This is a genomic window from Bradyrhizobium sp. URHA0013 (assembly GCF_000518345.1).
GTDB lineage: Bacteria > Pseudomonadota > Alphaproteobacteria > Rhizobiales > Xanthobacteraceae > Bradyrhizobium.
Genome location: NZ_JADK01000003.1, coordinates 490001 through 546151, shown reverse-complemented (window position 1 = coordinate 546151; position 56151 = coordinate 490001). Strand labels below are relative to the sequence as shown.

Annotated in this window: 50 protein-coding genes, 2 tRNA genes, 2 rRNA genes and 1 riboswitch (2 of these 55 only partly in view); of the genes, 32 read left to right on the top strand and 22 right to left on the bottom strand. The window is 64.2% G+C overall.

The features are described 5' to 3' along the window. The 6 genes from N551_RS0102700 to N551_RS0102675 form a co-directional block, all read right to left on the bottom strand. Window positions 1–1276, bottom strand: the 5' portion of a protein-coding gene (locus tag N551_RS0102700; protein ID WP_027565633.1) for an NAD(P)/FAD-dependent oxidoreductase. 500 nt of this gene lie to the left of the window's left edge; the window shows 1276 of its 1776 coding nt (coding positions 1–1276); it begins with the start codon at window positions 1274–1276; the stop codon falls past the left edge of the window. A gap of 236 nt (window positions 1277–1512) precedes the next feature. Further along, window positions 1513–2142: a general stress protein gene (locus N551_RS0102695; RefSeq protein WP_027565632.1), complete on the bottom strand. Its 630-nt coding sequence runs from the start codon at window positions 2140–2142 to the stop codon at window positions 1513–1515. A 12-nt stretch (window positions 2143–2154) separates the two neighbouring features. After that, window positions 2155–2475 carry a PepSY domain-containing protein gene (locus N551_RS0102690; protein ID WP_027565631.1) on the bottom strand — a complete coding sequence of 107 codons (321 nt, stop codon included), beginning with the start codon at window positions 2473–2475 and terminating at the stop codon, window positions 2155–2157. Between the two features lie 178 nt (window positions 2476–2653). Then, complete coding sequence (locus tag N551_RS0102685) at window positions 2654–4162, bottom strand: acyl-CoA synthetase (protein ID WP_027565630.1); 1509 nt, start codon at window positions 4160–4162, stop codon at window positions 2654–2656. Between the two features lie 22 nt (window positions 4163–4184). After that, complete coding sequence (locus tag N551_RS0102680) at window positions 4185–5369, bottom strand: ABC transporter substrate-binding protein (RefSeq protein ID WP_027565629.1); 1185 nt, start codon at window positions 5367–5369, stop codon at window positions 4185–4187. A gap of 33 nt (window positions 5370–5402) precedes the next feature. After that, complete coding sequence (locus tag N551_RS0102675) at window positions 5403–6377, bottom strand: nitronate monooxygenase family protein (protein ID WP_027565628.1); 975 nt, start codon at window positions 6375–6377, stop codon at window positions 5403–5405. A gap of 176 nt (window positions 6378–6553) precedes the next feature. Between N551_RS0102675 and N551_RS0102670 the strand changes: the two genes are divergently transcribed. Further along, entirely contained in the window at window positions 6554–7441 is an 888-nt protein-coding gene (locus N551_RS0102670; protein ID WP_027565627.1) for a LysR family transcriptional regulator, read from the top strand. Here N551_RS0102670 and N551_RS0102665 read toward each other — a convergent pair. Beyond that, complete coding sequence (locus N551_RS0102665) at window positions 7438–8091, bottom strand: DNA-3-methyladenine glycosylase (protein ID WP_027565626.1); 654 nt, start codon at window positions 8089–8091, stop codon at window positions 7438–7440. The genes N551_RS0102670 and N551_RS0102665 overlap by 4 nt on opposite strands. A gap of 112 nt (window positions 8092–8203) precedes the next feature. Between N551_RS0102665 and gluQRS the strand changes: the two genes are divergently transcribed. Continuing rightward, complete coding sequence (gluQRS, locus tag N551_RS0102660) at window positions 8204–9076, top strand: tRNA glutamyl-Q(34) synthetase GluQRS (RefSeq protein ID WP_027565625.1); 873 nt, start codon at window positions 8204–8206, stop codon at window positions 9074–9076. Between the two features lie 104 nt (window positions 9077–9180). Further along, complete coding sequence (locus N551_RS0102655; RefSeq protein WP_027565624.1) at window positions 9181–10494, top strand: ATP-binding protein; 1314 nt, start codon at window positions 9181–9183, stop codon at window positions 10492–10494. On the opposite strand, the gene N551_RS0102650 is transcribed toward N551_RS0102655, so the two are convergent. Beyond that, window positions 10421–11314 carry a YihY/virulence factor BrkB family protein gene (locus N551_RS0102650; RefSeq protein ID WP_027565623.1) on the bottom strand — a complete coding sequence of 298 codons (894 nt, stop codon included), beginning with the start codon at window positions 11312–11314 and terminating at the stop codon, window positions 10421–10423. The genes N551_RS0102655 and N551_RS0102650 overlap by 74 nt on opposite strands. 204 nt (window positions 11315–11518) lie before the next feature. Here N551_RS0102650 and N551_RS0102645 point away from each other — a divergent pair, with 204 nt between their 5' ends. The 6 genes from N551_RS0102645 to N551_RS0102620 all read left to right on the top strand — a co-directional run bounded on the left by N551_RS0102645 (window position 11519) and on the right by N551_RS0102620 (window position 15523). Beyond that, window positions 11519–11713, top strand: coding sequence for a twin transmembrane helix small protein (locus tag N551_RS0102645; protein WP_027565622.1), 195 nt, complete (start codon window positions 11519–11521; stop codon window positions 11711–11713). Between the two features lies 1 nt (window position 11714). Continuing rightward, entirely contained in the window at window positions 11715–12287 is a 573-nt protein-coding gene (locus tag N551_RS0102640; RefSeq protein ID WP_027565621.1) for a cob(I)yrinic acid a,c-diamide adenosyltransferase, read from the top strand. A 124-nt stretch (window positions 12288–12411) separates the two neighbouring features. Further along, window positions 12412–13161 (top strand): electron transfer flavoprotein subunit beta/FixA family protein, encoded by a 750-nt coding sequence (locus tag N551_RS0102635; protein WP_018453239.1) that lies wholly within the window; start codon window positions 12412–12414, stop codon window positions 13159–13161. Next, complete coding sequence (locus N551_RS0102630) at window positions 13161–14105, top strand: electron transfer flavoprotein subunit alpha/FixB family protein (protein WP_027514159.1); 945 nt, start codon at window positions 13161–13163, stop codon at window positions 14103–14105. Before N551_RS0102635 ends, N551_RS0102630 begins: the two co-directional genes overlap by 1 nt. Window positions 14106–14298: 193 nt before the next feature. Then, entirely contained in the window at window positions 14299–15180 is an 882-nt protein-coding gene (locus N551_RS0102625; protein WP_007597339.1) for a 3-hydroxybutyryl-CoA dehydrogenase, read from the top strand. Window positions 15181–15328: 148 nt separating this feature from the next. Further along, on the top strand, window positions 15329–15523 hold the full coding sequence (locus tag N551_RS0102620) for a hypothetical protein (protein WP_007615312.1): 195 nt from the start codon (window positions 15329–15331) through the stop codon (window positions 15521–15523). 9 nt (window positions 15524–15532) lie between these two features. On the opposite strand, the gene N551_RS0102615 is transcribed toward N551_RS0102620, so the two are convergent. After that, the gene (locus tag N551_RS0102615; RefSeq protein WP_027565620.1) at window positions 15533–16222 is read right to left on the bottom strand and encodes a TlpA disulfide reductase family protein; all 690 of its coding nucleotides are present in this window, start codon (window positions 16220–16222) and stop codon (window positions 15533–15535) included. 106 nt (window positions 16223–16328) lie between these two features. On the opposite strand from N551_RS0102615, the gene argH reads away from it, so the two are divergent. From argH to lysA, 3 genes are all read left to right on the top strand, one after another. After that, window positions 16329–17726, top strand: a complete 1398-nt coding sequence (gene argH / locus N551_RS0102610) for an argininosuccinate lyase (protein ID WP_027565619.1) — start codon at window positions 16329–16331, stop codon at window positions 17724–17726. 93 nt (window positions 17727–17819) lie between these two features. Then, window positions 17820–18110: a lipoprotein gene (locus N551_RS0102605; protein WP_027565618.1), complete on the top strand. Its 291-nt coding sequence runs from the start codon at window positions 17820–17822 to the stop codon at window positions 18108–18110. Window positions 18111–18133: 23 nt separating this feature from the next. Next, window positions 18134–19399 (top strand): diaminopimelate decarboxylase, encoded by a 1266-nt coding sequence (gene lysA / locus N551_RS0102600; RefSeq protein ID WP_027565617.1) that lies wholly within the window; start codon window positions 18134–18136, stop codon window positions 19397–19399. 57 nt (window positions 19400–19456) lie between these two features. Here lysA and N551_RS0102595 read toward each other — a convergent pair whose 3' ends face one another. Then, a complete protein-coding gene (locus tag N551_RS0102595) occupies window positions 19457–19975 on the bottom strand; it encodes an SRPBCC family protein (RefSeq protein WP_027565616.1) in 519 nt (172 codons plus the stop codon). Between the two features lie 182 nt (window positions 19976–20157). Between N551_RS0102595 and N551_RS0102590 the strand changes: the two genes are divergently transcribed. Next, window positions 20158–20856 (top strand): helix-turn-helix domain-containing protein, encoded by a 699-nt coding sequence (locus N551_RS0102590; RefSeq protein ID WP_027565615.1) that lies wholly within the window; start codon window positions 20158–20160, stop codon window positions 20854–20856. A 134-nt stretch (window positions 20857–20990) separates the two neighbouring features. Then, a complete protein-coding gene (locus N551_RS0102585; protein ID WP_027565614.1) occupies window positions 20991–21317 on the top strand; it encodes a DUF1330 domain-containing protein in 327 nt (108 codons plus the stop codon). Between the two features lie 402 nt (window positions 21318–21719). Here the strand turns inward: N551_RS0102585 and N551_RS0102575 are convergent, their stop codons facing one another. Beyond that, on the bottom strand, window positions 21720–22616 hold the full coding sequence (locus tag N551_RS0102575; RefSeq protein ID WP_027565613.1) for an NAD(P)-dependent oxidoreductase: 897 nt from the start codon (window positions 22614–22616) through the stop codon (window positions 21720–21722). A 132-nt stretch (window positions 22617–22748) separates the two neighbouring features. Further along, a complete protein-coding gene (locus tag N551_RS0102570) occupies window positions 22749–23132 on the bottom strand; it encodes a carboxymuconolactone decarboxylase family protein (protein ID WP_027514149.1) in 384 nt (127 codons plus the stop codon). A 166-nt stretch (window positions 23133–23298) separates the two neighbouring features. Between N551_RS0102570 and N551_RS0102565 the strand changes: the two genes are divergently transcribed. Both N551_RS0102565 and N551_RS0102560 read left to right on the top strand, forming a co-directional pair. Beyond that, window positions 23299–25233: a TIGR02302 family protein gene (locus tag N551_RS0102565; protein ID WP_027565612.1), complete on the top strand. Its 1935-nt coding sequence runs from the start codon at window positions 23299–23301 to the stop codon at window positions 25231–25233. Then, window positions 25221–26381 (top strand): DUF4175 family protein, encoded by a 1161-nt coding sequence (locus N551_RS0102560; RefSeq protein WP_027565611.1) that lies wholly within the window; start codon window positions 25221–25223, stop codon window positions 26379–26381. Before N551_RS0102565 ends, N551_RS0102560 begins: the two co-directional genes overlap by 13 nt. Window positions 26382–26517: 136 nt before the next feature. Here the strand turns inward: N551_RS0102560 and N551_RS0102555 are convergent, their stop codons facing one another. Both N551_RS0102555 and N551_RS0102550 read right to left on the bottom strand, forming a co-directional pair. Beyond that, window positions 26518–26892 (bottom strand): response regulator, encoded by a 375-nt coding sequence (locus N551_RS0102555; RefSeq protein WP_027565610.1) that lies wholly within the window; start codon window positions 26890–26892, stop codon window positions 26518–26520. A 59-nt stretch (window positions 26893–26951) separates the two neighbouring features. Next, window positions 26952–27833, bottom strand: a complete 882-nt coding sequence (locus tag N551_RS0102550) for an MJ0042-type zinc finger domain-containing protein (RefSeq protein WP_027565609.1) — start codon at window positions 27831–27833, stop codon at window positions 26952–26954. Between the two features lie 191 nt (window positions 27834–28024). On the opposite strand from N551_RS0102550, the gene ftsE reads away from it, so the two are divergent. The 4 genes from ftsE (at window position 28025) to N551_RS0102530 (ending at window position 31229) form a co-directional block, all read left to right on the top strand. After that, a complete protein-coding gene (gene ftsE, locus N551_RS0102545) occupies window positions 28025–28684 on the top strand; it encodes a cell division ATP-binding protein FtsE (RefSeq protein WP_008135325.1) in 660 nt (219 codons plus the stop codon). After that, a complete protein-coding gene (locus N551_RS0102540; protein WP_027514144.1) occupies window positions 28677–29645 on the top strand; it encodes an ABC transporter permease in 969 nt (322 codons plus the stop codon). The genes ftsE and N551_RS0102540 overlap by 8 nt, the downstream gene beginning before the upstream one ends. Window positions 29646–29718: 73 nt before the next feature. Beyond that, the gene (locus tag N551_RS0102535) at window positions 29719–30423 is read left to right on the top strand and encodes a YdcF family protein (protein WP_027565608.1); all 705 of its coding nucleotides are present in this window, start codon (window positions 29719–29721) and stop codon (window positions 30421–30423) included. Window positions 30424–30455: 32 nt separating this feature from the next. Then, a complete protein-coding gene (locus N551_RS0102530; protein ID WP_027565607.1) occupies window positions 30456–31229 on the top strand; it encodes a 1-acyl-sn-glycerol-3-phosphate acyltransferase in 774 nt (257 codons plus the stop codon). On the opposite strand, the gene N551_RS0102525 is transcribed toward N551_RS0102530, so the two are convergent. After that, entirely contained in the window at window positions 31226–31837 is a 612-nt protein-coding gene (locus N551_RS0102525; protein WP_027565606.1) for a gamma-glutamylcyclotransferase, read from the bottom strand. The genes N551_RS0102530 and N551_RS0102525 overlap by 4 nt on opposite strands. 110 nt (window positions 31838–31947) lie before the next feature. Between N551_RS0102525 and N551_RS0102520 the strand changes: the two genes are divergently transcribed. From N551_RS0102520 to N551_RS0102505, 4 genes are all read left to right on the top strand, one after another. Then, window positions 31948–33132, top strand: coding sequence for a DUF2125 domain-containing protein (locus N551_RS0102520; protein ID WP_027565605.1), 1185 nt, complete (start codon window positions 31948–31950; stop codon window positions 33130–33132). A 259-nt stretch (window positions 33133–33391) separates the two neighbouring features. Beyond that, window positions 33392–34714 (top strand): GDSL-type esterase/lipase family protein, encoded by a 1323-nt coding sequence (locus N551_RS0102515; RefSeq protein WP_245287720.1) that lies wholly within the window; start codon window positions 33392–33394, stop codon window positions 34712–34714. A gap of 191 nt (window positions 34715–34905) precedes the next feature. Further along, window positions 34906–35133 (top strand): hypothetical protein, encoded by a 228-nt coding sequence (locus tag N551_RS0102510; RefSeq protein WP_027565603.1) that lies wholly within the window; start codon window positions 34906–34908, stop codon window positions 35131–35133. A 278-nt stretch (window positions 35134–35411) separates the two neighbouring features. Next, window positions 35412–36980: a hypothetical protein gene (locus N551_RS0102505; RefSeq protein WP_197031096.1), complete on the top strand. Its 1569-nt coding sequence runs from the start codon at window positions 35412–35414 to the stop codon at window positions 36978–36980. 114 nt (window positions 36981–37094) lie between these two features. Here N551_RS0102505 and N551_RS0102500 read toward each other — a convergent pair whose 3' ends face one another. Genes N551_RS0102500 through N551_RS0102490 form a run of 3 tightly spaced genes read right to left on the bottom strand, consistent with a single transcriptional unit; the run spans window position 37095 to window position 40007 of the window. Then, a complete protein-coding gene (locus N551_RS0102500) occupies window positions 37095–38033 on the bottom strand; it encodes a prephenate/arogenate dehydrogenase family protein (RefSeq protein ID WP_027565601.1) in 939 nt (312 codons plus the stop codon). After that, the gene (gene hisC / locus N551_RS0102495) at window positions 38030–39124 is read right to left on the bottom strand and encodes a histidinol-phosphate transaminase (RefSeq protein WP_027565600.1); all 1095 of its coding nucleotides are present in this window, start codon (window positions 39122–39124) and stop codon (window positions 38030–38032) included. The genes N551_RS0102500 and hisC overlap by 4 nt, the downstream gene beginning before the upstream one ends. Window positions 39125–39158: 34 nt before the next feature. After that, on the bottom strand, window positions 39159–40007 hold the full coding sequence (locus N551_RS0102490; RefSeq protein WP_027565599.1) for a chorismate mutase: 849 nt from the start codon (window positions 40005–40007) through the stop codon (window positions 39159–39161). A gap of 203 nt (window positions 40008–40210) precedes the next feature. Continuing rightward, window positions 40211–40290, top strand: a riboswitch (SAM riboswitch). A gap of 90 nt (window positions 40291–40380) precedes the next feature. On the opposite strand from N551_RS0102490, the gene N551_RS0102485 reads away from it, so the two are divergent. Then, a complete protein-coding gene (locus tag N551_RS0102485; protein WP_027565598.1) occupies window positions 40381–41583 on the top strand; it encodes a homoserine O-acetyltransferase in 1203 nt (400 codons plus the stop codon). 13 nt (window positions 41584–41596) lie between these two features. Next, the gene (metW, locus tag N551_RS0102480; RefSeq protein WP_007597293.1) at window positions 41597–42259 is read left to right on the top strand and encodes a methionine biosynthesis protein MetW; all 663 of its coding nucleotides are present in this window, start codon (window positions 41597–41599) and stop codon (window positions 42257–42259) included. Between the two features lie 51 nt (window positions 42260–42310). On the opposite strand, the gene N551_RS0102475 is transcribed toward metW, so the two are convergent. Then, complete coding sequence (locus N551_RS0102475; RefSeq protein WP_027565597.1) at window positions 42311–43174, bottom strand: alpha/beta fold hydrolase; 864 nt, start codon at window positions 43172–43174, stop codon at window positions 42311–42313. Between the two features lie 200 nt (window positions 43175–43374). Here N551_RS0102475 and N551_RS0102470 point away from each other — a divergent pair, with 200 nt between their 5' ends. Beyond that, the gene (locus tag N551_RS0102470; RefSeq protein WP_027565596.1) at window positions 43375–44199 is read left to right on the top strand and encodes a TIGR02594 family protein; all 825 of its coding nucleotides are present in this window, start codon (window positions 43375–43377) and stop codon (window positions 44197–44199) included. Between the two features lie 111 nt (window positions 44200–44310). On the opposite strand, the gene N551_RS0102465 is transcribed toward N551_RS0102470, so the two are convergent. Then, window positions 44311–45099, bottom strand: a complete 789-nt coding sequence (locus tag N551_RS0102465) for an MOSC domain-containing protein (RefSeq protein WP_027565595.1) — start codon at window positions 45097–45099, stop codon at window positions 44311–44313. Between the two features lie 257 nt (window positions 45100–45356). Here N551_RS0102465 and clpB point away from each other — a divergent pair, with 257 nt between their 5' ends. Then, the gene (clpB, locus tag N551_RS0102460; RefSeq protein ID WP_027565594.1) at window positions 45357–47996 is read left to right on the top strand and encodes an ATP-dependent chaperone ClpB; all 2640 of its coding nucleotides are present in this window, start codon (window positions 45357–45359) and stop codon (window positions 47994–47996) included. Window positions 47997–48181: 185 nt separating this feature from the next. On the opposite strand, the gene N551_RS0102455 is transcribed toward clpB, so the two are convergent. Further along, a complete protein-coding gene (locus tag N551_RS0102455) occupies window positions 48182–49801 on the bottom strand; it encodes an SMP-30/gluconolactonase/LRE family protein (protein WP_027565593.1) in 1620 nt (539 codons plus the stop codon). A gap of 156 nt (window positions 49802–49957) precedes the next feature. Further along, entirely contained in the window at window positions 49958–52021 is a 2064-nt protein-coding gene (locus tag N551_RS0102450) for a M23 family metallopeptidase (protein ID WP_027565592.1), read from the bottom strand. A gap of 1003 nt (window positions 52022–53024) precedes the next feature. Here N551_RS0102450 and N551_RS0102445 point away from each other — a divergent pair. The 4 genes from N551_RS0102445 to N551_RS0102425 all read left to right on the top strand — a co-directional run. Next, window positions 53025–54513, top strand: a 16S ribosomal RNA gene (locus tag N551_RS0102445). Window positions 54514–54701: 188 nt separating this feature from the next. Next, window positions 54702–54778 (top strand) — tRNA-Ile (locus tag N551_RS0102440). A 33-nt stretch (window positions 54779–54811) separates the two neighbouring features. Then, window positions 54812–54887: transfer RNA gene (locus N551_RS0102435), tRNA-Ala, on the top strand. A gap of 405 nt (window positions 54888–55292) precedes the next feature. Continuing rightward, window positions 55293–56151 (top strand): 23S ribosomal RNA (locus N551_RS0102425); it runs 2014 nt beyond the window's last position. The 16S and 23S rRNA genes sit together here with 2 tRNA genes alongside, the layout of an rRNA operon.

Below are 56151 nucleotides of genomic sequence, written 5' to 3'. Positions count from 1 at the left end.
GCTTCGACTGCTCCGTCAGCATCACATGGGTCTTCTTCGCAAGCGGTGTCGGCATCGAGGTCGCGATCAGATCGTTGTCCTCGAGCGTGCCCTCATTGTAGGTCGCATAAGCGAGTTGGGCCGACGGCTCGATATTGGTGACGAGCGTAGGTGAACGCTGCACCAGCGTCACTTCGGCGCCGCTGGAGTGAAGATCCTGCGCGATGTCGTGACCGCTGTTGCCGGTGCCGATGACGATGGCGCGCTTGCCGGTCCAGTGTTCGCCGTCCTCGTAGCGGCTCGAATGCAGCAGCGTGCCCTTGAAGTTGTCGAGTGTCGGGATGAAAGGCACATTGGCGATGCCGCTGACACCGGTTGCCATCACCACATGGCGCGGGTGCATGGTCCGTTTGCCACCGTCAGCACGTCGCAACGTGACGGTCCAATTGCCCTTGGCATCGTCATAGGCGCCCCCTTCGAATTCGGTGTCGGTCCAGAAGTTGAGCTCCATCGCCTCGACATAAGCTTCGAACCAGTTGGCGAGCTTGTCCTTGGGAATATAGGTCGGCCAGCTCGGAGGAAACGGCATGTAGGGCAAATGATTGACCTGCACCTGGTTGTGCAGGGTCAGCGCGTGGTAGCGCTTGCGCCAATTGTCCCCGATCCGTGCCTCGCGATCGACGATCAGGCTGTCGATCTTCAACTGCTTCAGCCGCGCCGCAATCGCGAGTCCGGCCTGGCCGCCGCCGACCACCAGCACGGTAGGATCGCGAGCGGCGTAGTCGCGCGAGGCGTTGCGCAGGTCGAGCCAGTTCGGTCCACGGAAGTCGCGCGAATAGGCCTGGCCGCGCGGCCGCGAGGTGCCGAGCTGCTCCTCGAAGCCCTTGAGCTCGTCGAGCGCGGTGAGGAGCGTCCACGCTTTCAGGCGGTCGCCGTCGGCGGCGTCGGGTACGAGCCGGACGATGCCGCTACCACGGCCGATTGCGGTCTCGAAATTGAAGATGGCTTCGATAGTGTTGGTCCCGGCACGCGTGACCCAGCGCGGTGGCGCCCGGTTGGGCGCGATCTTGAAGCTGCCCGGTGCGACCCGTGCGGCGAGCGTTGTCAGCTCCCGCTTGATCGAATCGCCGCCTGCGATCGTTTGCAGGTTCCAGCTGAGTGCCAGCGCGTCGCGCCAATAGCTGTCGGCGAGGAAAAGACTATCCAGCCCAGCGCCATCAGGTGCGCCAAGCGTGCGCTCAAATTCGTCGAGCCAAGCCTGCGCGGATGCGGCAATATCCTTGGTCCTGTCCAGCATGCGCGACCTCGTGCCGTCTTCGCGGCGTTTCCTCTAGGGTCGAAGGCTATACTGGAAGGAGGGGTATCGAAAGCGCTTTACCCGAGCAGCGAAAGCATGTGGCCCTGCTCAGGCGGAATACGCCGGTGAGCGCTGCGAGATGCCCGCCGCACGCTCGCGGAACGAGAGAGGTGTATGACGAAAAAGGCTCCACCTGAGTGGAGCCTCCTCGTGCTGTCGTTTTGGTTCGCGGATCCTTATCTGCCCCGCATCCCATTGCCGTACAACTCGCGCTCACGGCCGACATCGTCAGGCGACAGCGGCGGGCTTGCGGCATCGAAGCCGTTCCAGCCGGATTTTTGCCAGGCGGTGCTCCGTTCCTGCAGGTTCACGGCCTTTTCGTGCAGAAGAGCATCGAGCCGTGAGCGGTCCTGGTCGGGGACCCGCGCCGATACCAGCGTTCCGCCACGACGGACGCCCTCCGCGTAGCGCGACGCATCGTCCTTGGAGACGCCGGCTTCGGTCAGCGCGCCGACGATGCCGCCCGTCGCGGCGCCGGCCGCGGCACCAACTGCGGTCGAAGCCAGCCATCCGGCGGCAACCACCGGTCCGAGTCCCGGAATGGCCAGCAAGCCGAGTCCTGCAAGCAGGCCCGCCGCGCTTCCGAGGCCCGCGCCGATGCCGGCACCCGTGCCGGCGCCTTCGGCGCGATCGTCGACGCCGTCGCGATCGCGGTCGACCTTGCCGGTGGATGAGCCGTACCAATTATCGGAATTGTTCGCGACGATGCTGATGTCGGAGTGCGGCACGCCCGCGGCCTCCAGGCGGCTGACCGCACGTTCCGCATCCGAATAGGTGTCATAGAGTCGAGAAATGGTGGTGGTCATGTTTTATCCTCCTTACTTGGCGGGGTTCACGTTCCCTTGGAAATCGACGCTCACGTCCGCCTTGGTCCCGGCCTTGTCGGCCTTGCCGCGCCAGACGCCGTTGTCGTCCTTTTGCAGGCCGGAAACATTGGAATAGCCCGCGCCCTCGATCTTCGACTTCGCCTGTCCCTCGGTGAAGCTGTTGCGGCCTGCGACCGGTGCGTTGGAGTTGTTGTGATCAGAGCTGTTGACCGCATTGTTGCCCGGGCCGCTTTGTGCCTTTTGCGACTGCGCGCTTACGGGTACCGATCCGAGCAGCAGGAGAGCCGCAGCGAGCGAAATTAGACGAGACATAGTTTATCCTCCGGCAGTGATTGTGCCGGTCGATAACAGACGAGATTCGAATTGGTTGCTCTTCCATTTTGCGACGGAAGCGCGCGTCTTCAAATTGCTCGATATTGAAGAGGCCCAGGAACGATTGCCACTCGTTCCCGTTAATACGGTCTCGCACTCTCGGACGCGTCGCCTGTTTTCACGTCGCCCAATAGGGCTCCCGCAGCTTGCGCTTGAAAATCTTTCCCGTTGCCTCGCGCGGCAGCGCGTCGCGGAATTCGACGTCCTTCGGCACCTTGAAATTGGCAAGCCGCTCGCGCAGGAACGATCGGACAGCGTCGGCCGAGAGCCCGGCATCCGATTCAGGCTCGACAAAGGCGCACAGCTTTTCGCCGAATTCCGCGTCGGGTATGCCGAACACGGCACAGTCGCGCACGCCGGGCATTCCGATCAGCGCGTTCTCGATCTCGGCGGGATAGATGTTGACGCCGCCGGAGATCACCATGTCGCGCTTGCGGTCGCACAGGAACAGATAGCCGTCCTCGTCGAGGTAACCGACGTCGCCGACGCTGACGAGGCCGTCGCGGCCGGCCTCGGCCCTTGCCTGCGTCCTGCCGTGATAGTCGAAATCGGGCACTGCCGTCTGGCGCATGTAGATTTCGCCGACTTCGTTGGCACCGCACGGGCTGCCGTCATCGCGGAAGATCCTGACGATGCCGCCTTCGATGGCGCGGCCGACCGTGCCGGGCTTTTTCAAGGCTTCCTCGGCCGAGTGCCAGACCGGGATCCCGGTCTCCGTGGAACCGAAATATTCGTTGATGACGGGTCCCCACCAGTTGATCATGGCGCGCTTGACGTCTGGCGGGCAGGGCGCGGCGCCGTGCACGACGAAACGCAGCGACGACAGGTCGTAACGCTGCCTGACCGCTTCGGGCAACCGCAGCAGCCGGACGAACATGGTCGGTACCATGTGAATGTGCGTGACGCGGTGGCGCTCGATCAGGGCCAGCAGCTCCTCGGCATCGAACCGCGCCTGGAGGATGATGGTGCAAGCGCTGCGGAACGCCAGCATGCCGTAGGAATGCGGCGCCGAGTGATACATCGGCCCGTTGATCAGCACGATTTGGTCTTCCCGCGGCTTGATGCCATAGGCGATCCCGCCCACGCGTTCCGAGGCGGCCGCCTGTTCGGGCTGCATCGGCATGCGCCGCACACCCTTCGGCATGCCCGTAGTCCCCGACGTGTAGATCATCGCTGCCGCCCGGCGCGGTGGCTCCTGCCCTTGCGGATGGTCGTCGCGCCAGCGGTCCCAATCGGTCAGTCCCACAGGGATCTCGGTCAGCTCCCGAGGGATCGAGAAGGTCGCCGCGAGTTCGGGCGGCGTCGCGACGACCAGGAGAAGGACATCCGCCGGTATGCCGTCGCGGATCTGCGGCAGCAAATCGGCATGACAGACGAGGATCTTCGCCCCGCTGTCGGCCAGGATGTAACGGACCTCCTCGGCTTTCAGATGCCAGTTGATCGGCACCACCGGACTGCCCAGCGCGGCGGAAGCGGCAACCACCTCGAACAGGGCGAAATCGTTGCGCAGCATCATCGCGACCGGCGCTGCCTCCGCAAGCCCCAGGGCACGGAAGCCGCTCATCGCCCGCTTGATCCGGGCCCGGATGTCGTCATAGCTGATCTGGCGTTCGCCGCTGATGATCATGGCGTCTCCTCATTCCGCTCGTCTAGCGATCATCCAGCACGTCGCCGAAGCCGACCCAGCTCTTGCCGTTGAAACGCCGGAGCTGAAGCTGCTGGAACGGCAGATAGTCGTCGGGGCCGGTCGCAACAGCCATTCCCGGCAGCAGCAGCGGCAGCTTCACATCCTTCAGCGAGGCCGCCTGGCGCATGATGTTGTCGCGGCTGACATCGTCCTTGCACGCCTTCAGCACGGTCATCAGCAGCGTGGCATAGTGATAGCCCGCGGCGTAGTTGGAGTTGGAGAGGTCCGCGGTCGGCATGTAGCGCTTCATGAAGGCGAAGTATTCCTTTACGCCGGGATCGTCGGCCCATTGCGGGTCCATCGTGTCCTTCTGGTTGCTCGACGAGATCAGACCGACCGCGTTGTCGAGCCCTGCCGGTTCCAGGAAAGAGATCGACGACGCCGAGGTCGGCACGAAGAACAGCTCCGGCTTCCAGCCGATCTCGGCCACGCCCTTGACCATCTGCGAGGTGAACTTGCCGAGCACGACGCCGAACAGCACGTTGGCGCCGGAGGCCTTCAAGGTCGAGAGCTGCGAGCTGATCGTCGGCGCGCTGGTCTCGTAGCTCGCTTCCGCGATGATCATGCTTGCGGCCTTGGGCCCGAGCGCGCGCTTGAACCCCGCGACATAGTCGCGGCCGAAATCGTCGTTCTGCGAGAGGATCGCGATCCTGGCGTCGGGCTTGGCCTGCAAAATGTATTTGGCATAGACCACGCCCTCGGATTCGTAGGCCGCCATGCCCGGCATGGTCCACGGGTTCTTCTGCGGATCGGCCCATTTGGTGGCGCCGGAGAGCACGAACAGCTGCGGCACTTTCTTGGCGTTGAGATAGCGCTGCACGGCGCTGTTGGTGGCGGTGCCGAGCGAGCCGAACATCATCAGCACCTCCTCTTGCTCCACCAGCTTGCGGGTCTGCTCAACGGTCTTTGGCGGCGAATAGGCGTCGTCCAGCGTGATGAACTTGATCTTGCGGCCGTTGATGCCGCCTTCGGCATTGACCTTCTCGAAGAACGCTTCCTGCGTCCGTCCGATCGCGCCGAAGCCAGAGGCCGGACCGCTGTAGGGCAGGGTCTGCCCGATGCGAATCTCGTCGCTGCCTTCGGCATGGGCACTGCCGCCGGCGAGCGTCAGCAACGACATGCCGATCAGTGCGGCTGCCAGCTTCATGGTGTCCTCCCGTTTTATTGTCGTTCCGAGTCGTCAGGCGCTGGCGCGCATCAGGAAATCCTGTCGGGCCTGGTCGAATTCCCGTTTCATCCGGTCGACGAGCTCGGCGACTGGCGGCGCGTCTGCGATCTGGCCGATACCCTGGCCCGAGCCCCAGATGTCGCGCCACGCCTTGGATTTCATGTTGCCGCCGGAGCCGAAGTTCATCTTCGTCTTGTCCGCGGCCGGCAGGTTGTCCGGATCGAGCCCGGCCGCGGCGATCGAAGGGCCGAGATAGTTGCCGTGCACGCCGGTGAAGAGGTTGGTGTAGACGATGTCGTGGGCGGCGTGCTGCGTCAGGGCGGATTTGTAGGCTTCGTCAGCATTGGCTTCCTTCGTCGCGATGAAGCGCGTGCCCATATAAGCGAGGTCGGCGCCCAGCGTCAGCGCGGAGGCGATTGCGAAGCCATCGCTGATTGCGCCCGACAGCAGGATCGCGCCGTCGAACCATTGCTTGACCTCACGTACCAGCGCGAAAGGCGAGAGCGTTCCTGCATGTCCTCCAGCGCCGGCGCAGACCAGGATCAGCCCGTCGACGCCTTGCTCGGCCGCCTTGCGCGCGTGCTTGACGTTGATGACGTCGTGGAACACGAGGCCGCCGTAGGAATGCGCGGCCTCGACGAGCTCGGCGGGCGGTCGCAGCGAGGTGATGATGATGGGCGCCCTGTGCTTCACACAGGTCTCCATGTCCTTCATCAGCCGGTCGTTGGAGGCGTGGCAGATCTGGTTGACGGCGTAGGGTGCGACCTTCTTGCTGGGATTGAGCGATTTGTATTCGCCGAGTTCGTCCTCGATGCGGCTCAACCACTCGTCGAGCTTTTCCACCGGACGGGCATTGAGCGCCGGAAACGAGCCGACGATGCCGGCCTTGCATTGGGCGATCACCAGCTCAGGGCCCGAGACGAGGAAGAGCGGCGAGCCGACCACGGGCAGCTCGAGCGAATCCTTCAAGAGAGCGGGCAGCGCCATGATGTCCTCCCGGAAAACGCAGCCCGCCGGCGGGCGGATGACGTGGCGTTTCCCTTTGATCGTCGCGGGCGAGTTGCCGCCCATGTTTCACTTCACGCCATTATAGGGGTTGGAGTGCGGCCTCCCATCGTTCAATATTGAACGGATGACTATTCAGATTTGAACAGAGGCCGCTCATGGACTGGGACCTTTGCAAGACCTTCGTCGCGGTCGCCGATACCGGCAGCTTCACCGGCGCGGCACGCCGGCTGCACAGCAGCCATCCCACCGTCAGCCGCAAGATCGCGGCGCTGGAAGCCCAGCTCGGTACCAGGCTGGTGGCGCGCGCCGCCGACGGCCTGGCGCTGACCGCGGAGGGACGGACGCTGCGCGAGCACGCCGAGGTGATGGCGGCGGCCGCGCTGCGGGCGGAGACGGCAGTCTCGGCCGGAGGGCACAAGGCGCGCGGGACCGTCAAGCTGTCGATCGGCGCGACGCTGGCCTCACATTGGCTGATGCCGTGCCTGCCTGCGTTCCTGCGCGCGCATGATCACGTCCAGCTCGAGGTCATCACCCATCCGTTTCCGGCCAGCGTACGCCGGCGCGAGGCGGACGTGGTGCTGCGGCCTTTCGACAGCGGCGAGGAAAATCTGGTCGGCCGCAAGGTCGGCCGTCTCGGCACCGGATTCTACGCCTCGCGCGAGTACGCCGGCGGGCGGTCCCTGCCGGAACGGCGCGGCGAGTGGAAGGGGCACAGCGTCATCGGTTTCGCCGATCAGGCCTCCAATGCCCAGCTTGCGCGCTGGAGCGACGTCGTCACGCGTCAGGCCAGGGTGGTGATGCGCTGCTCGTCGCAGGGCGACATGCTGGCGGCGGTCCGCGCCGGACTCGGAATCTCCGCCCTGTCGTGCTTCGTCGCCGAAAGCTATCCCGATCTCGTGCGTGTCGCGCCCCAGAAGCTCGCCAGCATCGCGGACCTGTGGCTGCTCGCCCATCCCGACCTCGTCGAACTGCCGGCGGTGCGGGCCGTCATCGACTTCGTCGCCGATTGCGCCCGGACCGATCGCGTTAGGCTGCGGGGCTAAGCTGATCCCGCGATGACGCCTTCGCGTTTTTTTACCGCGCGATAATAGCTCCACCACAGATGCGCCGCCGCGCCGCGCAGGGGGCGCCAGGGTTCGGCGAGCGGCGCCATCTGCTTCTCCGTCGGCCGCGCCTGCAAGCCGAGCCCGATGCGGATGCCTTCCTGCACCGCGAGGTCGCCGGCCGGCCAAGCGTCGCCATGGCCCAGGCAGAACAGCAGATAGACGTCTGCGGTCCACGGCCCGATGCCGGGCAGTGCGATCAGCGTGTGGTGCGCGGCATCGGCGTCTTCTTCTGCGAGCACGTCGAGGTTCAGCCGCTGTGCGGTGATCTCGCGCGCGAGATGTTTCAGCGTCTTGATCTTGGCGGCGGACAGGCCGAGCCGCCCCAGCCGGTCAGTGCGGGCGCGGCGGACCGCCTCGTGGTCGAACGGATCGAACGCAGCCGACAGCCGTCCCCAGATCGCCGCGGCGCTCGCGGTCGAGAGCTGTTGCCCGCAGACGATGTGGGCAAGCCCCGCAAAGCCAGGCTCGCGCCGCCGCAACGCCGGCATGCCGGCAGTCGCCAGCACCGGCTTCAGGCGCGGGTCGCGCTTGACCAGCGCATAGACGGCCTCTTCGAGATCGGATTGGGTTTCGAGGTGGATGGTCATCGCTTGCTGAACTCGTTGTGCGCGGACTTGACCCGCGCATCCATCTCCTATCGTAACAGAGTGTTGGAAGATGGATGATCGGGTAAGCCCGGCCATGACGAGATTTGTGCATATGTCGCCACCCGTTTTCCGATTTGCCCCCAGTCCGAACGGTTTTCTGCACCTCGGCCACGCCTATTCAGCGCTGTTGAATTCCGACCGCGCGCGCGAGACCGGTGGGCGGCTCTTGCTGCGGATCGAGGACATCGACGCGACGCGTTGCCGGCCGGAATATGAGACAGCGATCTACGAAGACCTCGCCTGGCTCGGCATCGCCTGGGAGACGCCGGTGCGGCGGCAGTCGGAGCATCTCGACGCTTATCGCGCGGCGCTGGACAGGCTCTCGGCGCTGGGCCTGGTCTATCCCGCCTTCGAAAGCCGCGTCGAGATCGCGAGGCTGGTTGCGGTGCGTGAAGCGGATGGGCCTTGGCCGCGCGATCCTGACGGCGCGCCGCTCTATCCCGGCGACGCCAGATCGCTGCCCGCCGACGAGCGCGACCGCCTCATCGACACCGGTGCGCCTTATGCGCTTCGGCTCGATATGGCGGCTGCCTGCCGCCGCGCCGCCGGCCTGAGCTGGAACGAACTAGGCGAGGGGCCCGATGGTGAGCGTGGTGTCGTTCCGGCGCGGCCAGAAGCCTGGGGCGATGTCATTGTGGCCCGCAAGGAGACGCCGACCAGTTACCATCTGTCTGTCGTTGTCGATGATGCGCTCCAGGACATCAGCGAGATCGTGCGGGGCCAAGACCTATTCCACGCCACTTCGGCCCACCGTTTGCTCCAGGTTCTGCTCCGCCTGCCGGAACCCGCCTACCGCCACCATGGGCTAGTTCGCGACCAGGGTGGCCGGAAACTGTCGAAATCAACCAGCTCGACCGGCCTTCGTGAACTGCGCGCTGCCGGCGCCACGCCGGCCGGTATCCGCCAGCTGGTGGGATTAGATTAAGTTTCTCTGGGGGTTAGCCAAACGCCGCCGTGACTCCGGGTGTTCCGCCGTGCCATGCTCACCTGACGGCCCGGGGTTCGAAGGGGATACTTCGAAGGGGAGTTATGGCGGCGAAAACGCGCGCAGCGCGCACTACGGGGACGTCCAAGCGATTGGCTCGGAAGCGCTCCGGGCCGACTGCCCGGTTGCGCAAGCGCAGCAACAAGCGGGTCGAGCCGGACGTCGTCCAGGCCGCGCTTGCCGCCTTTGCCCATGAGGTCCGCACCCCCCTGACCGGCATTCTCGCGATCAGCGACCTGCTCGCGACGTCGGATCTCGGGGAACGGGAAAGACGCTGGGCCGACACGATCAAGGCTGGGGCCGAGCATCTGGCGAACCTTGCCACCCTGTTCGTCGATGCCGCCCGAAGTGGCAAGGGGACGGGGAAGGCGGTCGGGGGTGGAAGCTCGCTGCGGCAGGATTTGTTCGACCTGCGGACGCTCGCACGGAACGCCGGCGATTCGCTGGCCGGTCGCGCCGCGGCCAAGGGTCTCCAGGCCGAGGTCGATATCTCGGAGAAGCTGCCGGGGCTGGTGGTCGGTGATCCCGTTCGCCTGCGCGCCGCGCTCGAGAACCTGATCGACAATGCCGTGAAGTTCACCGAGCACGGCGGCGTGGCGCTCACGGTCGCGCCTTGGCGTTCCGCCAAGAGCAAGAGCAACAGCAAGAGCAACACCAAGAGCAAAGGCCAAGCAAAGAGCAAAGGCAGGGTCGGAATCGCCTTCGCGGTGTCCGACAGCGGCATTGGCCTCACCATGGCCGAGATCAAGCGGCTGTTCCGGCCGTTTACCCAGGCCAATGTCACCATTGCCTCGCGCTTCGGCGGCGCCGGCCTGGGCCTGTCCTCGGTGAAGCAATTGGCGCGCGCGATGGGCGGCGACATCACGGTCGCCCCTCGGCTCGGCGGCGGCGCCACCTTCACGTTGACGGTGTCGGTGGATGCCACGGGATCGGGCAAGTCCAGCAAGTCGAAGGGCGAAGCCGAGATGGATGCGGTCCCGGCACTGCGCTTGCTCAGCGTCGAGGACAATCCGTTCGGCCGCGTCGTCCTCAACACCATCCTGACCGAGCTCGGCCATCATGCCGAGTTCATCGGGCGCGGCGAGGATGCGGTGAACCGGCTCGCGCAGGGCGCCTTCGACGCGGTGCTGATGGATATGGTGCTGCCGGGCATCAATGGCGTCGAGGCGATCAGGCGGATCCGCACCATGGCGACGCCGCTGGCTCAGATCCCCATCATCGGGGTGTCCGGCCGCGGCGAAGACGAAGTCGCCTCACGCGAGGCCGGCGCCGACGCCTTTTTGGTCAAGCCTGTGTCTCCGCGGGCGCTAGCGACTGCGCTGCTTGCAGCGACACGCCGTGAGGAAGCCGCGACTTGATGATCGCGGCGTTGAGCTCGCCGCCGAAAACGAAGATCGCCGCGATGAAGTACAGGAACACCAGCGCGATGATCACCGAGGCGAGCCCCGCATACATCGTCACGTAATTGTTGGCGAAGCGCGCCAGATACTGCCCGAACACGATGCCCGAGATCAGCGACGCCACGATGGTGAAGACGATGCCGGGCAGGATCTGCAGGAACCGGCGCCGTCCCGCCGGCAACCAAGTGTGCAGGATGATCAGCGCCACGACCAGCGCGCCGACGGTGATGCCGTAGCGCAGCCAGGTGAGGATCCTCTCGTTGGACTCGACGAACAGCGGAATGTGGGCGCGCGCGGCCTCGATGAGCAGCGGCCCGAGCACGATCAGGAATGCCATGGCGAGCGCGGTGATGGCCGCAATCAGCGTGTAGGCAATCGATTCCAGCCGTAGCCAGTACCAGGGCCGCATCTCCACGACCGCATAGGCGCGGTTCAGTGCGACCCGCAGCGCCTCGACGCCGTTGGAGGCGAAGTAGACCGACAGCACCGCGCCGATGGTGAATAGGCCGGTGCGGGTCGTGGTCAGCACGTCGTGGACTTCCCCCGAGATCGAATCCGCGACCTGCTTGGGCCAGACCTGGAGCATCAGGCTTGCGGCCTGGTCCGCGAGTTCCTTGGAGCCGAAGAAGCCGGCGAGCGAGGTCAGCACGATCAGGAACGGGAACAGCGCCATCAGTGTCGACAGTGCAATGTGGCTCGCGATTGCCCAGCCATCGTCGGCCAGGAACGTGTAGAACGCGTCCATCGCGACGACGTAGATGGCACGGATTGCCTTCACGCACCACCTGCACTGCTGTTGTCGTTTCCTCTTCCCGCGCGGGGGAAACGCATTCCGACCTCTCGCCGCAGGCGGGGAGAGGCGAAGAGGACGGGTAATTCGCGCAAATCCAGATTCATCCAGCTAGCTTCTGATATTATTGGCTTAAAAGCCAGATCGGGAACGCCATGGCGGACCGGCGCGGAGGGTGTTATTTACCCTCGAATGGCATCTCTTCTGAGTACTTTCATCCTGCCGATCGCGGTCGGCGCCGTGGCGTTGGTGCTGCTGCTAGGTCTCATCAACATGATGCGCGGCGGCTCGCCCAGCACCTCGCAGAAGCTGATGCGCTGGCGCGTGCTGCTTCAGTTCGTGGCGATCGTCATCGCGATGGTCACGGTGTGGGCGATGGGGCGTTAACATGGTCGTGCTCAACCGCATCTACACGAAAACCGGTGACGACGGCACGACAGCGCTCGGCTCGGGCGAGCGCCGGCCGAAATACGATCTGCGCATCGAGGCCTATGGCACGGTCGACGAGACCAATGCCGCGATCGGCGTGGTCCGGCTTCACACCAGGGATGCGCCCGAGCTCGACGCGATGCTTGGCCGCATCCAGAACGATCTGTTCGACCTCGGCGCGGACCTCGCGGTGCCCGAACGTGAGGGCAAGGCGGAGCGGCTACGAGTGGTGGCGAGCCAGGTCGAGCGGCTCGAGCGCGACATCGACGCGCTCAACGACAGGCTGGCACCCCTGACCTCCTTCGTGCTGCCGGGCGGCACGCCGGCCGCCGCCTACCTCCATATCGCTCGTACGATTTGCCGCAGGGCGGAACGCGTGATGGTGGAACTGGCGGCCCGGCCGGAAGAGCCCGTTGGTGCCGCTGGCATCCAGTATATGAATCGCCTGTCGGACTTCCTGTTCGTCGCGAGCCGCGCCAGTAACGACGAAGGCGCCGGCGACGTGCTCTGGGTTCCGGGCCAGAATCGCTGACCCATCAGGCGGCGCATTTCTGGGCGCCAAAATTAGACCCCTTCGCGCGTTGACCGGGCCGGATCAGGCCTTTAGGTTCCGCGCCAGTTGATAACCCCCTCCCAGATTGAGTGAAAGAGGATCGATGAAGGTCTTGGTGCCGGTAAAGCGGGTGGTCGATTACAACGTCAAGGTCCGCGTCAAGAGCGATGGATCGGGTGTTGAACTCGCCAACGTCAAAATGTCGATGAACCCGTTCGACGAAATTGCGGTCGAAGAAGCGCTGCGCCTGAAGGAAGCCGGCAAGGCGACCGAAGTCGTGGTGGTCTCCATCGGACCGGCGCAGGCCTCGGAAACGATCCGCACCGGTCTCGCCATGGGCGCCGATCGCGGCATCCTGGTGAAGGCTGAGGGCGCGGTCGAGCCGCTCGCCGTCGCCAAGATCCTGAAGAAGATTGCCGACGAAGAGCAGCCGGGCCTGATCATTCTCGGCAAGCAGGCGATCGACGACGACAGCAATCAGACCGGCCAGATGCTGGCCGCGCTGCTCGGGTGGTCGCAGGCGACCTTCGCCTCGAAGCTCGAGGTTGAAGGCAGCGACTTCAAGGTCACCCGCGAAGTCGACGGCGGCTTGCAGACCGTGAAGCTGAAGGGACCGGCGATCGTCACCACCGATCTCCGTCTCAACGAGCCGCGCTATGCCTCGCTGCCCAACATCATGAAGGCCAAAAAGAAGCCGATCGCGGACAAGACCGCTGCCGATTACGGCGTCGATCTCACCGCGCGCCTCGAGGTTCTCAAGACGACCGAGCCGGCGGGCCGCAAGGCGGGCGTCAAGGTCAAGGACGTCGCCGAGCTGGTGTCGAAACTCAAGAACGAAGCCGGGGTGCTCTGATGACGACGCTTCTGATTGCCGAACACGACAATGCGTCGCTCAAGGATGCGACCAACAAGGCCCTGACCGCGGCGGCCGCGCTCGGCGCGGACGTCGAGGTTCTGGTGGCCGGCGAGAACGCCAAGGCTGCAGCGGACGCGGCCGCAAAGCTTGCCGGTGTGAAGAAGGTGCTGCTCGCCGACGGCGCGCTCTACGCGCACGATCTGGCCGAGCCGCTGGCCGCGCTGATCGTCTCGCTGGCACCGTCCTATGACGCCATCGTCGCGCCCGCGACCTCGCGCTTCAAGAACGTGATGCCGCGCGTCGCGGCCCTGCTCGACGTCATGCAGGTCTCGGAAATCACCAAGGTGGTCGCTCCCGACACCTATGAGCGTCCGATCTACGCCGGCAACGCCATCCAGACGGTGAAGTCGAAGGACGCCAAGAAGGTCATCACGGTGCGCACCTCCACCTTCGCCGCAGCAGGTGAAGGCGGCAGCGCGTCGGTCGAGAGCGTCGCGGCGGCGGCCGATCCGGGCCTGTCGTCCTTTGTCGGCGAGGAAGTCGCAAAGAGCGACCGTCCCGAACTGACCTCGGCCAAGATCATCGTGTCTGGTGGCCGCGCCATGCAGAGCCGCGAGAATTTCGCAAAGTACATCGAGCCGCTCGCCGACAAGCTTGGCGCCGGCGTCGGCGCTTCGCGTGCGGCGGTGGATGCGGGCTATGCGCCGAACGACTGGCAGGTCGGCCAGACCGGCAAGGTCGTGGCCCCCGAGCTCTATGTCGCAGTCGGCATTTCCGGCGCGATCCAGCATCTGGCCGGCATGAAGGACTCCAAGGTGATCGTCGCGATCAACAAGGACGAGGACGCGCCGATCTTCCAGGTCGCCGATTACGGCCTGGTCGCTGACCTCTACCAGGCGGTTCCGGAGCTGACGGCCGAACTCGGCAAGCTCGGCAAGTAAAACGCGCTAAAACACCGGCTGGAGCTATAAACTCCGGCCGGTGTTGCTTTTTGAGGCGTTTTCTTTGGCGCGGGACACGCCTTCGAAGCGATCCAATCTAGGTTTCGAGGCCGGGTTCTGATTAAATCAGACCTCCCGGCTCAGGGGGATAGGCAGGCGCGGTTGATAGCGCGCCGTTCCGGTGGATGACATTATGGCGGCAGTAATCAAGAAGGTCGGCGTGATCGGCGCGGGGCAGATGGGCAATGGCATCGCACATGTCGCTGCGCTGGCCGGCTTCGACGTGGTGCTCAACGACATTTCGACCGACCGCCTCAAGTCAGGCATGGCTACGATCAATGGCAACCTGACGCGCCAGGTCTCCAAGAAGGCCGTTAGCGAGGACGACAAAGCCAAGGCGATGGCGCGTATCGTGGCCGGCGAGAAGCTGGACGACCTCGCGGACTGCGATCTCGTGATCGAGACCGCGGTCGAGAAGGAAGAGGTCAAGCGCAAGATTTTCCACGATCTCTGCGCGGTGTTGAAGCCGGAGGCGATCGTTGCCTCCGATACCTCCTCGATCTCGATCACGCGGCTCGCCGCCGCCACCGACCGGCCCGAACGCTTCATCGGCATTCACTTCATGAATCCGGTGCCGTTGATGGAACTGGTGGAGCTGATCCGCGGCATCGCCACCGACGACCAGACCTTCGAGGCGTCAAAGGAATTCGTCGGCAAGCTCGGCAAGCAGGTCGCGGTCTCCGAGGATTTCCCGGCCTTCATCGTCAACCGCATCCTGCTGCCGATGATCAACGAGGCGATTTACACGCTGTATGAAGGCGTGGGCAATGTCGAGGCGATCGACGCGGCGATGAAGCTCGGGGCGCACCATCCGATGGGCCCGCTGGAGCTCGCCGATTTCATCGGCCTCGATACCTGCCTGTCGATCATGCAAGTGCTGCATGAGGGCCTCGCCGACTCCAAGTACCGCCCGTGCCCGCTGCTGGTGAAATACGTCGAGGCGGGCTGGCTCGGTCGCAAGACCCAGCGCGGTTTTTACGACTACCGCGGCGCCAAGCCGGTTCCGACGAGATAAGCCGGTCTCGCGCCCCGGCTCTGCGTCGCGTCATTGCATGGCGCGCCGCGTCCGGAACACGGACAAAGCCCACCTAGGGCGTTTCGCGGCAATTCATGTCCCGTTAATCGCTCGCGTCTAGGTTACGGCCGGTACGAGGGTTTGCGTAATGGACATGATGGCGATGGTCAGCAGCATGCTGGCCTCTCAGCAAGGCGCGCTGCAGTCGAATATCTCGGCGACGCTGATGAAGCAGAACGCGGACGCGGAGAAATCCACCGTCCTGACGCTGCTCGGCGCCGGACAGCCCTCGCTTGCCAATGTCGGCGCCGGCGTTGGCAGCAACCTCAACGTCACCGCCTAACATCATCGCTTAGAACGACGCGGCGGCTTTGCCCGTCGCAGCCCGGATCAGCTTGAGCGCATCCTCGCTCGCCCATTCCGCCGGCCCCGCGATCGTCGCGATCTCGCAGCCTTGAGGATCGACCAGCACCGAGGTGGGCATGCCCAAGGCTCGGCCTATCGCCTTAAGATCCTGAAAAACCTTGGCTTTCTGATCGTTGAAATAGCCGAGCCTGATAAGATTGGCCTCTTTCAGAAACGTCTTGGGCTTCTCGGGGTCCCGGGTGTCGATATTGATGGCCACCACCTCGAAATTCGGACCCGAAAGCTTGCCCTGGAGCTCGTCCAGCGCCGGCATTTCCTTGCGGCAGGGCACGCACCAAGTGGCCCAGAGATTCACCAGCAGCGTCTTGCCGCGGAAATCCGACAGCTTCTTCGGCCTGCCGTCGGCGTCCTCGAAGGCCAGGTCCGGCAGCTTCAGCGGTGCGGTCGCCATGGTCAGCGCCGCCACCTCGCCATGGGCGAGCGGGGCGATCTTCTGTGCCGTGTTCACCGCCGCCCGGCAGGCGGGATCGTGGGATGGGGACCGGCCCAGGCCGAGCCCGTACAGCGCGGCAAAGCCAGCCAGGCCCCCGACCACGACGGTAGCGATGACGACGGGGATGCGGCGCGTGGCCGACCGTGCTTTCGTTTGGTCGAGCCTGTCGTTGGGGTCGAGCATATCGTTTGTCATCCGGTCGCAGATATGGCTATCAGAGGCCTCTTAATACGGCTGGCAGCCGTCAGCAAACGTGCGGCGGCGACAGGCAAGGCGTGAGCAGGGGATCATGAGCAACAAGATGTGGGGCGGCCGGTTCTCGGAACGCCCCGACGAGATCATGGAAGAGATCAACGTCTCCATCGACGTCGATCGTCACCTCTTTGCCCAGGACATTGCCGCGTCCAAGGCCCACGCCGCGATGCTGGCCGCACAGGGCATCATCACGGCCTCTGATGCGAAAAATATCGGCAAGGGTCTAGACACGATTTTGTCAGAGATCGGCAAGGGCGGCTTCGAATTCAAGCGCGCGCTCGAGGACATTCACATGAATGTCGAGAGCCGCCTGTCCGAGCTGATCGGCCCTGCCGCCGGCCGCCTGCATACGGCGCGCTCGCGCAACGACCAGGTCGCGACCGATTTCCGTCTCTATGTCCGCGATGTCCTCGATGAGACCGACGCCGCGCTCGCCGCATTCCAGCGGGCGCTGGTGGAGCGCGCGCTGGAGCATGCCGGGACGGTCATGCCCGGCTTCACGCACCTGCAGACCGCGCAGCCGGTGACCTTCGGCCACCATCTGCTCGCCTATGTCGAGATGGCCGCGCGCGATCGCGGCCGTTTCCAGGACGCGCGCAAGCGGCTGAACGAATCCCCGCTCGGAGCTGCAGCGCTCGCCGGTACCTCGTTCCCGATCGATCGTCACGCCACGGCGAAGGCGCTCGGTTTTGATCGTCCGATGGCTAACTCGCTCGATGCGGTTTCCGATCGCGACTTCGTGCTGGAGACGCTGTCGGCGGCCTCGATCTGCGCCGTGCACATGTCGCGCTTTGCCGAGGAGATCGTGATCTGGACCTCCCCGCTGGTCGGCATGATCCGCCTCAGCGACAAGTTCACCACGGGATCCTCGATCATGCCGCAGAAGCGCAATCCTGACGCCGCCGAGCTGGTGCGCGCCAAGACCGGCCGTGTGATCGGCGCGCTCAATGGGTTGCTGATCGTGATGAAGGGCCTGCCGCTCGCCTATCAAAAGGACATGCAGGAGGACAAGCAGGGCGCGATGGAAGGCTTCGCTGCGCTGTCGCTCGCGATCCGCGCCATGACCGGCATGGTCCGGGATCTCGTACCTGATGAAGCGAAGATGAAGCTTGCTGCAGGCGAGGGCTACGCCACCGCGACCGATCTTGCCGACTGGCTGGTGCGGACGTTAAAGATGCCGTTCCGCGAGGCCCATCACGTCACCGGCCGCATCGTCGCGAAAGCCGCCGAGGGCGGCGTGGCGCTGCACGAGCTCCCGCTCAAGGAGATGCAGGCGATCGAGCCGAAGGTTACGAAAGACGTGCTTGGCGTGCTCTCGGTCGAATCGTCGGTCAAGAGCCGGACCAGCTTCGGCGGCACCGCGCCGAAGAACGTGGCGGCGCAGGCCAAGGCCTGGCTGAGGCGGCTGGAAAAAGAGCGAAAATTGGGCTGAGGGCAAAATTTCGCTTATGTTTCATGGTCATCCGGGTCTCGCCAGAGCGCGCCAATCTCTGTATGGTGCGCCGCGCGTAGTGGGGATTTCGTCGTGACGTCAAAGTTTCGCTCGGCCGGCTCGGGGTGGGCCATCATTGTCTTGAGCCTGACGGCGCTCGCGCTTGCCGGCTGTGGCCGCAAGGGCCCGCTGGATCTGCCGCCGACCGCTTCGAGCGCGTCCACAGCCAACGTCGCTCCGCCGACCGACACCGAGGCCGAAGCCCAGAGGACGCCGAGCGTGTTCAATCCCACCTATGGCGCGGACGCCGCACCGGCGGCGACCAAGGGCAGGAAGAAACCCTTTATCCTCGACCCGCTGCTGGACGAAAGACCCAGCCGATAGGCTGGGGCAACTGAGCCAACGCCATGAACCATTTTGACTATCGCAACGGCGTGCTGCACGCCGAGGCAGTGAACCTGTCCGAGCTGGCTGCAACCGTCGGCACGCCGTTCTATTGCTATTCGACCGCGACGCTCGAGCGGCACTATCGCGTTTTCACCGACGCTTTCGCGGGCGAGAAGGTGCTGGTCTGCTACGCCATGAAGGCGAATTCCAACCAGTCGGTGCTGCGCACGCTGGCCAGGCTCGGGGCCGGCGCGGACGTGGTCTCCGGCGGCGAATTGAAGCGCGCGCTGGCCGCCGGCATTCCGGCAAGCAAGATCCTGTTCTCCGGCGTCGGCAAGACGGAAGACGAGCTGCGCGCCGCGCTGGCCGCCGACATCCTCTGCCTCAACGTCGAATCCGAGCCCGAACTCGAGCTGCTGTCGCGCCTTGCGACCGAGACGGGCAAGACCGCGCGGATCTCGATCCGTGTCAATCCGGACGTCGATGCCGGGACGCACGCAAAGATCTCGACCGGCAAGTCCGAGAACAAGTTCGGCATCCCGATCGCGCATGCTCGCGAGGTCTATGCCCGCGCCGCGAAGCTGCCGGGCATCGAGGTCACAGGCACCGACGTTCATATCGGCAGCCAGATCACCGACCTCTCCAAGATGGAGATCGCGTTCCGCATCCTCTCCGAATTCGTGCAGACGCTGCGTGCCGACGGCCACAACATCTCGCATGTGGATTTCGGCGGCGGCCTCGGCATTCCCTATTACATGGACCGCGAAGCGCCGCCGGCGCCCGATGCGTATGCCGCGATGGTCAAGCGCGTCAGCCACAATCTCGGCTGCACGCTGATGTTCGAGCCGGGGCGCATGATCGTCGGCAATGCCGGCATCCTGGTCGCCAAGGTGATCTATGTGAAGCACGGTGACGGCAAGAATTTCGTCATCATCGACGCCGCCATGAACGATCTGATCCGTCCGACGCTGTACGAGGCCCATCACGACATTCTGCCGGTGATGCAGCCTGCGAAGGGGGCCGCGACCATGATGGCCGACGTCGTCGGCCCGGTCTGCGAGACCGGCGACTACCTCGCGCTGGATCGCACGCTGCCGACGCCAAAGCCCGGCGACCTCATCGCCATCATGACCGCCGGCGCCTATGGCGCAGTGCAGGCCGGCACCTACAATACGAGGCCGCTGGTGCCCGAAGTGCTGGTGAAGGGCGACCAGTACGCCGTCGTGCGTCCGCGCATCGAGGTCGAGCAATTGATCGCGATGGATACGCCGGCGCCGTGGCTGTGAGGCTGTGATTGTTCACGATGAGCGCAGCTACCGCTGCGCCCATCGCTGCATTGACCCCTACTTCTTGAACCGGTCCTTGATTGCGGCGAGGCCGGAATCATAGACGCCGCCGAGGGCATCGACCGCTTCCTTCTCTCGCCCCGGGTCGGGCGTGTAGATGCCGGTCCATGTCACCACCGACGCGCCTTCACCCTTTGCCGTGACCTTGATGGTCGACTTGTACTGGCTCACCGGCAGTGGGCTCGACAGGAACGCGTAGGAATAGCTGTAGTCTTTGTCGTTCCGCGCAGTCTGCGTCTCCACGAACGAAGCCTTGCCGTCCTTGGTGACGAGCGTGCGGGTTGGCGGCGACTTGCCGTCCACAATGCACTGCCCAACCGGCGGCAGCCAATCCTTGATCGCGCAGAACGGCCCGATGACGGACCACACCTCGGCCGCAGCACTGCTGACCTCGATGCTCCTCGTCAGATTGGCTGCGGACGTCGGCATGACGCCGACGCCCAGGCCGAGGGTGCAAATCGCGGCGCTGCGAACCGAAACGAGCAATCTGGAAGCCGCTGAATCGTATTTCTTCATGGTAATCTCCTGTGTCCGGCGGGCCGTGATGGCGGCGGCCGGCTTGCCAATGCCGGTCGAATAGACGCTCACCACGGTCCGCGGCCAGTTCAGAGAATGAATCGGTGCTGATACAGAAACTGAACTAGGAAGCCGAGCGCCGCGGCCTTAAGGTTGCGCCTTCGCTTGTGACGGAGGCCCGCATGACCATCGGCAGCTACAGGCAGTTCTGTCCGGTCGCGATGGCGGCCGAGATATTATGCACGCGCTGGACCGTCGTGCTCCTTCGCGAACTCATTGCCGGCTCGACGCGCTTCAACGAGCTGCGCCGCGGCGTTCCGCGGATGTCGCCTGCCTTGCTCTCGCAACGTCTCAAGGAGCTCGAAGCCGCCGGCATCGTTACGCGCCGGGCATCGGCTTCCGAGCGCGGTATCACCGAATATCTGCTGACCACAGCCGGACGCGAACTCGGCCCCATCGTCGAGGCGTTCGGCATCTGGGGCCAGCGCCGCATCGAGTCGGATCTGTCCCTTCAGCATCTCGATGTCCAGCTGTTGATGTGGGACATGCGGCGGAATTTGAACACGACGCCGATGCCGACCCGCCGCAGTGTGCTGCAGTTCGCGTATCCGGAATTGCCTTCGACTCAGCGATTGTGGTGGCTGATCGTCGATCCCGACGACAGTGTCGACCTCTGCTCGATTGATCCCGGTTTCGATGTTGACCTTTACGTGTCGGTTGATCTGCGCACCATGACGGCGATCTGGATGGGACTCGATACCGTGCGCGCGGCCGTCGCAAGTCGGCGGATGCTGCTCACCGGCGACCGGCAGCTTGCCGCGGCCATGCAAAGCTGGCTGGGCCTCAGCCCGTTCGCCAAGGAACGCAAGCTGGCGAGCTGATCCAGGGCGGCGCAATTCAGTATTTGTATCGGCCCGCTACAGTTCCCGTACTGGCGAGCCCCGGCCGTGTTCTGGCACCCAAGTGATGCCCGCCCCTATCAAAGCGGAGCTGAACTCGAGCCAGGAGACGCGGCATGACAGCCTATCTGATCGCAGACATCAAAGTGACCGACGGAAAATGGGTGCCGGACTATGCGGCCTCCGTTCACGACCTCGTGCACAAGCACGGCGGCAAGTACCTCTCGCGCAGCGGCAATGTGAAGACGCTGGAAGGTGCGCCTCTCGACACCTCCCTGATCGCGATCATGTCGTTTCCGACGGTGAAGGCAGCAGAGTCCTTCGTCACTGATCCCGCCTACAGCCGCTTCGCGGCAGCGCGCAGGGGCGGCAGCGAGAGCCGCTTCCAGTTGATCGACGATACCGACTTGGCCGGCACGATCCCCTATCTCGCCAAGGCATGAACTGCGTCTTCGTCAAAAACTCGGCGCGCAGGCGCAGACCTGCCCGGCCAACACAGGAGATTGGAATGAACGATTCACTCGCCGGCGCCGGCCTGCTTCGCATGCTTTTCGTAGCTTGCAGCGTAGCCTTCCTCCTCGGACTTTCCGGCGTCGCGTCGGCCCGGGTCACACGGTGCGACATTACGTGGGTCAGCTGCAACAACACCTCTGCGAAATGCTCGAGCGAGAGACGGTGCATGCGCAGGTGCGACGAGAAGTATATCAAATGCAGCGGGGGCTCGGCCTCCCTTCAACTGGAACAGCCGATCGACCTTCTGGAACTTGGCAGACGCCGCTCGTAGCAGATCGATCCAAGGAGGACTGCGCAGCGCCGGTCGCCGGCGCTGCGTTTTCGTGTTGGCGCTAGCTGGGTGGCCTGCCGCCAACCACAACGCCCGCTTTCTTCTCGATCGGCTTGATCGCCGCGGTGAAATCGGACTCGGCGCCTTCCGCGCTGATGACCGTCTCCCACAACCGCCCGACCGCATCCGCGACTTCCATCGACAGGCCGAGCTGCTTCATCTCCTCCAGCGCCAGCCGCACGTCCTTCACCATCAGTCCCGTGGCGAAGCCGAAGTCGAAGCTGCGCGGCAGCACCGAGCGCGGAAACTTGTCGCGGCTCGCGGTGTTCATGCCGGAGCCCGCATTGATGACGTCGATCATCACGGCGGGATCGAGCCCCGCCTTGACGCCCATCACCACCGCTTCCGAGGTCGCCACGATCGCGGTGGCCGACAAGAAGTTGTTTGCGAGCTTCATGGTCTGCGCCGCGCCGGGCTTCTCGCCGATGAAGAACACTTTCCCGATGATGTCGAGCGCGGGCTTGAGCAGATCGAACTCGGTCTTCGGCCCCGAGACCATCACCGCCAGCGTGCCCTTCTCCGCGCCGCCGACGCCGCCGGAGACGGGGCAGTCGATCTGCACGATGTCATGCTTGGCGAGCAGGCCGTGAATCTTAACCGCCATCGCGGAGCCGACCGTGGAGAGGTCGATGAAGCGCTTGACGCGGCTCCCCTCGATCACGCCGTTCGGCCCCGTCGCAACCGCGAGCGAAGCCTGCAGCGAGGGCAGGCTCGCCATGACCGTCTCGACCTGGTCGGCGACCTCCTTCGGCGACGTCGCCGCAGTGGCGCCGCGCGCCACCAGCTTGTCGACGACCTCCCGGCGCGTGTCGAACACGACGAGCCGGTTGCCGGCCTCGATCAGCCGCCGCGCCATCGGGAAACCCATGTTTCCGAGGCCGATGAATCCGATGTCCATGGTGTTTCCTTCCCGTTGTCATTGCGAGGAGCGAAGCGACGAAGCAATCCAGACTGTCGCCGCGGAGGGGTTCTGGATTGCTTCGCTCCGCTCGCAATGACGAAGCGATAGAGTTAAGAGCGTTAGTCTAGCTCACGCCTTGCCGTCGATCTCCGCGAACACCTCGCGCGCGATCCGAAAACTGTCGACCGCGGCCGGCATGCCACCATAGATTGCGACCTGCATCAGGATCTCGCGGATCTCGTCGCGGCTGACGCCGTTGGTGAGTGCGCCCTTCAGATGCGCGCGGAATTCGTGCTGACGATTGAGGATCGCGATCATCGCGATGTTGAGCATGCTGCGGGTCTTGCGCGGCAGCTCCTCGCGGCCCCACACCGTGCCCCAGCAATATTCGTTGAGCATCTCCTGGAACGGACGGTTGAAATCGTCGACGCTCTTCAGAGCGTTGTTGACATAGGCCTCGCCGAGCACCGCTTTGCGGACTTCCAGGCCCTTGTCGTGCATCTTCTTGTCCATGGCGTTTCCTTCTTTTTCCTTGGATGGCGGCGCGGAAATTACGGGGTTGCGGCGGGCCAGTCACGTCCTCGTGTTATGCGGGAAAAGGGGTGTCTCCCGTACAGGAACGGATGCCTCAGTGCTGCCGTTGTGGTACGCTTCTCTACCGGGCAACCTGGAGAGTTGATTGAACGGCGTCACCCCCGACCCGTCAGACCCGATCCGCGATGGCGACGCTCTGTCGCGGCTGAAGCTGGCGCAAGCCCTGCAACGGGCCACTTATGCCATCGCGTGGGAGCGTGCCTGGCCAAATTTGGCGCGGCTTCTTACCGTCGTCGGTCTGTTCCTGGTGGTGTCCTGGGCCGGCCTCTGGCTGGCGCTGCCGTCCATTGCCCGCGCCATCGGACTTGTCGTTTTCGCCGGCGTTGCGATTGCCGTCCTGTTCCCAATGAGTCGCTTCCGATGGCCGAGCCGCGAGGAGGCTCTGGCCCGGCTCGACCGCGGCTCTGGCATCCGTCATCGGCCGGCCACCACGCTGACGGACACGCTGAGCTCACAGGACCCGGTTGCGCAGGCCTTGTGGCGGGCGCAGCGCGAGCGCACGCTGGCTTCGATCAAGCGCATCCGCGCCGGTCTGCCGCAGCCCCGGCTCGCTCTGCATGACCCCTGGGGGCTGCGCGCGCTGGTCATGGTGATGCTGGTTGCGACCTTCTTCGCCGCCGGCGACGAGCGTGCGATGCGGCTCAGGGCCGCCTTCCACTGGAACGGCGTACTGGCGCCGACGAATGTTCGCGTCGATGCCTGGGTCACGCCACCGCTCTACACCGGCAAGCCGCCAATCATCCTGTCGGCGGCGAACAAGGAGGCCGCGGCGCTGCCGGCCAGCGGGCCGCTTGCCGTTCCCGCAGGCTCGACCCTGATCGTTCGCTCCTCCGGCGGCAGCCTTGATGTTGTCGTCTCCGGCGGCCTCAAGGAAGTCGCGCCCACAGAAGCCGCGCCCAAGGGTACCAACGAGAAGCATTTTGCCATCAGCGGCGACGGCACCGCGCATGTCCGCGCTCCCTCCGGCCAGCCGCAATGGGTGTTTGCGGCAACGCCGGACCGCGCGCCGACGATCGCGCTGGCCAAGGATCCCGAGCGCCAGGCCCGTGGCGGACTCCAGCTCACTTACAAGGTCGAGGACGATTACGGCGTCACTGGAGCCGACGCGCAAATCGGCCTGCGTACCGTCGATGCCAAGGATGGCGTCAAGGATGGCGTCAAGCAGGCCGCCGCGCGGCCGCTATTCCAGCCTCCGCAATTCCCGCTCGTGCTGCCGAATGCGCGCACCCGAAACGGCGTCGGCCAGACGGTGAAGGACCTCAGCGAGGATCCCTATGCCGGCGCCGACGTCACGCTGACCCTCACCGCCAAGGACGAGGCCGGCAACGAGGCCAGGAGCGAGCCCTTCAACATGCGCCTGCCCGAGCGGCTGTTCACCAACTCGCTCGCGCGCGCGCTGGTCGAGCAGCGCCGCATCCTCGCGCTCGACGCCAACAAGAATTCGGATGTCTACGCCGCGCTCGACGCGCTGATGATCGCACCCGAATTATTCACGCCGGATGCGGGCTGCTATCTCGGCCTGCGCAGCCTGGCGCTGCAGCTGGAAGCCGCCCGCACCGACGACGCGATGCGCGATGTGGTGAAAAGCATGTGGGCGTTCGCGGTCACCATCGAGGACGACGGTGTCGCCGGCAGCGTCAACGCCGCGCTGCGTTCGGCCCAGGACGCGCTCAAGCGGGCGCTGGAACGCGGCGCCAGCGAGGACGAGATCAAGGCGCTGACGCAAAAGCTTCGCGAGGCGATGGCCGGCAAGGTGCGCGATCTCGCCCGGCGCGCCGAGCAGAATCCGCTTGGACCCCGGCAGCCTTTCCCGGCAGAGGTTCAGCTCATCCTCGACAAGTCCGTCGAGCTGAAACAAAAGACCCAGAACGCCACGCCCGAGCAGCTCGAAGAGCTGGCGAAGCAGCAGGACGCGCTACGCGAGCAGCTTCAGGCCTATCGCAAGTCGGCGAACAACCGGGCGAAGGCGGGCAACGACGGGGCCAACCAGTCGACGCGAGACCGTAAATGCGGAAGCTAGCACGCGTGCCAGTCTTGAAGGCGATCTCGATCGCTTGCCTCGCCTTCCTGTTGGGAGGCGTCTCGCCCGTGGCTGCCCAGCAGGATCAGGATGTCGATGCTCTGCTCGATGGCGCTGAAAAGGCGATGCAGGATTCCGGCGACAGTCTCAGGCAGAAGGAATCCGGCAAGAGCCTGAACAATCAATCCGATGCGATTCAGAAGCTCGAGGAATACAAGCGCGCGACGGAAAAGAGCCAATCCTCCAATCGCGATCGTTCCGTCATCACGCAGCGCGACCTGGACGAATTGCTGAAGCAAATCGAGAAGGCCGCGCGCGAAGGCAATAAAGAAGCGGCCCAGCGCATGCTCGAGCAGCTCGCGCAGATCATGGAAAATCTCCAGATGGCGCAGCCCGGGCAATCCGGCGACAGCGACATGGAGCAGGCGCTCAACGAGCTCAGCGACATGATCCGCAAGCAGCAGCAATTGCGCGACAAGACTTTCAAGCAGGGGCAGGATTCCCGGCGTGAGCGCTCGCGCGGCAAGCAGCAGGGCGACCAATCGATGTCGGACCTCCAGCAGGATCAGCAGTCGCTGCGCGACCGGCTGAAGAAGCTCCAGGACGAACTCGCCAAGCGCGGCCTCGCGCAGAAGGGGCAAAAGGGCCAGAAGAGCCAGGGCCAGAAGGGGCAAAAGGGTCAGCAGGGCGAGCAGGGACAGCCGGGCCAGGATGGCGATCAGGACGGTGACCAGGGCGATGACGACGGCAGTCTGGACGCCGCCGACGGGGCCATGGGCGATGCCGGCTCGCAGCTCGGCGAAGGCAATTCGGACGGTGCCGTGGACGCGCAAGGGAAAGCGCTCGAGGCCTTGCGCAAGGGCGCGCAGAAGATGGCCGAGGCGATGCAGCAGGGCGATGGCGACGGGCAGGGCGATGGTCCCGGCAACCGGCCCGGCCGTCAGCAGAGCGGCGGCAATCAGACCGATCCGCTCGGTCGCCCCCTTCACGGCCGCGATCTGAGCGACGACTACACGGTCAAGATCCCCGGCGAGATCGACGCCCAGCGCGTCCGCCGCATTCTCGAGGAGCTCCGGCGCCGCTTGGGGGATAGCTCGCGCCCGCAGATCGAGCTCGACTACATCGAGCGGCTGCTGAAGGATTTTTGAGTTCTCTGTCATCGCCCGGCTTGACCGGGCGATCCAGTACTCCGAGACGGTTGTGATTCAATCGAGAGGCCGCGGCGTACTGGATGCCCCGGTCGAGCCGGGGCATGACAGCGGAATACGTGGCGCCCCGACGCAGCTACCCCTTCTTCGCCGCCAGCGCATCCGCCACCGCCGTGCGGATGTCGGCGACCGAGAATGGCTTGGTCACGACGTCATGCACCAGCGCATTGAGGTTCGAGGCGCGCTCGCGCTGGTCGGCAAAGCCGGTCATCAGCAGAATGGTCAAATCGGGGAAGTCGCGTGCGACGGAAAGCGCCAGCGCGATGCCGTCCATCACCGGCATCTGGATGTCGGTGAGCAGCAGGTCGAACCCGCCGTCCGCGCGCGTGAGGATTTCCAGCGCCTCGGCGCCGTCTTGCGCAGTGACGGTCTCGTGGCCGTCCATGGCGATGGCGCGCGCCACCAGCTGGCGCATCGAATCCTCGTCGTCGGCAATCAGGATTTTGGACATGAGACCAACCTTGGGATCAATCTCGCGACCAACTTTGCCTGCGAGACCTGCGAAATCGATTATACGCTGCCACCGGCGATGTCGCGCCGGTTGAAGAAGCGAACGTCGATATTGCGGCCCTCCGGCGGCGGCGAGGCCAAACGCGAGCGGAAGACGGCGCGCTCGCCGGGCTGTAGCACGGTCTGTTCCAGAACCGCGTTCCAAGCGTAGATTTCCGCGCCTTGCGCGTCGCGCACCGCGAAGCGCAACCGGGGAATGTCGAGCGGCTTCTTGCCCTGGCCCACGATCACGCCCTCGATCACCAGCACCTGCTTACCGTCCACGGTCTCGCTGGAGAGCTTGACGTCCTTGAAGGCCAGTGCGCGCAGATTAACTTCGAGGCCGACCATCCTGTAGAAGGCGGCCGTCTGCGGCAGCAGCCGCACCATATCGCCGCGCCAGATCACCAGCGCCAGCACCAGCGCGCCCATGGCGGCGCAGGCGGTTGGCAGGCCGAAATGGGATTTTCGCGGGGCCGCGGTGGCCATCGGACGGCGCACTCGGGCGCCGCGGCGGCGGCCGAACAGGCCACGGAACCAGGATTGATGCTGCTCGCCGACGACTTCCTCCTCGACGGACCGGGCGGCCGCGGACCATTCGTCCTCGGTGTCGGTGGCTTCCTGGTCCGGCCAGTCGCTGGCGATCGAGGGGCTGTCAACGACAGGCGCGTCATCGGCGCCGTCGTCCTGGGCATAGGAGTTCCACTGCTCGGCGAGATCGGACTGGTCGTCGGCCCGGCTGGCCGCGGCCATGGCCGGGACAGATGCCTCCTCGATGGCATCCTCGGCATGGGCGACCCAGGTTTCCTTGCAACGGGAACAGCGCACGGTCCGGCCATTCGCCCCAAGGCTCGCGGGCTTGATGGCGTAGGATGTCGTACAATGAGGGCAGACGATATGCATGGACGAGCCTTGATGCATGGCCAAGTCGTGACGGTGACACGGTCGCGGAGAACCGAGCGGGAAAGATGCTACCAATTATGCTACAGGACGACCGTTAACGAACCGGAAACCATAACGGCCGCAAAACCCGCTGATCGCGTGGGGCGGAGCACAGCCGTGCGGCCCGCGGCCTCTCTCGAACGGAGCTGAGCTTGGTTCGGTTCGAAAATGTCGGATTGCGTTACGGCCTGGGGCCCGAGGTCCTGCGCGACCTCAACTTCCAGATTCCGGCGCATTCCTTCCAATTTCTCACCGGCCCGTCCGGCGCCGGCAAGACCTCATTGCTGCGCCTGTTGTTCCTGTCGCATCGCCCGACGCGCGGCCTCGTCAATTTGTTCGGTCACGACATCTCGCAACTGGGCAAGGACGAGATCGCAGACTTGCGCAAGCGCATCGGCATCGTGCTCCAGGATTTCCGCCTGCTTGACCACATGACCACCTATGAGAACGTCGCGCTGCCGTTCCGCGTCATGGGCCGCAGCGAATCGAGCTACCGCAAGGAGGTCATCGATCTGCTGAAATGGGTCGGGCTCGGCGAACGCATGGACGCGCTGCCGCCGATCCTGTCCGGCGGCGAGAAGCAGCGCGCGGCAATCGCGCGCGCGGTGATCTCGCGGCCGCAGCTGCTACTGGCCGACGAGCCGACCGGCAGCGTCGATCCGACGCTTGGCCGCCGCCTGCTGCGGCTGTTCATCGAGCTCAACAAGTCAGGCACCGCCGTCATCATCGCCACCCACGATATCGCCCTGATGGACCAGTACGAGGCGCGACGCTTCGTGCTGCACCAGGGACGGCTGCACGTCTATGAGTAGGCCCGACGAGCGCGGCGTGCTGGTCGATCTCGGGCAGGAGGGGCCGCCGCTTCCGGCCCGGGCGCGCAATATGTCGCCGATCGTGCCGCGCGCCTCGATCCACGGCCGCGCGCTCGTCGCCGTCGTCGCCATCATGACCTTCCTGGCCTCGATGACGACCGGCACGGTGCTGCTGGTGAGCGCCTCCGCCGCCGAATGGCAGTCGGATGTCGCGAGCGAGATCACCATCCAGGTTCGCCCGCAGACGGGCCGCGATCTCGAACGCGACACCGCGGCGGTGACCGAGGCCATGCGCGCGCAAGCCGGCATCGTCGAGGTCAAGCCGTTCACGAAGGACGAGAGCGGCAAGCTGCTCGAGCCCTGGCTCGGCACCGGGCTGTCGATGGACGATCTGCCGGTGCCGCGCATGATCATCGCGCGCGTGCAGCCCGGCACGGCGCTCGATCTCGGCGCTCTGCGCGCCCGCGTGACCCAGGTGGCACCAAGCGCCAGCGTCGACGATCACCGCGCCTGGATCGAGCGCATGCGCTCGATGACCAACGCCACCGTGCTCGCCGGCCTCGGCATCCTCGCGCTCGTCATCGTCGCCACCATCATCTCGGTGTCGTTCGCGACCCGGGGCGCCATGGCGGCGAACCGTCCGATCGTCGAGGTGCTGCATTTCGTGGGCGCCGGCGACCGCTATATCGCCAACCGCTTCCTGCGTCATTTCCTCAGGCTGGGGCTGGAGGGCGGCGTGATCGGCGGCGGCGCCGCCATGCTGGTGTTCGGCTTCTCCGAGTCGATTGCAGGCTGGTTCTCCGGCACCCCCGTCGGTGACCAGTTCGCCGCGTTGCTCGGCACCTTCTCGCTGCGGCCGTCCGGCTACATCGTGCTCGCGGTGCAGGCCGTGCTGATCGGCGCCATCACCGCGGTCGCCTCGCGCCAGACGCTGTTCGCGACGCTGAATGATGTGGATTGAGGCCGACAAACCGGACTCCACTTCGCCTCAAAACGTCCTAAAATCATCTCTGGGAAGGGATCACCGACATCACATGACCGCGCCGACCGACGATCGATCGCCGAAACTGCCGCGCGGCTGGCTGCGCGCGGCCGTGATGTCGACGATTGCGCTCGCCTTCGTCGCCGCGGCGGCGGGCTTCATCGCGTTTCTGTCGCAATTGCGCGGCGCCGAGATCGCGCCGGACCGCAAGGCGGACGGCATCGTGGTGCTGACCGGCGGCTCCTCGCGGGTGTCGGATGCGATGGAGCTGCTCGCTGCCGGCTACGGCAGGAGGCTCCTGATCTCCGGCGTGCACCCGACCTCGACGGCGAGCGACATCTCCCGGACGTTGCCGGAGAACCAGTCCTTCATGCGTTGCTGCGTCGATCTCGACCGCACCGCGGTTTCGACCCGCGGCAATGCCGCGGAGGCGCGGCGCTGGGCCGCGGGACGCGGTTTCAAATCGCTGATCGTGGTCACCTCGAACTATCACATGCCGCGCGCGCTGGTGGAATTCTCGCATGCGATGCCGGAGACGACACTGATCCCGTTCGTGGTGGTCGGCGACAAATGGCGCGAGGAGCCGTGGTGGACCTCGTCGTCCACCTTGCGGCTGCTGCTGTCGGAATATGTCAAGTACATCGCGGCCGAGCTCAGGGTGCGGCTGGAGGATTTCGGGATTGACCTTTCGCCCGAGATGTCGGAGCAGCCTTCCGGGCTGCAGCCGAAGCGGCCCGCCACCGCACAGGCCAATTGATCGGCAACTGATCGGCATTGATCGGATCCTCGATGTTCTTGATTTTCCTGCGATCGCTCGTCTTCAACGTGCTGTTCTACACCGTGCTGGTGTGCCTCGCGATCGTGGCGCTGCCGACCTTCGCGTTGCCGCCGCGCGCCATGCTCACGGTCGCGCAATGGTGGGCGAAGGCGACGCTGTTCCTGATGCGGGCGGTCTGCAACATCAAGGTGGAATTCCGCGGCCTCGACAAGATTCCGACGGGACCATTGGTCGTCGTGGCGAAGCACCAGTCGTTCTGGGAGACGTTCGTCTTGCCGGGCTTCTTCGACCGTCCGATTTTCATCCTTAAGCGTCAGCTCATGCAGATCCCGGTGTTCGGTCAGTTCCTGGTCAAGACCGGGATGATCGCGATCGACCGCAATGCCGGCGTCAAGGCGCTGCTGGACATGACGCGGCGGGCGCGCGAGGCGGTGCGCAGCGGCGGGCAGCTCGTGATCTTTCCCGAAGGCACGCGCCGCGCTCCGGGCGCGCCACCGGACTACAAAAGCGGCTTCGCGCAGATCTATTCGTCCTGCGGCGCGCCGTGCCTGCCGATCGCGCTCAATTCCGGCCTGTTCTGGCCGCGCCGCACCTTCATGCGCTATCCCGGCACGCTGGTGGTGGAGTTCCTCGATCCGCTGCCGCCGGGCTTGCCCAAGGACGAGTTTCTCTCTCGCGTGCAAACGGCGATCGAAGACGCGACCGGCCGCCTCGTCGAAGCGGGTCGCAAGGAGCAGGAGCAGCTGATCGGCTCGGCGCCGAGCTATGCGCCGTTGGAGAACTAGCGGTTTTCCCGATTGTCCACCGGGGCCGGGGCGTGCGGAGAATGCGCATCCCCATGCAGCATTATGGCAAGCTGATGCAGCTGCGCGTCGCGAAAGCCTTCGGCCTCGATCGCCTTCACCGTCGCGGTCACGTAGTCGCGGTTGGCGCCGGACTGGCCGTGGCCCTGGAGCACGTGGCGATGCTGGTCGGTGAGCGACAGCCGGCCGGCATATTGCACATGGCCGCGATCGACGACATAGGCGAGCGCGGAGACGCGCTGCCGCGCATCGTTCTCCAGCCACACCGAGCGCATGACTTCGCGATAGACCGACGTCACCTGCTCGCGCGCGCGCAAATAGGCCACGACGTCGGCGCGGTTCTTTTCGGCGACGCGGAAGGCGATGCCGCGGCAGGCGCCGCCGCGGTCGAGGCCGAGCACCAGACCCGGCTTCTCCGGCGTGCCACGGTGCACGAAGGAATAGACGCAGAGTGCGCGGTGCTCGCCGACCAGCCGCGCGGGGACGCGCTCCTCGAATTCGAAGCCCGGCCGCCACATCAGCGAGCCGTAACCGAACACCCAGAGGTCGCCTTTGGCAGTGGTGACGGAGGGGAGGGTGATTTCCGACATTTCGGGCACGGCTACCAGAACCGCGCCCCCAAGCGAAGCGAATTCTCCGCCTTTCGGAGCAAGCCAACCTCGCTTACATTTGACAAAATCAGGGGTCAAAGGGTCGCCGCATGTCCGATATGACCGTTGCCGCACGCCGGCGCTCCCGCTGGGGCCTTTTCATCGCCCCTGTCATCCTCCTGATCCTCGCGGTGGCGTGGAGCGGCTTCTGGTTCTATGCGGCGTCGCAGGCCGAAATCGCCGCCGATGCCTGGCGCGCGCAGGAGGCCAAATCCGGCCGCGTCTATGATTGCGCCAAGCGCTCGATCGCGGGCTTCCCCTTCCGCTTCGAGGTCCAGTGTTCTGGCGCCAGCGTCGCCCTGGTGTCGCAGAACGCCAGCAAGACGCCGTTCACGGCGAAGCTCGACAACATCCTGGTCGTCGCCCAGGTCTACGACCCCAAGCGCGTCATCGCCGAATTCACCGCACCCGCGACGCTCACTGACGGCGTCACGCAGAGCACCTTCGTGGTGAACTGGAGCAAGGGGCGCAGCAGCGTGGTCGGCCTGCCCGCCGTGCCGGAGCGCGCCTCCATCGTGTTCGAGGAGCCGACCGTCAATCGTGTCGACGGCAGCGTGCAGGTGCCGCTCGCGCGCGCGAAACAGGTCGAGCTGCATGGACGCCTCGCGGATGGATCGCCGTCCGATCATCCCGTGATCGAGACCGTGCTCCAGATCGCGCAGGGCAGTATTCAGGGCGTTCATCCGCTGCTCGCCGAGCCGTTCGAGGCCGACACGCGGGCGAAGATCACCGGACTGTCCGACCTCACGCCAAAGCCGTGGCCGCAGCGCTTCCGCGAGATCCAGGCCGCCGGCGGCCATATCGAGATCGTGCAGTCCCGGATCCAGCAGGGCGAGATGATCGCGGTTGCGGCCGGCACGCTCGGGCTCTCGGCTAACGGCCGTCTCGATGGCGAATTGCAGATGACGGTGACGGGCCTCGAGCGCGTGATCCCCGCGCTCGGCATCGAGAAGATGCTGGAGGAGGGGGTGCCGCAGGCAACCCTCGATCGCGTCGCGCCCGGCGTGAAGTCGCAGGACCTGAACAATCTGTTCGGTGCGCTCGACCGCGCCGTTCCCGGCCTCGGCAAGGTCATCAAGCAGAACGCCAATGCCGGCGTGGCCGCCGGCATCAATTCGATCGGCACCGAGAGCACGCTGGAAGGTAGGAAGGCCCGCAGCTTCCCGCTGAAGTTCGTCGACGGCGCCGTGCTGCTCGGCCCGGTCAAGGTCGGCCAGATCCCGCCGCTGTATTAGGTCGTGAATTCATAAGTCGCCGGGCGGACAGCTTGGTCCGCCTGACGCGTTTGAAGCTGTGAACAGATGGTCCGAGGAGCGTCTTGTTAGCGCCGGTGTTGCAACCCGCGAGGTCCTCTCCGGCGTCGGGCGAGGAGTGTATCAGTTGCGGCTCGACAGGTAGCGTTCTGCCGCCCTATTGAAGACCAACTGCCGGCTCTAAAGTCGCGCCCAGATTATCTGGGGTTCGGGGGAAACAATGCGCGCGTTGAATTGTCTCGTGGCAGCATCGCTGCTCGTCGCTTCGCTTCAGGCCGCAACCGCCAGGGACAGCGAACATTGGGTGGTGTCCTGGACGGGCGCGGTTCAGGGCCCATATCCCGTCGGCAATCCGTCTGCCCAGCCCGAACAGAAATTCGCGTTTCCCGAGCCTGCGGCCGGTGCGCGGGACCAGACTTTTCGCCTGATCGTGCGGCCGGATATCTGGGGCCGTCAGGCCCGCATCCGGCTCAGCAACGCCTTCGGCACCAAACCCGTCACGTTTGACGGCGTTTACGTCGGCCTGCAGTCGGGTAGTGCCGCGTTGATCCGCGGCTCCAACACTCCCATTACGTTCGCTGGCACGCCTTCCGTTACGGTGTCGCCGGGGAATTCGGTCTGGAGCGATGCGATCGCGCTGCCGTTTGCAAAGCGGCCCGATGACCTCGCCGGCCGCCGGCTTGCGGTCAGTTTTCATGTTGCCGGCCAGAGCGGTCCGATGACCTGGCACGCCAAAGCGCTGACCACTTCCTATGTCAGTGCGCCGGGCGCCGGCGCGAAGGGCGCCCTCGAAGACGAGGCTTCCTTCCCCTATGCGACTGCGTCGTGGTTCTTTCTCGATGCGATCGAGATGACTGCGCCTGCCGATGCCTTCGCCATCATGGCGTTTGGGGATTCGATTACCGACGGGACCGCCTCAACCATGAACGGCGACGATCGCTGGCCCAACGTGCTGTCGCGTCGCCTGAAGGCGGTCTACGGCAACAAGGTCGCCGTCGTGAATGGCGGCATCGGTGGCAACCAAATCGCAGGCCCCGCCGAATATGGTCCCGACAAACCGTACGCGGGTGGCCCCGCTTCGGGCCAGCGGCTCGATCGCGACGTGCTGACGCTGTCCGGCATATCCAGCCTGATCTGGCTGGAAGGCATCAACGATTTCAGCAAGAACGGAAATTTCACGGCCGACCAGGTCATTGCCGCGATGAAGGACGGCGTCGCGAGGCTACGTGCGAAATGGCCGCAAGCCCGGATCATTGGCGCCACCGTCGTTTCGGCATTAGGCAGCAGCAGCGCGGCACATGGTTTTCCCGAGCAGGATGACAAGCGCAAGGCGCTCAACGTATTCATCCGTAGCTCGGGGACATTCGACGGTGTGGTCGATTTCGATCGGGCAACGCTCGATCCGGCCTCGGGTGGCCTCAAGCCGGAGTTCGTTCCCGAAAGCACGACGGGCGGCGCCGGCGACAAGCTTCATCCCAACCGCACCGGATATCTGGCGATGGGACAGGCCATCGACCTCGATCTGTTCAAGCCGGGAAAGATTGGTCGCAGCGCGAAGCAGTAGGGTGAATTCAGAGTCGCCTCTCTCCGTTCGTCGCCCTCAGCTGTCGTAACTCCCTCCATGCGGTTACGAGCTGAACTCACGACCGCTTCGCCGGATCGTGATGACCCGCCGGGAATGCGGAGCCGCAAACTCCGCTCTCTCTCCATGTCGGCCGCACGATGATGCGGTCGCCCCAGGCAGGAGAGATAATCATGATTAAGTCCAAACTGTTCGTTGCCGTCGTCGCCATCTCGGCCGCGATCGCGACGCCCGCCTTCGCGCAGTGGCAATGGCAGTCGCAGGAGCCGGCCGCATACGCCTCGATGTATCCGAATGGTGATCGCAACATCTCGAATCCCACGACGCGGGAGACGATGGCATTCGTCCCCTCGCCGAAATCACCGCGCCCAACGGTGATGCGCGCGACCAAGGGCAAATAGCCGCCGTCCCACCACTTGCCCGTCGCGAACTGGGCCCGGTCATGTCCCGGCCGGGCCCAATGCGCGTTGCCTTGAACGTGGCTTTGGACAATCGCGCGTGCGGATCGGCAGCCAACGAAAATATTCCGAACAGGATCGTCAGGAAAACGTGATGCAGAAGATGCACGGCGCCGCGAATAATCGCAGCCGCATTCAAATCACTCCACACCAGGGAAGCATGCATGCGCCGGAGACGGCGCGCGGAATCCAATCCACTTCCCAAATGGAGGAAGCTTCAAGTGCGGATCATCAATTGCGGACTGATGCTGGGTATTCTCGCTGCCTGTTCCGGGCAGGCGCGTGCCGACGACAATGTCACAACCGAAATCCAGTCGCTGAAGGCCAAGCTGAAGGAGCTGCAGCAACGCGTGGACTCGGAGGCGCGCAAGACGCGGCAGGTTGAAGCGCAGGCGAAGGCCGTTCAGTTGCCGGCAAGTTACAAGGCGCTCGCCGCCGATCCATGTGCGGCCGGCAAGGTCTGCTACAAGGGCGTGACTTTGACCTTCGGTGGCTGGGTCGATCTCACCGGTATCTACCGCTCGCGCAATCTCGCCTCCGATACCGGCTCGGTCTACAACTTCATCCCCTATCAGCAGAGCCGCAACTTCAACATTCCGGAAACGCGCTTCTCCGCGCGGCAGAGCAGGTTCTCGGCGCTGGCCGAGGGCAATGCCGATGCCGACACGCACCTCGCGGGCTATGGCGAGATCGATTTCGAAGGTGCGGCTCAGACGGCGAGCTCGGTTGCGACCAACTCGTTCAATCCGCGCATGCGGCAGCTCAGCCTCGAGGTCGACCGCAGCGATCTCGGTCTACACTTCCTCGCCGGGCAATCCTGGTCGCTCAACGCGCCGACCAAGTCCGGCATCGATCCTCGAGGCGTCGACGCGCCCGGCGTGATCGACTTCGAATCCGTTCCGGGATTTCTTGCGGCACGGCAGCCCGGGCTGCGCGTCTGGCAGGACATCGGACCGGAGTTCAAGCTGGCTGCCTCGGTCGAGAATGCCCAGACCGCGTTCTTCGGCGGCAACGTCCCGGCCGTCGGCACACCCGCCATCGGACCACAGGGCGTGCTGAACCCGAACCTTCAGGTCAATCTGACCGGTCCCGGCGGCAGCTTCTTCAACAACCTCAACAATGTCAGTCTGAATCAGGTGCCCGACATCACCGTCAAGGCAGCGTGGGACCCACGGCTCGGGCCCACCAAGCTGCATGTCGAGGCGTGGGCGCTCTACCGCCAGCTGTTCGACCGCTTCAACAACGCCAACCACACCTACGACACCGGAAGCTTCGGCGGTCACATCCTCGCCGAGCTGATTCCGAAAACCCTCGATCTTCAGCTCTATGGCTCGCACGGCGTGCTCGGCCGCTTCACGGCAACGCCGTTCCCCGACGCGGCGGTGGCGCAGGACGGCACCATCCTCCCGCTGACGATCACGGCGGCCGCCGTCGGCCTGATCTGGCACGCGACCCCCAGCCTCGATGTCTACTCCTATGCAGGCCTCGAAAAGGCCAAGGCGAATTTCGCCAATGTTGGAACGGTGCCCTTCGGCTACGGCAATCCGCTCTACAACAACACCGGCTGCTTGACCGAGAACTCGCCGGCCGCGACCTGCAACGGCAACACCAGGGAGGTCCGGCAGATCACGGCGGGAGTCTACGACACAATCTACCAGGGCAGTTACGGCACGCTCAAAGCCGGCCTGCAATATTCCTACACGCAGCGGTTCGCGTTCGCGGGCGTCGGCGGTGCGCCGAAGACAGATGATAACGTCGTCATGACGCAGATCCGGTACTATCCGTTCTAGTCACGGAGCCACGCGGGCTCGTAGCCTGGATGGTGCGAAGCGCAATCCGGGAATCCTGTCTCAAGCGACGGAGGTCCCGGATTACGCTTGCGCTCCATCCGGGCTACTTCAGTGCTACGGCTTGTTGCCGAGCTGCGCGTGCGGCCGGCCGAAGTCGGGCGCGGCCGAGTCCTGGCCGATTTCGACGATGCCGCGGCGGATGGCGCGGGTGCGGGTGAAGTGGTCGAACAGTGCCTCGCCGTCGCCGCGGCGGATCGCGCGGGTGAGCTTTGCCAGATCCTCGGTGAAGGTGCCGAGCATCTCCAGCACGGCTTCCTTGTTGGCGAGGAAGACGTCGCGCCACATCGTCGGATCGGATGCCGCGATGCGCGTGAAGTCGCGAAAGCCGCCGGCGGAGAACTTGATGACCTCGGACTCCGTCACCTGCGCCAGCTCGTCGGCGGTGCCGACGATGGTGTAGGCGATCAGATGCGGCAGATGGCTGGTGATCGCGAGCACGAGATCATGATGATCCGGCGTCATGATTTCGACCTTGGCGCCCATCGCCGCCCAGAACGCACGCAGGCGATCGGTGGCCGCCGCATCAACGCCCTCCGGCGGGGTGAGGATGCACCAGCGGTTGATGAAGAGTTCGGCGAAGCCGGAATCGGGGCCCGAATGCTCGGTGCCTGCGACGGGATGCGCCGGCACGAAATGGATACCTTTCGGCAGATGCGGCGCCATATCCCTGACGATAGCGCCCTTGACCGAGCCGACGTCGGAGATGATCGCGCCGGGCTTGAGATGCGGGGCGATCTCCTGCGCCACCGGGCCGCAGGCGCCGACGGGAATGCAGAGGATAACGAGATCGGCGTCCTTCACGGCTTCTGCATTGGTCGCCACGACCTGATCGACGATGCCGAGCTCCATCACGCGTGCGCGCGTCTTCTCCGAGCGCGCGGTGGTGACGATCTCGGAAGCCAGGCCCTGGAGCTTCGCGGCGCGCGCGATTGAGCCGCCGATCAGGCCGAAGCCGATCAGCGCGACGCGCTGGAAGTGCGGGGTCGCGCTCATCGTCCGGCCATGAAGTCGCGCAGGCCCTCGACGACGAGGCGGTTGGCCTCCTCGGTGCCAATGGTCATGCGCAGCGAATGCGGCAGGCCGTAGTTCTTCAAGCCGCGCAGCACCAGCCCGCGCCTGGTGAGGAAGGCGTCGGCTGCGTCCGAGGTCTTGCCCTCGGTGGGGAAGTGGATCAGCACGAAATTGGCGACGCTCGGCGTCACCTTCAGCCCGAGCTTGCCGATCTCCTCAGCGAGCCAGTTGCGCCAGGTCTCGGTGAATTGCTTCGACATCGCCTGGTGCGCGGTGTCCTCGATCGCGGCAACGGCGGCGTACATGGCCGGCGTCGACACGTTGAAGGGACCGCGGATGCGGTTGACCGCATCGATGATGTGCTCGGGGCCGAACATCCAGCCGATGCGTAGCGCCGCGAGACCATGGATCTTGGAGAAGGTGTGGGTCACCACCGTGTTTTCGGTGGTCGCGACCAGCTCGATCCCCATCTCGTAATCGTTGCGCGAGACGTAGTCGCAATAGGCTGCATCCACCACCAGCAGCACGTGCGAGGGCAGGCCGGCGCGCAGGCGCTTGACCTCGTCGAACGGCAGATAGGTGCCGGTCGGGTTGTTGGGGTTGGCGAGCCAGACCAGTTTTGTGCGCGGCGTGACGGCCTTCAGGATCGTGTCGACATCCGCGGTTAGGTCCTTTTCGGCGGCAACCACGTTCTTCGCGCCGACCGCCATGGTTGCGATCGGGTAGACCAGGAAGCCGTGAGTGGTCGAGATCGCCTCGTCGCCATGGCTGAGATAGGCGTGGGCGAGCAGGTTGAGGATCTCGTCCGAGCCGGCGCCGCAGATGATGCGGTTGGGATCGAGCCCGAAGGTGCGCCCGATCGCTTCGCGCAGCACGCGCGAGGTTCCTTCCGGATAGTCTTCCAGATGATCCGCCACCTGCTTGAACGCCTCGATCGCCTTCGGCGAGGGCCCGAACGGCGTCTCGTTGGCCGAGAGCTTGAACACCTTGCGGCCGGGCTCTGCCACTGGAGTCTTGCCGGGCGTGTAGGGCGCAATATCGAGAATGCCGGGATTCGGCACGGGGCGGGACATCTTCAACTCCGGACTGGCTTAAGCGGTTCGCGACTTACGATTTCGACCCGGTCGGGGGCACCGTATAGCGCGTTGCGTGGCTGCCGACGAGGGCCGTGGAGCGCACCGAGGCCCCCGCTTCGATCAGGGCAGCCTTGATCTTGTCGATGTTGCTTGTCGCGGTGACCGAGACCAGCAGCGCGGCACCGTCGAAGGCGGTGTCGGGCACCGCCACGATCTCGGCGAGCGGCGACAGGGCGCGCGCGACCTCCGCATTCCACCCAGAGACGCGGACGCTGAAGGTCTCGACCTCCGTCACCAGGGCGCTGTCGGCGACGCGCGAGACCGCGAACACGGGCAACGCCGCCGGATGGTCGGCGCGCTCGACAAAGGGCAGCCGCGCGATGATCTTTGGCGCGCCGGCTTCTTCCAGCGACAGCCACCACGGCGTGCGGCTCGAAGTCGCCGAGACCAGCGCCAGATCGCCCTTGGACTTCGCGACGGCCTCGACCGCCGCCTGCGCGCTGAAATGCGCGACGTAAGGCACCGTGAAGCCGAAATGGAATCGCGCGGAATCGCGCATGGCCGGCTCGCTCGCCGAGATGTCGGCGTGCACCGAGAACGGGGCCTGGACATAGGTGAAGGTCGCGATGATGACGCGCCAGATGCTCTCGACCGTATCGAGCGGCAGGATGCCGCGATGACGCTGCACGAGGTCGCGCATCATGGAGGCCTCACGTGCCGGGCGGAACGCCGAGCCGACCTCCTGGGTCTGCTTCACCTGGATCAGGCGGTCGATGATGTCGCCGCGTTGCATCAGCAGGCGATGCATGCCCTCGTCGATCGCGTCGATCTCCTTGCGCAATTCCTGGAGTGATGGTGGCGCGGGGGGACGTTGGGACATGTCTGACAGGTGCTGTTGAGAGGCGTTCCAATGCGGATCAGTCGAGCCGTCACCGCTCTGATGGATATCCTGATTAGGCAGTCGGGGCTGCGAAAGCAAAGAGAAATGCAAAGGGAAATCGGGCCCTTTCCGCCCGTGGCGCGACAGCGAATTTGGCTGATCCGGGCCGTGACTTGACGAAAACCGTCCAAGACGGTAGTTTTTACCCGTTCCGTGGTCATTTGAGCCGGCCGGCTTGCAGCCACGTTAAAAAACTCGCTAAACAGGCCGGGGACGCTTTCGATCCCGGCCGAACCTATCGTTCAGGCCGGGTTTTTCATGGCCTGATGTCAATGCGGTCACCACGACGACCGCAAACGAGGTCGATGGTCAGATGGTTGGCGTCCAGTCAATTCCGAGTCCCGCGATCACCGCCGACGAGCGGTCGCACGAGGTGGATCATCCGAGTTCGCACGTCGCGCAGTTTGGCTTGGAACAGCCGCTGCGGCTCGATTGCGGTGTCGATCTCAGCCCGTTCCAGATCGCCTACCAGACCTATGGCGAGCTGAATGCCGATCGCTCCAACGCGATCCTGATCTGCCATGCGTTGACCGGCGACCAGCACGTCGCCAATGTGCACCCTGTCACCGGCAAGCCCGGCTGGTGGGAGACTTTGGTCGGCTCGGGCCGACCGCTCGATCCCAGCGAGTATTTTATCATCTGCTCCAACGTGATCGGCGGCTGCATGGGCTCGACCGGTCCGGCTTCGATCAATCCGGCGACCGGCAAGGTTTGGGGCCTCGATTTCCCCGTCATCACCATCCCCGACATGGTGCGCGCGCAGGCGATGCTGATCGACCGGCTCGGCATCGACACGCTGTTCGCAGTCGTCGGCGGCTCGATGGGCGGCATGCAAGTGCTGCAATGGACGGCGGCGTATCCGAGCCGGGTGTTCTCCGCGCTGGCGATCGCCTGCTCGACACGACATTCGGCGCAGAACATCGCGTTCCACGAGCTTGGCCGCCAGGCGGTGATGGCCGATCCCGACTGGCACCATGGCGGCTATGCCGATCAAGGTATCCATCCGCATCGTGGGCTCGCTGTTGCCCGGATGGCGGCGCACATCACCTATCTCTCCGACGCCGCGCTGCATCGCAAATTCGGACGGCGGATGCAGGACCGCGAGCTGCCGACCTTCTCGTTCGACGCCGACTTCCAGGTCGAGTCCTACCTGCGCTACCAGGGCTCGTCCTTTGTCGAACGCTTCGATGCCAACTCCTATCTCTATCTGACCCGCGCGATGGATTATTTCGACATCGCCGGCGACCATGGCGGCGTGCTGGCGAAGGCGTTCGCGGGAATCCAGACCCGGTTCTGCGTGGTCTCCTTCACCAGCGACTGGCTGTTCCCGACCTCGGAATCGCGCGCACTGGTGCACGCGTTGAATGCGTCGAGCGCGCGGGTGTCGTTCGCCGAGATCGAGACCGATCGCGGTCACGACGCGTTCCTCCTCGACGTGCCCGAGTTCTTCGACATCGGCCGTGCGTTCCTGCAGTCGGCAGGCAAGGCGCGCGGGCTCACCGCCAAGAAAGCTTAAAGGACGGCTAGTCATGTCTGTACAGGAAGCGCTGCCGCTGGGCGGCCTTGCGACCGGGCAGCCCGGTGATTTTCGCGCCGACCATGTGCTGGTGGCCGAGATGGTCAAGCCGGGCTCGAAGGTGCTCGACGTCGGGTGTGGCGAAGGCGACCTGCTCCAGCTGCTGGAAACCCGCGGCATCGACGGCCGCGGCATCGAGCTGTCGCGCGAGGGCGTCAACCGCTGCGTCGCCAAGGGTCTTGCGGTGGTGCAGGGCGATGCCGACACCGACCTCGTGAATTATCCGGATGACGCCTTTGACTACGTGATCCTGTCGCAAACCTTGCAGGCGACGCGGCAGCCCAAGGTCGTGCTCGAGAATCTCTTGCGCATCGGCCGCCGCGCCATCGTGTCGTTCCCGAATTTCGGCTTCTGGAAGATGCGGCTCCAGCTCCTGATCGGCGGCCACATGCCGCGCACGGAGAACCTGCCGGCAAGCTGGTATGACACCGCCAACATCCATTTCTGCACTATCAAGGATTTCGTCGAGCTCTGCGATGCGATCGACGTCAAGATGGAACGTGCCGAGGCGCTCGACCTCTACGGCCGTCCGCTGCGGCTGCGGATGCCCTGGTGGGTGTGGAATCTGTTCGGCGAGCAGGGCGTGTTTCTGCTGACGCGGGGCGGCAGGAAGTAGGCCGGCCCGTTACCCCATCTACGCGACGCAGTACCTGGTGACGCCTTCGCGCTAATGCGCCGCCAGTGACCTCGGGTCGCGCACCGGCCATCTTCCCGCTTCCACCAGCGTGACGAACCGTTCCACAGTTTCGTTGAACAGCGCTGGCTCTTCGAGATTGAGGACGTGGCCGGACTTCGGAAACATGGAGAGCCCTGCCGCAGGCAGATGCTTCTTCAGGAACAGGCTTGCGCCCACGCACGGATCGTCCTCGTCGCCGCAGATGATGAGTGCCGGCGTCGTGGCCGCTCTGATCGCGTCCGTCATCGTAAAGATCGAGGGACGGCCGGCCTGGAAGCCACGCATCGTCCGCGCCGATCCCTTGGCGTCGTGCCGCGCCAGGGCGGCATAGAAATCGGCGTGGCCGCGCGGGTCCTTCACCAGGAAGGGAATCCGGCTCGGCGCCTCGCGCGTGATTTTTGCGACTTCGGCTGAGCCGAGCATCTCGAATTGCTCCGCGTTGGCGCGGCACTGCTTGCGCCAGGCGTCGAGGTTCTCGATCTCCGAGCCTGAGCCGACGCCGGCGAGCGTCATCGACAGCGCACGTTGGGGCGCGTTGAGCCCGATCTGGAGCGACGAATAGGCGCCCATCGAGAGACCGACGAAGTGCGCGCGATCGATCTTCAGATGATCGAGCACCGCGAGCGCATCGGTATAGAAATGCGTGTAGCCGTAGACCTCGCCATCAGGCACGTCCGATGGCGTGTAGCCGCGCGCCGAATAGGTGATGCAGCGATGGCCGCGCGAAAAGTAGCGCATCTGCGGCTCCCAATTGGTGTAGTCGGCCGCGAATTCGTGCAGAAAAATAATCGGCGTGCCGGTGCCTGCTTCTTCGAAATAGAGGCGACAATTGTCCTTCGTGAGGGCGTGAGGCATCCGGTTTTCTCCCTGAGGTGGCTGCGGCATTGGAATGCCGTCCTGCGGTGAGCGCATACGACCCTAACACTTATTAATCATCGTCGAAAATCTCCGCGGCCGCGTCTTGTTCTCGCCACATCAGGATACTGATACAGCCCACGGATGTCGGCCACCGCACGGGCCGATTGGGAAGTGGGGGTGTCAACGAAGGATGAAGAATGTTCGAGTTGTTTGCGTCTCGCCTGTCGCGCTGTGTCGTCGCGCTGGCTGTTTTCTTCGCGGCGGTCGCCGCCTTCACTTCTCCGGCGTCAGCACGACCTCATCGTCATAGCGCAGAGCGCCACGCTTACGCGCATCACGCCAGCAGACATCATCATTACCGGCATACACGCAGCTCGCGTTTCGATCACGGCGCGGCGCAATTGCAGGCGAGCGGCTTCGGCAACACCTTCGCCAGCTATGACCCGAACGCCAATAGCGGCGGCATCGCCATGAGCGGCAGCGGTGGAATGGCTATGAGCGGCAGCGGTGGAATGGCCGTGAGGGGCAACGCAGGAATGGTTACCAGCGATAGCGGTGGGATGATCACGCGCGCCAGCCGTCGAATCGCCACGAGGCGTGGCGGTGGGATGGCCATTAACGCGAATGACGGCGGCGTGGCCCATAGCGCCACGGGCAGCGGCGGCTTCGGTGCCGGATCGGGCCTCGTATCCGAGGCACGCCGCTATGTCGGCGGTAATCCGACCGGCCGCGGCAGCCTGTGGTGCGCGCGGTTCATGAACATGGTGCTTGAGAAGACCGGTCACCGTGGCACCGGCTCCGATATGGCGAATTCGTTCGCCCATTACGGGACGCGCGTCTCCGGTCCGCAGGTCGGCGCCATCGCAGTGATGTCGCGCGGCGGCCGGGGCGGTCATGTCGGCATCATTACCGGCGTCGACGCGCAGGGCAATCCGATCATGATCTCCGGCAACAACGGCAACCGCGTTCGCGAAGCACCGGTCTCGCGCGGCCGGATCTATGCGTATGTGATGCCGAACTGACGGCCGTCATTGCGAGGAGCGGAGCGACAAAGCAATCCAGACCGTCTCCGCGGGCGCATTCCTGGATTGTGTCGCTTCGCTCGCAATGACGGGCGGCGCCAGCGCGCCACGTCACACCAGCTTCGGCTCTTCCAACGCAACCGCGTCGCCCACGCCGATGTCGCCGTCGGCGATCACCTCGGCATAGATGCCGCAGTCCATGTGGCCGAGATTGCTCGAGAGCGTGGTCGGGATTTCGAGATCGCGCCTGGCGGTCTCGGGGTCGACATTGGTGGCCGGGCAGCGCTTGATGCGCTTGACCGCTTGCAGCCGGGCCTGTCCGATCGCGAGCGTCTGGCCGACGAGGTCGAGCTCGGACCAGGCCGGCCAGCCCTTCACGTAGAGATTGGCGCGGAAGCGCAGCGGGTGGACGGCGGCGCCGCCGAGCATGGTCTCGAGCGCGCGGACGCTGTCGAGATTGATGATGGACACGACCTTGCGGGCGACGTCGGAAAAGCTGTGGTTGCGGCCGGACAGGATCTTGGGCGGACCTTTCAGCTCTGGCTGAAAGTTCTGGCCGAAGTAGTCCTCGATGGCGGCGCGCCCGGCGGCGGTCTCGAGATCGCCGCTGGCGACGATCTGGCCGTCCTTGCGGATGGTCAGGCGGTTGGTCGCGTCCTCGAACCGGCTGTCGAGCGAAGCCAGCCGCTCATTGCGCGCCAGCATCAGGAACTGGATCTTCGGCTTCCACTGCGGCTGTTCCGGATCGAAGCCGCTTGGGCCGTTCTCAATGGCGTAGCGGCGGTCGGCGGGCAGGGTCTGGCCGGCTCGCAGGGAGACGCGGGGCAGGGGCTCCGGCGTCAGGCCCTTGATCGGATAACGGTAGAGGCCGGTGATCTCGGCGGTCTGGCTGGCTGTCATTGCGCTAGGGGTCATGCCGCTACTTAGGGGATTCGGCCCATCGGCGCCAAGCGGGCGGATCCGCGCACGAAATTGTGAACTCGCCTCTTCCGGTCCGAGGCCTCGCTTCCCACATCTGGGTCAGGCCGGCGCCAGCGCCGGCTGATAACGACCGTTGCCGGTTGAGAAACGTCAATGCGGTTATCGGAAACCCAATGAAGATGCCGTTTGGAGTGCCTTTGAGGGCTCCAGGGGCAGGCCGAGGGAAAGACCACGATATGAACATCGAAAAATATACCGAACGCTCCAGGGGCTTCGTCCAGTCCGCACAGTCGCTTGCGGTGCGCGAAGGGCACCAGCAGTTTTCGACCCTGCACGTCCTGAAAGTGCTGCTGGATGACAATGAAGGCCTCGCTGCCGGCCTGATCGACCGCGCCGGCGGCAATTCCCGCGCAATTCTGAAGGCGACCGAGGACGCCCTGAACAAGGTGCCGAAGGTCTCTGGCGGCGGCGCCGGCCAGATCTATCTGGCGCCCGAGCTCGCCCGCACCTTCGACGTCGCCGAAAAGGCCGGCGAGAAGGCCGGCGACAGCTTTGTCACGGTCGAGCGGCTGCTGCTCGGGCTCGCGCTGGAGAAGAGCAGCGAGGCGGGCGCGATCCTGGCCAAGGGCGGCGTCACCCCACAAAACCTCAATGCGGCGATCGAAGCGCTGCGCAAGGGCCGGACTGCGGACTCCGCAACGGCCGAGAACGCGTATGACGCGCTGAAGAAATATGCCCGCGACCTCACCCAGGCGGCGCGCGACGGCAAGCTCGATCCGGTCATCGGCCGCGACGAGGAGATCCGCCGCACGATCCAAGTGCTGTCGCGCCGGACCAAGAACAATCCCGTCCTGATCGGTGAGCCCGGCGTCGGCAAGACCGCCATCGCCGAGGGCCTGGCGCTGCGCATCGTCAACGGCGACGTGCCGGAGAGCCTGAAGGACAAGAAGCTGCTGTCGCTCGACCTCGGTGCGCTGATCGCGGGTGCGAAGTATCGCGGCGAGTTCGAGGAGCGGCTGAAGGCCGTGCTCCAGGAGGTGATCGGGAGCGAGGGCAATTTCGTCCTGTTCATCGACGAGATGCACACGCTGATCGGCGCCGGCAAGGGCGATGGCGCGATGGACGCGTCCAACCTGCTGAAGCCTGCGCTCGCCCGCGGCGAGCTGCACTGCATCGGCGCCACCACGCTCGATGAGTACCAGAAGCACGTCGAAAAGGACGCAGCGCTGGCGCGGCGTTTCCAGCCGATCTTCGTCAGCGAGCCCTCGGTCGAGGATACGATCTCGATTCTGCGCGGGCTGAAGGACAAGTACGAGCAGCACCACGGCGTGCGGATCACCGATTCCGCGCTGGTCGCCGCCACGACGCTGTCCAACCGCTACATCACCGACCGCTTCCTGCCGGACAAGGCCATCGACCTCATGGACGAGGCGGCCGCGCGGCTCAAGATGCAGGTCGACTCCAAGCCGGAAGAGCTGGATTCGATGGATCGGGAAATCATCCGGCTGAAGATCGAACAGGAAGCATTGAAGAAAGAGAGCGATGCCGGTTCGAAGAGCCGCCTGCAGACCCTGGAGAAGGAGCTAGCCGATCTCGAGGAGAAGTCCGCGGCGCTCACCGCACGCTGGAGCGCGGAGAAGAACAAGCTCTCCGACGCCCAGAAGCTGAAGGCCGAGCTCGACGGCTTACGGGTCGAACTCGCCAACGCGCAGCGGCGCGGTGAATTCCAGAAGGCCGGTGAGCTGGCCTATGGCCGGATCCCCGAGCTCGAAAAGCAGCTTGCCGACATCGAGGCCAAGGAGAACTCCGGCGAGATGATGGAGGAGGCGGTCACCGCCAACCACATCGCGCAGGTGGTCTCGCGCTGGACCGGCGTGCCCGTCGACAAGATGCTGGAAGGCGAGAAAGACAAGCTTCTGCGGATGGAGGACTCGCTCGGCAAGCGCGTCGTCGGCCAGGCCGAAGCCGTACGTGCGGTCGCGACCGCCGTGCGCCGTTCGCGCGCGGGGCTGCAAGATCCGAACCGGCCGACCGGCTCGTTCATGTTCCTGGGGCCCACCGGCGTCGGCAAGACCGAACTGACGAAAGCACTCGCCGAGTATCTGTTCAACGACGAGACCGCGATGGTTCGTCTCGACATGTCCGAGTACATGGAGAAGCACTCGGTCTCGCGGCTGATCGGCGCGCCTCCGGGCTATGTCGGTTATGACGAGGGCGGTGCGCTCACCGAAGCGGTGCGGCGCCGGCCCTACCAGGTCGTGCTGTTCGACGAGATCGAGAAGGCGCATCCTGACGTGTTCAACGTGCTGTTGCAGGTGCTCGACGACGGCCGCCTCACCGACGGCCAGGGCCGCACCGTCGACTTCCGCAACACGCTGATCATCATGACCTCGAACCTCGGTTCGGAGTTTCTGGTGAACCAGCCGGAGGGCGAGGACACCTCGGCTGTGCGCGAGCAGGTGATGGGAATGGTGCGGTCGCACTTCAGGCCAGAGTTCTTGAACCGCGTCGATGAGATCATCCTGTTCCACCGCTTGCAGAGGAGCGAGATGGGCCGGATCGTCGAAATCCAGTTCGCGCGGCTGCAGAAGCTCTTGACCGATCGCAAGATCGTGCTGACGCTCGACGCTGCGGGCCGCGACTGGCTCGCCGCCAAGGGCTGGGATCCCGCCTACGGCGCACGGCCGCTCAAGCGCGTGATCCAGCGTCACGTCCAGGATCCGCTCGCCGAGATGATCCTGGCCGGCGACGTCAAGGACGGCGATACCGTTGCGATCTCGTCCGAAGGCAACGTGCTGACCTTCAACGGCAAGGCGCCGCAGACCGCGGAGATCGCCCAGTTCGAGGCGCCGGTGTCGAAGCGCAAGCTGAACTGAGCGCCGGCAATCCAAGCCTGAAGCAAAAAGCCGCCCCGGAGAGGTCAATCTCTCCGGGGCGGTTTGTTTTGCGGGTTGTTGACGATGTTGCTGCAGCCGGAGTGTGGTCTGGCTAGGACGTGCAATCTTTGCGGTGCGGCCCTGCCGGCATATGCAATCCACCTACAATTTCGACGCGCGGGGACTTATTTCTTCGTGACCTTGTAGATCGCGTTCTCGATGTCAGAAGAGAAATAGATCGTGCCGGATTCCCCGATGCCAACGCCCGTCGGGATATGCGTCGGCAGCCCTCCGGGCGCACCGCTCAGGCCGATCGGGAGATTGGCCGCGATCTCGGTGATCGTGCCGCTCTCCGGTGCGATCTCGATCAACCGCTTCGCGCCGACCTCCGCCACGATCAGCTTGCCGTCGCTGGCGCGTGCGATGCCTTCGGGCATTTTCAGGTCCTTGGCGATGACCGTCTTCTCGCCGTTGCTTTCGATCATCGAGACGACGCCGGAAAAGGCTTCGGTGGCATAGACCTCGCCGCGCGATCCGGCGACCAGCCCGACCGGACCCTCGAGTCCGCCGATCAGCGTGGTGCGGTCCTTGCCGTGCTCGCCGCTGACGCGGACCAGCGATTTGGTGCCGAGCTCGGCCACCAGGATGCTGCCGTCCGCGAGCACGAGCGCGTCATGCGGCGCCTTGAAGCCGTGCAGCATGTCGCGCGTGGCGCCGGTCTTACCGTCGATCACCTGCACCGTGCCGGTGAACCAGCTCGACAGGACCACATCGTTGCCCTTCGCCGTCGCGCTCATCGGATATTCGAGCGTGACGCCGGCGGCGTGCATGCGGGCCTTCTCGGTGACCTCGCCGGTCGCGCCGTCCACCGTGCGATAGGCGAACACGTCGGCGACGTGGATCGTATCCTTGCCGTTCTCCGACGTGACGCCGATGCCGCCGGGCAAAGCGAGCTTGCCGATGATGACCTGCCGCGCCTGGCCGGTCGCGGGATCGACCTCCTGGATGCCGTTGTCGGCCATGTTGGAGACGTAGATCCGGTCCTTGTCGTCGATTGCGAGATTGTCCAGCGACGGCTTCAATTGCGCCATCATGGTCTTGGCGCCCGAGTTCGGATCGAGGCGGACGAGCTGGCCGAGGGCGGTGTCGACCACCCAGAGATTGCCTTTGGAATCGAAGTTCACCGCGGCCGGGACCTTGAAGCCGTCGGCGACGACGGTCAGCTCGGCCTTGTCGACGTCGACCCTTGCGACCTGCCCCTTGAACCAGAGCGGACCGTAGAGCTTGTCGTCGGGACCGAACTCGAAGCCGTTGAGGCCGCCCATCTTCTCCATGATCTGGCGCGGTGGTTTGACGCCCTCGACGTCGATCTCATAGAGCGTGTCGCCGAGGAAGACGGTGGTGGCGTACAGCCTGCCATCCTTGCGGAAGGCGAGCGAATTGATGCCGGGAAGGCCGGAAGCGAGCTTCTTGATCGGGCCGTCGCCCTTGCGCGAGTAGAGATCGCCGGCCAGGAAGCCGGTCCAGGCCATGGTGCCGTCGGGCGCGAATGCGATGTCGTCGGCCATTCCGACCGGAGCGGGGATTGCAACCTTGGCGGTACCGCCGGCGATGTCGACCTCGTAGAGCGCCGCGCCCGCGACGCTGCCGGCAAACAGATGGCCGGCCTTGTCGATCGCAAGCCCGTGCACGCCGTGGAACGCCGAGCCGGGGACGAGCTTGGTGACCTCCCAGTTTTCGGCCGAAACACTGGTGGCGGAGACAATCGCAGCAACGAAGGCTGCGCAGGCGAGCCTGTTCTTCATGGCGAGACCTCCCGTTTTTTGGAAAGTATTCGCTCCTCATGCCGCTTTGGCAAACGAAACTTGACGCTGTGATGCCGCCAGGCGAGCTCCGCGCGACAACGTCAAAACCGGATCGTGTTTGAAGATGATCGGCCGATCTCGGCCGGTCGCCGGCTTTTACCTGTTGGTGACCTGCAACGGACCGCCGGTTGCGTCCGACATCCGGGCGATGGCGCCGGCGCGGCCGCTCATCATGCCGTCGAGCCGGTCGCGCTCCTTCTCGAAGCCGGCCAGCATCGGGCCTTCCAGCGAGCGGCCGCGCGGCAGTTTCACACGGAGCGGATCGACGAAGCGGCCGTTGACCAGGATTTCGTAGTGGACGTGCGGGCCGGTCGACGCGCCGGTCGAACCGACGAAGCCAATCACCTGGCCCTGCCGCACCTTCTTGCCGGGCTCCATGCCCTTGGCGAAGGCCGACATATGGCCATAGGCGGTCTCGTAGCCGTTGTTATGCTTGATGCGGATGTATTTACCGTAGCCGCCTTCGGGGCCGGCCTTCTCGATCACGCCGTTGCCGGAGGCGAAGATCGGCGTGCCATAGGAGGTCGCCCAGTCGACGCCGGTATGCATCTTCACGTAGCCGAGGATGGGGTGACGGCGGCCGCCGAAGCCGGAGCGCATGATGGCGTTGTTGACGGGCTTGCGCACCAGGAACTTCTTCGCGCTCTTGCCGGTCTCGTCATAGTAGTCGACGACGCCGTCGTCGGGGCTCTGGTAGCGGTAGTATTTCTTGGTCTCGCCGCCGAGCGTCAGCGAAGCGAACAGCACGTCGTTCTTTTCGCTCGCGGTCACGCCTTCGTCTTCGCCGGCGTAGAACACGTCGAATGAATCGCCGGGCGCCACCTTGCGCTGGAAATCGACGTCGTAGGAGTAGATCTTGATCATGTCGTCGATGACGGGCATCGGCACTTTGTTGCGCATCGCGGTCTCGTAGATGCTCTGGTAGAGCCGCACGCCCGTGCCGTCGTCGTCGTCATCGTCGTCGCTGTTGGCGTTCGCCGCCGCGTCGGCGACGGTGTTCATGCTGGAGACGTCGACCGCGACGTATTTGCCGAGATCCGACAGCGCCGCGATCGCCTCGACCATGGTCTCGTTGGCGATGACGACGCGGTAGGGCTGCAGACGGGCGCCGGGGCTTGCGGGCGCCATCAGGATGCGCAGCTTCTCGCCTTCCTTCAGGCCGCCGTCGCGGCCGCGCGGCCCGAGCGTCGCGGTGATCGCCTTGATCTCCTCGGCCGTGGCGCCGAGATCGCGCAGCACGCCGGCGACGCTGTCGCCCTTCTTGACCACGTGGACGCGTTCGCCGTTGGGATTGCCGCCGGTGATCTGTTCCTTGGTCTTCGGCAGCAGCGTGACGTTTTCCGGCACCACGCGCGTCTCGAAGCCGGCATAGGGATCGGACGGCGACACTTCGGTGGCGTAGGCGCTTCTGATGTCGGACGGGCCGGTCGCGCCGGAGACGTCGGCCGCAGCATTGGAGAGTGCGGCGTAGCGCACCCCGCCATTGCCGCGCCAGTTCGCGGCATCACGGACCCGCATCAGGATGTCGTCGAGCGCCACCACTGCGGAAATCTTGGCTTTCGGCAGCACCTGGGAGAGGTCCTTGGTGACGAACGAGACCTCGGCGTCGGGTTCGACGGCTTCCGGATTGTTGGGATCCTCGGATGCCGCCTTCGGATCGGAGCCGACATCGGTGAGAAGGCGCTGGGCGTTGAACGGCGGGATCTTCGCCGACAGGTCGCTCGTCGTCATCGACAGATTGCCGGCGATCCGGATGAAGGGACGTACCCGCATCACGTCGCGGTTGCCGACGCGGGCGACGGTCGATACGCGCACGATGTTGCGCGAGGCCGTGGATTCGTTCGGCGGCGGCAGGCGGTCGCTCTTGTGCAGCGTGGCGGCGCGGTCGGCTGCGCCGAATGCGCCGCGCAGCGCGCCTTCGACGCGCTCCGGCACCTTGGCGAAGGTCATCTCGCCGTCGAGCGAAGCGAAAACGGCGCCGCCGATCAGGGCTGCGCCGCAAAGTCCGGTTAGAATTGTCCCGCTGAACCATTGCACCGAGACGCGGCGGCGGTCGATGACGGCGGCTTCGGAACCATCGACGGACAGCGGCGGCTCGTGGCCGAGATCGATGATCCCGGTCTCACGCCCGTAAGCGCCGCGTGACGTCCTGTGGTTCAACCCAAGTCCCCCAATCAACGACCCAAGAGCCCGGTATCGAGCCCCTCCTTACGCCGCCCTCTTCAGGGGCGTCGCTCGAAAAGGGCAAGCCGCATAGGCGTCCGCGGTCAGAAGGCCCTGAAGACGGGCCGGCCGAAACTACGAACAGCTAAGCGGAAAAAGATCTCTCGATGTGTCTCGAATGTCTGAAGAAGGCCGCTTCATCGGATGATCGCCTTCCTCTGACCCCACACAAACCGCCGGCAGCCCCCACTGGCATCCCTGCGATTCAAGCTTTGTCTGTACCAGAACGCCGGGGGATTGTGGCTCAAGTACGGCGCCTAATATGGAAAAGTTTCCCGAACGGCCGGGGGCCGAGGGCCTTCCAGGGGCGGGGGCTCCCAGCCGCGTTCAAGGCGCCTCCATGCCGCCTCCGGACCCCCCTCGGGCCCAAACTTTTTTTGAGTTTTTTCTCCGCGCCGGCGCGATCCAGCCACTCGGCGTCCTTCTAACCCGCTGTAATCGCGTAGATTTTTTCAACAATCCACCGTGCGACGATTTTCTGACAATGGTCGTTGACAACCCCGATGGGTGGGGCCTATAACCCGACCACTGAGCGCGGCGCCGCCGGGTCACTGACCGAGGCGAGCGAACGCGCCACTGATGCTCCTCACCTTGTTGAGTGACACAACAGTCGACGTAAGTCGATTGGAGTTCATCCATCGTCGGTAAGGGTGTCGGAACCCTTCCTCTCTGGAAGGTTGGGGCCTCCTGGTCCCGGGCTGTTTGACAAGTGAAGATGAAGAAAGAGAAACGTGGACGGCGGAGTCCTTGCGCCTCTCGGATACTGAAGAGCTTCGGCTTTTGAGTTCTGAGAGGGGACGAAAGACTTCGGCGGTACACGTTTTAAGGTTACACCATCGTTGCCAGCGATGTGAATCGCGGGCAGCTCATCGACTTCGGTTGATGAAAAATGGTGGGACCTCGTCAAAACGTTGTGATCAGCCGGTTCAAAGTTCAAGTCCAACTTGAGAGTTTGATCCTGGCTCAGAGCGAACGCTGGCGGCAGGCTTAACACATGCAAGTCGAGCGGGCGTAGCAATACGTCAGCGGCAGACGGGTGAGTAACGCGTGGGAACATACCTTTTGGTTCGGAACAACACAGGGAAACTTGTGCTAATACCGGATAAGCCCTTACGGGGAAAGATTTATCGCCGAAAGATTGGCCCGCGTCTGATTAGCTAGTTGGTGAGGTAATGGCTCACCAAGGCGACGATCAGTAGCTGGTCTGAGAGGATGATCAGCCACATTGGGACTGAGACACGGCCCAAACTCCTACGGGAGGCAGCAGTGGGGAATATTGGACAATGGGCGCAAGCCTGATCCAGCCATGCCGCGTGAGTGATGAAGGCCCTAGGGTTGTAAAGCTCTTTTGTGCGGGAAGATAATGACGGTACCGCAAGAATAAGCCCCGGCTAACTTCGTGCCAGCAGCCGCGGTAATACGAAGGGGGCTAGCGTTGCTCGGAATCACTGGGCGTAAAGGGTGCGTAGGCGGGTCTTTAAGTCAGGGGTGAAATCCTGGAGCTCAACTCCAGAACTGCCTTTGATACTGAGGATCTTGAGTTCGGGAGAGGTGAGTGGAACTGCGAGTGTAGAGGTGAAATTCGTAGATATTCGCAAGAACACCAGTGGCGAAGGCGGCTCACTGGCCCGATACTGACGCTGAGGCACGAAAGCGTGGGGAGCAAACAGGATTAGATACCCTGGTAGTCCACGCCGTAAACGATGAATGCCAGCCGTTAGTGGGTTTACTCACTAGTGGCGCAGCTAACGCTTTAAGCATTCCGCCTGGGGAGTACGGTCGCAAGATTAAAACTCAAAGGAATTGACGGGGGCCCGCACAAGCGGTGGAGCATGTGGTTTAATTCGACGCAACGCGCAGAACCTTACCAGCCCTTGACATGTCCAGGACCGGTCGCAGAGATGTGACCTTCTCTTCGGAGCCTGGAACACAGGTGCTGCATGGCTGTCGTCAGCTCGTGTCGTGAGATGTTGGGTTAAGTCCCGCAACGAGCGCAACCCCCGTCCTTAGTTGCTACCATTTAGTTGAGCACTCTAAGGAGACTGCCGGTGATAAGCCGCGAGGAAGGTGGGGATGACGTCAAGTCCTCATGGCCCTTACGGGCTGGGCTACACACGTGCTACAATGGCGGTGACAATGGGACGCTAAGGGGCAACCCTTCGCAAATCTCAAAAAGCCGTCTCAGTTCGGATTGGGCTCTGCAACTCGAGCCCATGAAGTTGGAATCGCTAGTAATCGTGGATCAGCACGCCACGGTGAATACGTTCCCGGGCCTTGTACACACCGCCCGTCACACCATGGGAGTTGGTTTTACCTGAAGACGGTGCGCTAACCAGCAATGGAGGCAGCCGGCCACGGTAGGGTCAGCGACTGGGGTGAAGTCGTAACAAGGTAGCCGTAGGGGAACCTGCGGCTGGATCACCTCCTTTCTAAGGATGGTTCTTCAGAAGCTTGCTTCTATCGAACCGTTTTAGAAACATCAGTGGCCAACGGTCGTCAGGATCGTTGAGCTGCATTGGCGGGATTTCGCCGTCTTCGTTTCTCTTTCTTCGCGGACGAACACGCGCTGGGGCTGCAACCTTGCAGAATCCCTGGTCCTTGACTGGATATGCGTTAGGGGCTTGTAGCTCAGTTGGTTAGAGCGCGCGCTTGATAAGCGTGAGGTCGGAAGTTCAAGTCTTCCCAGGCCCACCACACTCATCGAGTGAGCATTCGTCTTCTGGTTACGGGGCCATAGCTCAGCTGGGAGAGCGCGTGCTTTGCAAGCATGAGGTCGTCGGTTCGATCCCGTCTGGCTCCACCAGATGGTTTGATCACCGACTGCTCATACCGTCGTCCGCGAAACATCACTTCGCACTTACTAGTCCGGATGGACAGTAAGCTGCGTGATTTCTGACATCGTAAAGAGGAGATCGATCCGAGTTGGATCGGGCAACAAGTAATTGTTGCGCGATACTCCATTATCTCCGGATCATTTCGGCGCTCGTGCGTCTTTTAGCGTAGCTCACAAGGCTGCATTGAAAGACAAGCGAGTTGTAAATGATCCTTTTAGCGAAGCTTGACCGCCTCGCTATCGGAACGATCTTACGAAGCAAGCTGGTCTTTCTAATCATTGTCCGGCTGCAGATAGCGTTCATCGAGGGCGCGTGCCGCAAGGCAGTTCTGCAGACAACATTCTGCCGAGTGTGTGGACATTGATAATGAGAGCAATCAAGTGCCTTAAGGGTGTTCGGTGGATGCCTTGGCGCTGAGAGGCGATGAAGGACGTGCTACGCTGCGATAAGCCGTGGGGAGCTGCGAAGAAGCTTTGATCCATGGATTTCCGAATGGGGAAACCCACCTTCGATAGCCGGAACTCCAAGACCTCAGTCGAAAGACTGTGGTGTGGGGTTCGAACAGAAATGTGAGATGCCTAAGCCTTTAGATTTCGATCGAAGAGGTTTTGGATTTCCGGTTATCAAAAGAAGGTATGAGACTTCTGAATACATAGGAGGTTTCAAGCAAACCCAGGGAACTGAAACATCTAAGTACCTGGAGGAAAGGACATCAACAGAGACTCCGTTAGTAGTGGCGAGCGAACGCGGACCAGGCCAGTGATACATCAAAGACAATCGGAACCAGTCAGGAAAGCTGGGCCTTAGAGGGTGATAGCCCCGTACGAGTAATGCGATGATGTATCCACGAGTAAGGCGGGACACGTGAAATCCTGTCTGAACGCGGGGGGACCACCCTCCAAGCCTAAGTACTCCTCAGCGACCGATAGTGAACCAGTACCGTGAGGGAAAGGTGAAAAGCACCCCGACGAGGGGAGTGAAATAGACCTGAAACCGGACACCTACAAACAGATGGAGCCCAAGATACGTTCTGGGTGACATCGTACCTTTTGTATTATGGGCCAGCGACTTAATTTAACGAGCAAGCTTAAGCCGATAGGCGAAGGCGTAGCGAAAGCGAGTCTGAATAGGGCGTCAAGTTCGTTGTATTAGACCCGAAACCTAGTGATCTAGCCATGAGCAGGTTGAAGGTGAGGTAACACTCACTGGAGGACCGAACGGGTGTCTGTTGAA

Bases quoted from the DNA above. Each gene is read 5' to 3' on its own strand.
- clpB (WP_027565594.1), top strand. From the start codon at position 45,357: ATGAACATCGAAAAATATACCGAACGCTCCAGGGGCTTCGTCCAGTCC.
- N551_RS0102475 (WP_027565597.1), bottom strand. From the start codon at position 43,174: ATGCCTCACGCCCTCACGAAGGACAATTGTCGCCTCTATTTCGAAGAA.
- N551_RS0102680 (WP_027565629.1), bottom strand. From the start codon at position 5,369: ATGAAGCTGGCAGCCGCACTGATCGGCATGTCGTTGCTGACGCTCGCC.
- N551_RS0102675 (WP_027565628.1), bottom strand. From the start codon at position 6,377: ATGGCGCTGCCCGCTCTCTTGAAGGATTCGCTCGAGCTGCCCGTGGTC.
- hisC (WP_027565600.1), bottom strand. From the start codon at position 39,124: ATGTCCCGCCCCGTGCCGAATCCCGGCATTCTCGATATTGCGCCCTAC.
- N551_RS0102690 (WP_027565631.1), bottom strand. From the start codon at position 2,475: ATGTCTCGTCTAATTTCGCTCGCTGCGGCTCTCCTGCTGCTCGGATCG.
- N551_RS0102520 (WP_027565605.1), top strand. From the start codon at position 31,948: ATGTCCGATATGACCGTTGCCGCACGCCGGCGCTCCCGCTGGGGCCTT.
- N551_RS0102655 (WP_027565624.1), top strand. From the start codon at position 9,181: ATGGCGGCGAAAACGCGCGCAGCGCGCACTACGGGGACGTCCAAGCGA.
- N551_RS0102500 (WP_027565601.1), bottom strand. From the start codon at position 38,033: ATGAGCGCGACCCCGCACTTCCAGCGCGTCGCGCTGATCGGCTTCGGC.
- N551_RS0102585 (WP_027565614.1), top strand. From the start codon at position 20,991: ATGACAGCCTATCTGATCGCAGACATCAAAGTGACCGACGGAAAATGG.
- N551_RS0102630 (WP_027514159.1), top strand. From the start codon at position 13,161: ATGACGACGCTTCTGATTGCCGAACACGACAATGCGTCGCTCAAGGAT.
- gluQRS (WP_027565625.1), top strand. From the start codon at position 8,204: ATGTCGCCACCCGTTTTCCGATTTGCCCCCAGTCCGAACGGTTTTCTG.
- N551_RS0102490 (WP_027565599.1), bottom strand. From the start codon at position 40,007: ATGTCCCAACGTCCCCCCGCGCCACCATCACTCCAGGAATTGCGCAAG.
- N551_RS0102695 (WP_027565632.1), bottom strand. From the start codon at position 2,142: ATGACCACCACCATTTCTCGACTCTATGACACCTATTCGGATGCGGAA.
- N551_RS0102635 (WP_018453239.1), top strand. From the start codon at position 12,412: ATGAAGGTCTTGGTGCCGGTAAAGCGGGTGGTCGATTACAACGTCAAG.
- N551_RS0102595 (WP_027565616.1), bottom strand. From the start codon at position 19,975: ATGAAGAAATACGATTCAGCGGCTTCCAGATTGCTCGTTTCGGTTCGC.
- N551_RS0102645 (WP_027565622.1), top strand. From the start codon at position 11,519: ATGGCATCTCTTCTGAGTACTTTCATCCTGCCGATCGCGGTCGGCGCC.
- N551_RS0102685 (WP_027565630.1), bottom strand. From the start codon at position 4,162: ATGATCATCAGCGGCGAACGCCAGATCAGCTATGACGACATCCGGGCC.
- N551_RS0102540 (WP_027514144.1), top strand. From the start codon at position 28,677: ATGAGTAGGCCCGACGAGCGCGGCGTGCTGGTCGATCTCGGGCAGGAG.
- N551_RS0102465 (WP_027565595.1), bottom strand. From the start codon at position 45,099: ATGACAGCCAGCCAGACCGCCGAGATCACCGGCCTCTACCGTTATCCG.
- N551_RS0102640 (WP_027565621.1), top strand. From the start codon at position 11,715: ATGGTCGTGCTCAACCGCATCTACACGAAAACCGGTGACGACGGCACG.
- N551_RS0102570 (WP_027514149.1), bottom strand. From the start codon at position 23,132: ATGGACAAGAAGATGCACGACAAGGGCCTGGAAGTCCGCAAAGCGGTG.
- N551_RS0102625 (WP_007597339.1), top strand. From the start codon at position 14,299: ATGGCGGCAGTAATCAAGAAGGTCGGCGTGATCGGCGCGGGGCAGATG.
- metW (WP_007597293.1), top strand. From the start codon at position 41,597: ATGTCTGTACAGGAAGCGCTGCCGCTGGGCGGCCTTGCGACCGGGCAG.
- N551_RS0102550 (WP_027565609.1), bottom strand. From the start codon at position 27,833: ATGCATATCGTCTGCCCTCATTGTACGACATCCTACGCCATCAAGCCC.
- N551_RS0102555 (WP_027565610.1), bottom strand. From the start codon at position 26,892: ATGTCCAAAATCCTGATTGCCGACGACGAGGATTCGATGCGCCAGCTG.
- N551_RS0102670 (WP_027565627.1), top strand. From the start codon at position 6,554: ATGGACTGGGACCTTTGCAAGACCTTCGTCGCGGTCGCCGATACCGGC.
- N551_RS0102530 (WP_027565607.1), top strand. From the start codon at position 30,456: ATGTTCTTGATTTTCCTGCGATCGCTCGTCTTCAACGTGCTGTTCTAC.
- N551_RS0102455 (WP_027565593.1), bottom strand. From the start codon at position 49,801: ATGAAGAACAGGCTCGCCTGCGCAGCCTTCGTTGCTGCGATTGTCTCC.
- N551_RS0102535 (WP_027565608.1), top strand. From the start codon at position 29,719: ATGACCGCGCCGACCGACGATCGATCGCCGAAACTGCCGCGCGGCTGG.
- N551_RS0102620 (WP_007615312.1), top strand. From the start codon at position 15,329: ATGGACATGATGGCGATGGTCAGCAGCATGCTGGCCTCTCAGCAAGGC.
- N551_RS0102590 (WP_027565615.1), top strand. From the start codon at position 20,158: ATGACCATCGGCAGCTACAGGCAGTTCTGTCCGGTCGCGATGGCGGCC.
- N551_RS0102470 (WP_027565596.1), top strand. From the start codon at position 43,375: ATGTTCGAGTTGTTTGCGTCTCGCCTGTCGCGCTGTGTCGTCGCGCTG.
- N551_RS0102510 (WP_027565603.1), top strand. From the start codon at position 34,906: ATGATTAAGTCCAAACTGTTCGTTGCCGTCGTCGCCATCTCGGCCGCG.
- N551_RS0102575 (WP_027565613.1), bottom strand. From the start codon at position 22,616: ATGGACATCGGATTCATCGGCCTCGGAAACATGGGTTTCCCGATGGCG.
- N551_RS0102615 (WP_027565620.1), bottom strand. From the start codon at position 16,222: ATGCTCGACCCCAACGACAGGCTCGACCAAACGAAAGCACGGTCGGCC.
- argH (WP_027565619.1), top strand. From the start codon at position 16,329: ATGAGCAACAAGATGTGGGGCGGCCGGTTCTCGGAACGCCCCGACGAG.
- N551_RS0102665 (WP_027565626.1), bottom strand. From the start codon at position 8,091: ATGACCATCCACCTCGAAACCCAATCCGATCTCGAAGAGGCCGTCTAT.
- N551_RS0102485 (WP_027565598.1), top strand. From the start codon at position 40,381: ATGGTTGGCGTCCAGTCAATTCCGAGTCCCGCGATCACCGCCGACGAG.
- lysA (WP_027565617.1), top strand. From the start codon at position 18,134: ATGAACCATTTTGACTATCGCAACGGCGTGCTGCACGCCGAGGCAGTG.
- N551_RS0102525 (WP_027565606.1), bottom strand. From the start codon at position 31,837: ATGTCGGAAATCACCCTCCCCTCCGTCACCACTGCCAAAGGCGACCTC.
- N551_RS0102560 (WP_027565611.1), top strand. From the start codon at position 25,221: ATGCGGAAGCTAGCACGCGTGCCAGTCTTGAAGGCGATCTCGATCGCT.